Raw genomic sequence first — 54,157 nt, forward strand, 5'->3', positions numbered from 1 at the left:
TCCACCGCCGGTACGCCGTGTCCTCCCAGTCGACAGCCCGCGGGAGGTCCAGCCCCACGAGCTCCTTGAACGAACCGGAGCAGTTGACGCAGTAGCAGATGTGCTCCCGATCCAGCCCGCTCCAGCTGTTGTCCGTGATCCCGTCCGGCGCGGTCCGCTCGATGATCTCCTCGAGCACCCCGGTCAGGAAGTCCCGGTAGTAAGGCCCGGTCACGCAGGCGACGTACAGCTCGCCCGCCCGATAGGGCTCACCCGAGGCATCCACAGCGAACCAGTCCGGATGCGCGTCGTACAAGGGCTGGTGGGCCCGGTTGGAGTCCATCCGGGCCAGCACGGTCAGCCCGTCCTCCCGCGCCGCGGCCACGATCTCGCCGTACAGGTCGCGGTCGCCGAGGAACTCGGCCCGGTGATGCAACGGAAACTTGCTCGGGTAGTACGCGACGATGCCGCCGGCGTTGACGATCACACCCTGCACCCTGGTCCGGCGCCACTGGCCGCGCCACCAGTCCGCGTCGTACCGGGCCGGGTCCTTCTCGGTCAGGTTGGTCTGTGCCCAGCGCAGCGTGCGCCGGTACCAGGGTGCGCCGGTCATCCGGCCAGGCTCTTCAGCGCGTCGCCGGACCCGGACAGGTTGTCCAGCATCATCTCGGAGTACTTCCGGCTCAGCACGACACCTTCGGCACCGCCTTCGAAAGCAGCCAGTACGGCGTCACGCACGCTGTCGCGCGTGCACTGGGTCAGCTCGCCCTCGTTGTCGTCCCAGTTGATCTTGGTACCGAGGTCACGCGGCGACTCCAGTCCGCGCTGCTTGGCCACCCCGACCGGGATGTCGATGTCGATCCCCGGGTAGATCGCGCTCTGCCCACCGACGCCGGCGACGGCTCGCTCGGTCTCGCGCCGGACGTAGTCCGCGGTGAAACCGGTCTGCGGCAGCTTGTCGTACGAGCCCTCGTCGAGCTGCAGCAGCTTCATCATCAACGGGTACACGTCTTCCGGCTCCGCGTCCGCGAACAGCGCGCCGCAGATGCTCTTCACCCAGGTGAAGAAGCGCGGCCCGGCGCAGTTGTTGTAGATCACCACCTTGATGAAGTCGGAGAACTTCGCCATCTCGGCGTAGTCCTGGTCGGCCCGGTAGAACGGGCTGAACGAGATGTTGTGGTAGACGTGCCAGCCGACCTGGGTCTCCGGCTTGATCGCCTTGGCGACGCCGTAGATGTCGCGGTAGAGCTGCCGCTGGCTCTCGGTCCAGACCGTCTGCCAGGCCAGCACCTCCGGGAAGTTCAGCAGGATCCGCCAGAACGTGACGAAGGCGCCGTCGGCCGGACGCTCACCGGCGCCGACCCGCTGGTTCCACTCGATCAGCTCGCGGTAGCCGCGCTGCGCCCGGTCGACGTCGATCCCGCGGTCCTTGCCGAGTTGCTTGCAGTGTGGGCAGAAGCAGCCGATCTCGGGCACGTCGACCGTGCCCTGCATCAGCATGTTCAGCGGCCCCGGACGCTCCGAGCACCAGGCCAGACCGTCCAGGTCGTAGCTCTGCAGGTAGTCCTCGACGAACCCCAGATGCCAGTTGCGGTAGTCCGGGTTGTTGAAACAGGGCCGTCGCCCGGGCCGCGACCACGGGTCGACCTCGAGCACCTTGGCGAAGTTCGGGTAGGTCCGCAGCTGCCGGGCCCCGCCGCTCTCCTCCATCCAGGCGAACGACTTCATCCCGCGTTCCTTCGCCTTCGGGATCACGGTCTCCAGCAGGTCCAGGTCCGGGTGCTCCGGCGCCTGGCCGGCCGCGCCGAGCACGGTGTTGCCGTAGTACTGCGGGTGCGTGGTCGCGTAGTTGCCGCCGACCCAGCCCAGGTCGTACTCCTGGCCGCCGTGGTCGGGAATCGGGTGCCCGGGAATCTGCCGCCCGCCGGTGCCCCGGGTCCAGGTCGGCGTGGCCAGGAAGAGCGCGTTCACCGCGCCCCGCTCGGCCAGGATGTCCAGTGTCTGGTCGACGCCTTCGTCGACGAACGAAACCGCTCCGATCTGCATGGCTACGAGCCGGTCCGGCACGTCGCTCACCCCTTCATTCCTGTCATCGTGATGCCTTGGATGAAATAGCGCTGCGCGAAAAGGAAGACGGCGATCACCGGTACGACGGAGACCGTCGCACCGCACATCAGCAGACTGATCTGGGTGAAGTACTCGCCCTGGAACTGGGCCAGCGCCACCGGCAGCGTCTGCAGGTTCTCGGAGTTGACGTAGATCAACGGCCCGAACAGGTCGTTCCACGACTCGAGGAAGGTGAACACCCCGATCGCGGCCAGGGCCGGTTTGGTCTGCGGCAGCATGATCCGCCAGTAGATGCCGTAGGTGGAGGCGCCGTCGATCTTGCCGGCGTCCTCCAGCTCCTTCGGCACGGTCAGGAAGGACTGCCGCATCAGGAAGGTCGCGAAGACCGGCGTGAGCACCTTCGGCACCCACAGCGGGTACTGGGTGTCCACCCACCCGATGTGCCGGAACACGATGTACTGCGGGATCAGGTACGCGATCCCCGGGATGATCGAGGTGGCCAGCAGCACCATGAAAGCGATGTCCCGCCCGGCGAATCGCAAGCGGGCGAAGGCGTAGCCCGCCATCGACGCGACGATCAGGATGCCGATCACGTTCAGCCCGGCGAGCTTCACGCTGTTCCACAGGAAGACCGGGATCAGCTCGAAGATCTGCCGGTAGTTGTCCCACTGCGCGTCCTTGGGCAGGAACTGCGGAGGCACCGACAGCACCTGCGCCTCCGGCCGCAGCGACGCGCTGATCATCCACACCAGCGGCGCCAGGAAGGCCACCGCGAACAGCGTCATCACGACGTACTGCGAGGTCTTGGTGGCGATTCTCATGTGTAGAACACCCACCTCTTCTGCAGCCGCCACTGCAGGAACGTGACGGCGGCGATCACCGCGAACAGGATCCAGGCCATCGCCGACGCGTAACCGACCTTCCCGAAGCCGAACGCGTTCTGGTAGATGTTGAAGATGTAGACGCTGGTGGCGTGTCCCGGCCCGCCCTTGGTCATCACGTAGATCAGCCCGAACACCTGGAACGACGTGATGAACTGGGTGATCAGCAGGAACAGGAAGTGTGGCGTGAGCAGCGGCAGCGTGATGAACCGCAACCGCGCCCAGGCCCCGGCGCCGTCGATCCGGGCCGACTCGAAGTACTCCTCGGGCAGGCCCTGCAGCCCGGCCAGCAGGATGATCATCGGGTACCCGATGCCCTGCCAGACGCTCACCAGGATCACCGCCGGCATCGCCCAGGTCGAGCTCGACAGCCACTGCGGCCCGGAGATCCCGACCTGGCCGAGCAGCCCGTTGATCACCCCGTTGTCGGGCTGAAAGAACCAGAACCAGACGAACCCGATCGCGACCACGTTCGTCACGTACGGCGCGAAGTACGCCGTCCGGAAGAACGCGACGCCCTTGATCGGCCGGGAGCAGAGCAGGGCCAGCACCAGCCCGACGCCGATCGTCAGCGGGATGCTGGCCAGCGTGAAGTAGATCGTGTTCTTGAACGTCTGCACGAACAACGGGTCGTTGCCGAACAGGTCCCGGAAGTTCCGCAGCCCGACGAACTTCGGCGCCGAGATGCCGTTCCAGCTGGTCAGCGACGCGCCCATCGAGACCAGGATCGGGAAGAACTGGAACACCACGACGCCGACCACGACCGGACTGATGAACAACCAGCCGACCAGGTTCTGCCGACGGCGTTCGCGGCGGGCCCCGGCGACGGCGACCGGCCGGCTACGGGTCAGGGATAACGTTGCCATTGGCAATCAGCCCTTCAGTGCGGTCTCCACCTGCGGCGTGATCTGTCGCAGCACCTCGGCGACCGGCTTCTCGCAGTTGTAGGCCTGGTCGAGCGCCGGCCGGTACAGCTCCCGGGCGCCGAGCGTGTTCTTGGTCTGGTTGGTCGCGGTGAGGTGCTTGGACGCCTCGCCGAACAGGCCGATGTGCTCGGGCATCGTGCCGTTCGGCGCGAGCTCGGCGGCGGCCTTGTTGTTGATCGGCGTGAACGCGCCGCCCTGCAGGAGGATCCGGCCGCCGTCCTCGCCGGCCAGGTACTTCAGCAGCGCCCAGGCCTGGTCGGGATTCTTCGCCGCCTTGGGGATGCAGAACACGATCACGCTCGACTCGGTCTTCTGCTCCAGGTCGGCCGGCGGCGGCGCGACGTCCCAGGTGAAGTCCTTGATCGTGCTGCGCAGGTACGGCACCGTGCCGAAGGTCGCGTAGAGCATCGCCAGCTTGCCCTGCGCGAACATCTGCGTCTCGGCGTTGTCCTGCTGCAGCGACGACCAGGGCGGCTGCACCTTCTCCTTGCAGGTCAGGTCGGTCGCCCACTGAAGAGCCTCGATCTCCTTGTCCCCGGACAGCGTGAACTTCGTGCCGTCGGTGGAGAAGATCCCGGTCTCGCTGCCGTGGTTGACGGTGAACGTCTGCTCGTACCCGGTGTCCAGGTACACCAGCGCGCCGTACCGCTGACCAGGCACGGTGAGCTTCTTGGCCCGGTCGACGAAGTCGTCCCAGTGCCAGCCCTCCGGACTCCACGTCGTCGGCGGCAGCGGTACGCCGGCCTGCTTGAACAGGTCGACGTTGTAGAAGACCAGGCGGGGCTCGTACCCGATCACCCACGCGGTGTGCGAGCCGTCCGGTTGCTTCGGGAACTCGTACACCTCCTTGGCGAACTGCGAGGTGTCGAGCCCGTCCTTCTCGATGTACGGGCGCAGGTCCAGCAGCGCGCCCTGCTCGGAGAACCCGCGGACGAAGTCGTCGTTGATCCGCATCACGTCCGGCGGTGCCCCACCGGCCAGCAGCGTGCGCATCTTGGTGTCGTACTCCTGGGTGACCGCGGGCTGCACCGTGACGGTCGCGCCCGAGGCTTTCTCGTGGGCCTGGATCGCCTGTTCCAGCGGCGTGCCCTTGACCGTCTGCCAGTTGAGGAAGGTGAGGCTCTTGCCGCCACCGCCCGCGTCGTTGCCGCCACCGCCACAGCCGGCGAGCACACCGCCGGCCGCGAGTCCGCCCAGCCCCGCCAGGAACCTGCGGCGGCTGAGGTTGGAGGGGATTGTCTGCACCGGAATCTCCCGTCCACGTAAGTGAATACGTATACAATGAATACGTATACACAGCGATCTACGGCCGGTCAACGGCGAAGGACCACACTCTTCAGTAGGGTTCGGGTCCGACCACGAGGGGAGGCCGCGGTGAGTCGACCGCCGACGAGCAGGGACCTGGCGCGCCTGGCCGGAGTGTCCCAGGCGACCGTGTCCCGGGTGCTGACCAACAATCCGAAGGTCAACCCGGAGACCAGGGCGCGCGTGCTCCAGGTGCTCAAGGAGGCCAACTACACGCCGAACGCGCTGGCCCGCGCGATGAAGACCGGGCGTACCGACACGATCGGGGTCTTCATGACCCGCGTGACCAGCCCGTTCCACGCCGAACTGCTGGACGAGATCGGCCGCGTGCTGAGCTCGGTCGGACTGCACATGATCCTGTGGAACATCGAGCACGACCCGGAGGAGTCGGTCAGCAAGGTCCTGCAGCAGCGGCTGGTCGACGGCTTCCTGCTGACCTCGGCGACGTACGACTCGACGCTGCACACGATGGCCGTCGAGTCCGGTACGCCGACCGTCCTGCTGCACCGCGGCATCGACGGACTGGACTGCGACCAGGTGGTCGGCGACAACTGGCAGGGCGCGTACGACGCCGGCCGGTACCTCGCCGAAGCCGGCCACACCGAGATCGGGCTGGTCCGGCTGGAGCACACCGGGAACACCTCACGCGACCGCGAGCTCGGCTTCCGCGCCGCGCTCGACGAGGCCGGTGTGAAGATCAAGGCGCGCAACACCGTCACCGTCGGCGTACAGCACGCCGACGGCCACGCGGCCGCGCAGAAGCTGCTGTCGCAGAAGAAGCCGCCGACCGCGATCTACACGATGACCGACCTGCTCGCCTTCGGCATCCTCGACGGCGCCCGCGCGCTGGGCGTGCGCGTGCCCGACGACGTCTGGCTGATCGGCTACGACAACACCGACCTGGCCGCCTGGGAGTCCTTCGACCTCACGACGGTCGCCCAGCCCATCCACGCCATCGTGGAGACCGGCATCGACCTGCTGCGCCGCCGCATCGCCGACCCGGAGAGCCCGACGGAGATCGTCACACTGCCGTGCCCACTGGTGGTCAGGGGCTCGACAGCGAACACCCCAGCCGCAGCTGGATCTGCCCCAGCCGGAGGCTAGGGGCCTGGCGCGGCCCCCTCCCCTCCCCTCATTCAGGGACCGAGCAGCGGCAGCACGTCCTGCAGGACCTTCGCATGGTCGGTCGGGTTCTTCAGGCCCATCCCCATCGTGTTCACGCTCAGGTGGGTCGCACCGATGTCCTTCCAGGCCTGGGCGAAGGCAGCCCACTCGGACTCCGGGACGCGACCGAGCGTGAGGCGGGCCTCGAAGCCGACGTCTGCTGGATCGCGGCCGGCCTCCACGGCGTACTGGCGGACCCGCTCGACGGCAGCACGCGCCTCCTCGTCCGGGTCGCTCTGCGGCATCCAGCCGTCCCCGATCCGCCCCGTACGACGCAGAACGGCCTCGGCGGTGCCGCCGAACCAGATCGGGATCCGGCGCGCCGGCAGCGGGTTGAGCCCGACCTCCACGACCTGGTGGTACTTGCCGTCGTACGAGATGACCGGGTCGGCCCAGAGCTTGCGCAGCAGGTCGACCTGCTCCTCGAGCTTGGCGCCGCGTTGCGTGAAGGGGACGCCGAGCGCGTCGTACTCGACCTGGTTCCAGCCGATGCCGACGCCGAGCCGGAGCCGGCCGCCGCTGAGGACGTCGACCTCGGCGGCCTGCTTCGCGACCAGCGCGGTCTGACGCTGCGGCAGGATCACGACCCCGGTCACCAGCTCCAACCGGGTGGTGACGGCCGCGAGAAACCCGAAGAGCACGAGAACCTCGTGGAACAAGGACTTGTCGGTGTACCCCGACCAGCCCGGACGATTCGCCGGATCCGCGCCGAGCACGTGGTCGTAGGCCAGCGCGTGCGTGTAGCCGGCCTGCTCGACGGTCTCGGCCCAGGACCGGACCACCGCCGGGTCACTGCCGATCTCGAGCTGGGGGAAGACGGCACCGATCCTCACGAAGCGACTCCTTGCAGTAGTTGGACCATCCCTCGCACCGCCTGGTCGAACGGCTCGTCGTCGTTCGCCGCGCGCGCCAGCACGTACCCACCTTGCAGTACGGCGGCCACCGTCGCCGCCGTGGCCACCGGATCCAGGGTCTCCGGGAACTCACCAGCTTGGTTGCCCTCGGCAAGGATCTCGGCGAGCCGTTCCCGGATCCGCCGGAAGGTGGCCTCGACCGGCGCCCGCAGCGCGGGGTCGGCCATCACGTCCGGGTCGGCGGTGAGCCGGCCGATCCGGCAGCCCTTGAGCACTTGCCGGTCGCGCTCCAGGTACCGCGCGATCCGCTCGACCGCCGTACCGGGCGCGGACAGCTGCTCCTCGGCGGCCGCGCTCAGCTCGGTCGCCGACCGCTCGATCGCCGCCTTCGCCAGCTCGGCCTTGCCGGAGAAGTGGTGGTACATGCTGCCCTGGCCGGCGTCGGCCGCCGCCTGGATCGCCTTCGGGCTGGTCCCGACGTAGCCCCGCTCCCAGAGCAGCTGCTGCGTGCTCCGGATCAACCGTTCGACTGTCTCCACCCTGTTCACTGTACCCAGAGGTACAGCATCGAATGGTGTCCCCGTACGGCGACCGATAGTCTCGGTCGCCATGAGCACCTCCGTCGCGATCGCCGTGATCACCTTCCGGCGACCCGAGCTGCTGAAGGCCCTGCTGGACAGCCTGCAGGCCCAGGAGCTGCCCGCGGACAGCGACTTCGCCGTACGGATCGTCGTGGTGGACAACGACGCGGCCGGCTCGGCCGCGGAAGTGATTGCCGCGTCAACGGGCCCGTACCAGGTCGAGTCGGCGATCGAGCCGGAGCCGGGGATCCCGTTCGCGCGGGAGAAGTCGGTGCAGCTGTGCTGGGACGACGACGCGCTGATCTTCGTCGACGACGACGAGGTCGCGCCGGAAGGCTGGCTGGCGACGCTGCTCGGCGCGTGGGAGAGCACCGGCGCGGACGTCGTGACCGGGCCGATCCAGGGCATCCTGCCGCCGGACGCGCCGGCCTGGAACCGGTACAGCGACGTGCACGACTCGACCGGCAAGCACAAGACCGGTGACGTGCTGAACAAGGCGTACACGAACAACACGCTGGTCGCGCAGAAGGTGTACCACCAGGTCACGCCGGCCTTCCACCCGGCGTTCCGGTTCACCGGGTCGAGCGACCTGCACTTCTTCCTGCGCGTGCACCAGGCCGGGTTCCGGATCGTCTGGTGCGAGGAGGCCCGGATCACCGAGGACGTGCCCGCGTCCCGGACGACGCTGCGCTGGCTGGTCCGGCGCGCGTTCCGGTCCGGCAGCGGCGACAGCATCTCCCGGGTCCTGATCCGGCCGGGCCTGGCCAGCATGGTCAAGGCGCTGGCCTATGCTCTGGCGCGGATCGGATCGGCCTTCGTCTACGGCCTGGCCGGTCTGGTGCTCGTACGCAAGACCTATCTGCTGAAGGCCGTCCGCCGGTTCTTCTCGGGCATCGGCAGCCTCGCGGGCATAGTAGGGATCAACCATGACGAGTACCGGGAACGGCACCACACCGACGGTGGCGACGCTGTGCCACGCGATCTGGCAGCTGGAGCGGGAGCTGGATCTGCTGAGCTGGCGGATCCAGGGCGCCCACCCGTGGCCGATCATCCGGATGCGCGTCTTCCATGAGCTGACCAAGCGCGGCGGCATCCACGGCGAGCCGCACCCGGTCCGCCGGACCCGCTCGGACAAGGCCCGGTTGGTCGGCAAGCACGTCGCCGGCGTGGTCGGGAAGAACCCGTTCCTGGCCTCCGGCGCGTACGACGCCCTGGTGGTGCCGCACCCGCGCAAGCCGGCCGGGATCGAGATCTACACCGACAAGCTGCGCGCCGAGCTCGGCGCGTCGGCGCTGGTGCTGGACTCCGGGATCAACGGGACGCCGCTGGCCGGCAGCCGAAACCTCGACTTCTTCACCTCGGCCGCGGGCGCGGTCCGCAGCCGCTCGATCGACGCGCGGACCACGACGATCGCGAACGCGCTCGAGGCGCTGACCGGCGTCAAGGTCCCGATCGGCGCGCTGGTCGCGCGGGAGATCCCGAAGCACCTGCGGCTGCGCACGCTGTACCGCGCGCTGCTGCGGCGGCACCGGATCAAGACCGTGTACTCCGTGGTGTCGTACTTCCACCAGCACATCACCGGCGCGGCCCGCGACCTCGGCGTACCGGTGATCGAGCTGCAGCACGGCGCGATCAGCCCGTACCACCTCGGCTACAGCTACCCGGGCAGCCCGGTGGTCGCGGACCAGCCGGACGAGCTGTGGTGCTTCGGCTCGTACTGGGAGACCGTCGCCGAGCTGCCCGCGGGGATGTCGACGGCCGTGATCGGCGCGCCCTTCCTGCCTGCCGCCGACGCTTCGCTGAAGGTCGACGACCAGGTGCTGTTCCTGTCGCAGGGGACGATCGGGCGGGAGCTGTTCGACTTCGCGGTCACCTTCGCGGGGTCGCGGCCGGAGCTGGACGTGGTCTACCGGCTGCACCCGAGCGAGCACCTCGGCGACTACCTGCTGCCGGTGGACAGCCGTCTGCGGGTCTCCGCGGGATCGGCCGAGTCGACGGTCGAGCTGCAGCGGACCGCGGCGTACCAGGTCGGCGTCTCGACGACGGCCTTGTTCGAGGGGATGGCCCTCGGCTGCAAGACCGCCGTGGCCGAGTTGCCGGGGCACGAGTACCTGCAGCCTGTGGTGGACCGCGGCGACGCGTTGCTGGTGCCGGACGCGGGGACGCTGGCTGCGCGGCTCGACGAGGCGCCGGTGTGTGCGGACAGTTCGGTGTACTACGCGGCGGACCGGCTCAGCGCCGTACTGAAGGATCCCTCCCGATGAAGCCGAGCAGGCGGTCCTGGAGCGGCGCGTCCTCGGGGACCGGGATCTCCGGGCCGAACACCTCCACGTCGGGGCCGAAGGCGCCGGGCGTGCGGTAGAGCGTGATCATCTCGGCCGGGATCGACGTCGTACTGCGCCAGAGCCGCTCGACGTCCTCGGGATCCATCGCCTCGTCCTGACCGGTCGCCCGCGCGAGGTCCCAGCCGTGCAGCACCAGGTCGTCACTGACCACCTGGTCGATCTGCGCCTCGGCGGTCATCCGGCCGGCCGGGGTGTCGACCTCCTGCGCGGCGAGCTCGGGGTTGTCGAGGACCTCCTCGACCGCCGCCCTGGCCTGCCGGAACGTCGTGAGCGGATCGTCGCCCGCGAACGAACGACCGACCGGGCCGAGCATGTACCCGTGCATCGCGACGACGTGGTCGACCACGTCCCGCGCCGACCACTTCACGCACGGCGACTGGTTGCCCCAGTCCCCCGGTTTCACCGCCGCGACCTTGGCCTCGAAGGCTGTCGCGCGCCGCCGGTACCGCTCCCCGATGTCTGCCATCGGGCCACCCTGCCATCCGATCGACCGAAACTGAACCGTCTGAGCCGCGGCACGCTGGGTACCAGGAAAGCCCGCACCCGACGAGGAGGTCAACGATGAGTGGCATCACGCAGTCGGTGGACGTCGACGTCCCGGTCACGACCGCGTACAACCAGTGGACCCAGTTCGAGTCCTTCCCGCAGTTCATGGAAGGGGTCGAGGAGATCCGCCAGCTCGACGCGACGCACACCCACTGGGTGACCAAGGTGGGCGGCGCGACCCGCGAGTTCGACGCCACGATCACCGAGCAGCACCCCGACGAGCGCGTCGCCTGGAAGTCCGACTCCGGCCCGAACCACGCCGGCGTCATCACCTTCCACCAGCTCGAACCCACCAAGACCCGCGTCACCGCCCAGATGGAGATCGACCCCGAGGGCTTCCTGGAGACCGTCGGCGACAAGCTCGGCGTCGTCGAGGGCCGCGTCAAGGGCGACCTCCAGCGCTTCAAGTCCTTCATCGAGTCCCGGGGCTCCGAAACCGGAGCCTGGCGAGGCGACGTCCCGCGGTAGGCATCTGAAGCGCCTGGGACAAGCAGGCCCGATCCCGCTACGGTCGGCCTGAGGAGGTGTCATGCGATTCGCGCTGATGCACAAGACCAACCCCGCGCTGGAGGCCGGCCAGGCCCCGGACCCGGAGGTCCTCGTCCGCGCCGACGCGGTCCTGGAGGAGATGCGCCAGGCCGGCGTCCTGCTCACCGCAGAAGGCCTGCTCCCCAGCAAGCACGGCGCCCGCATCACCTTCCCCGACGGCCCGCCCAGGGTCCTCGACGGCCCCTTCGCCGAGACGAAGGAACTCGTCGCCGGTCTCTCGATCATCCGCGTCGCCTCCCGCGACGAGGCGATCCAGTGGGCGCTGCGCTTCGCCGAGGTCGACCCCGGCACCGAGATCGACATCCTCCGGCTCGCCGACTGAGCTCAGGCGAAGGAGGCGAGGACACCTTCCTCGGCAACGACCAGCGAGTCGATGGCGGCGAAGAACGCGACGATGCCGGGCAGGTTCGGGCCCTTCGCGCTGCTGGCGGCGTAGTCCTCGCTGGTCTCCCACTCGACGACATCGAGCCACTCGTCGTTCGCCAGCTGGACCAGGCGCGCGGACCGGAAGCCCTTCCGGTCCGCCGCGAAGTCGGCGAGCATCGCCGGGCGGGCGGCCAGCAGGTCCTCGGTCCGGGACGCCCTGAAGCGGGTCAGTTCCACGGCAGTCATAGTCACCATCCTTGATAGTAATTATCGATGACTATATCAGGTTGGTGGCCGCCCACTGGTTGATGTCGTCGCGACGGATGGCGGTGGCCATCAGATCCGGGAACAGATCCGGAGTGCAGGCGAACGTCGGAACACCCAGGTCGGCGAAGGCAGCGGCATTGTCCGCGTCGTACGACGGCGCGCCGGAGTCGGCCAACGCGAGCAGCGCGACCACCTGCACTCCGGACTCGACCAACGACCGCGTACGACGCAGCAGCTCCTCCCGGTTCCCGCCCTCGTACAGATCGCTGATCAGGACCAGCACGGTCTCGGCCGGTCGCGCGACGAGCGTCTCGCAGTACGCCAGCGCCCGGTTGATGTCGGTGCCGCCACCGAGCTGCGTCCCGAACAGCACGTCGACCGGGTCCTCCAGCTGATCGGTCAGATCCACGACCGCCGTGTCGAACACGACCAGGCTGGTCCGCAGCGAGCGCAGCGACCCCAGTACGGCGCCGAACACGCTCGCGTAGACCACCGACTCGGCCATCGAGCCGGACTGGTCGATCGCGAGCACGATGTCGCGCTGGACGCTGTGGTTGCGCCGGGCGTACCCGACCAGCCGGTCCGGGACGATCGTGCCCAGCGCCGGCGAGAAGTGCTTCAGGTTGATCCGGATCGTCCGGTCCCAGTCGATGTCGGCGTGCCGCGGCCGGCCGGTCCGCCCGGCCCGGTCGAGCGCTCCCGTGACGGCCGCCCGGGTCCGCTCGGCAAGGCGCTTCTCCAGATCCGCGACGACCCGGCCGACGACGTCGCGCGCGGTCTGCTTGGTCTCCTCGGGCATCACCTCGTTCAGCGCGAGCAGCGTGCTGACCAGATGGACGTCGGGCTCGACCGCGTTCAGCAGCTCGGGTTCCATCAGCATCCGGGTGATCCCGAGCCGCTCGACGGCGTCGCGCTGCATCACCTGGACCACCGAGCTCGGGAAGTACCCGCGGATGTCGCCCAGCCACCGCGCCACCCGTGGCGCCGAGGACCCGAGCCCGGCCGATCGCTTGGTCCCCGGCTCGCCTCGCTCGGCGTCGTACAGGGCAGCCAGTGCCGCATCCACGGACTGGTCAGCCTTGGACAACGTGGTGCCGGTCTCCGGGTCCGCCTCGCTGCCCAGGACCATCCGCCAGCGCCGCAGCCGTTCGTCGTCGGACATCAGACCTCCACCAATGGTGCCCGACCCAGCAGCCGCGCGACGGTCGGGAGCACCGAAGCCGCCAGCTCGGCGTCGAGATCGTCGTCAACGGCAACTACCCGCACAGCGCCGCCCAGCGCCTGCGCCCGCTCGCCGATCGAGCGCCGTTCCGGCTTCGCGAAGGTCCCGAAAGTCCTGCGCAGCAAGGGCAGCACCTCCAGGAACGCCTCGTCCGGAATCCCGGAGAGCCACCCGTCGACCAGCCCCAGCAACCGCTCGTCGTGCACGAGCAGCAGTCCACCACCGGCCAAGAACCCTTCGACGTATCCGGCCGCCTCGCCGGTCGGCGTCCCCGGCGACAACGCTCGCCCCAGCCGCAGCGCCACCTCGCCCGACTCCACCCGCGAGGTGTCGAGCATCAGCCGCGTCAACCGCCCGCCGATCAGCGGCGGCACCGACGTACGGTCGCTAAGTCCTTCAAGCGTGGCCAGCCAGAGTTCCCGGGAGTCCGACGACAGCAACGCCGTCGCATCCTGCACGCCGTCGATCAGCTCCAGCACCGATGCCGCCGCATCCGGATCCAACCCGTGCACCGTCCGCCCGAGCCCAGCACACACCCGAGCCACCATCCGCTCGGCGACAGCACCCAGCCCTGCCGTGTCACTTCCCCGTACGTCGCCGTACCGCGCGGACCTCGCCAACGCGGGCAGCGCGGCCATCAGATGCCCGACGTCCGCGTCCTTCGCCGCCCGCGTGTCGACTCCCGCCAGCAACGCCGGCAACGCCTCGCCGAGATCCGCCAACAAGGACCGCTCCAGCGCAGACGTCACCTCGGCGAGCGTCGACGACTCCGCCGCGGCCGCGAGCATCACCGTCGTCGCCGCCCCGGCCACCGTCGTACCGTGGGCTCCCGCCGCGACCAGATCCACCTCGAGCTCGGGATCCCACGCCAGCTTCCACATCTCGCGGAACGTCCCCTGGGCCCGGCGGTCGTCCGACGTCGGCAGCCCCCAGGAGATCCCGAGAATCCTCAACCGGTGCAGCAGATGCGACTTCTCCCGGTCGTTCTCCTTGCGCAGATCGAGGTCGATCACGCGCTCGGCCGGGTCCCGCTTGAGCCGCAGCCGCCGGGCCTGCGCCGCCAGGTCCGCAGCGACCGGCGCCTGCGGCGTGTCGCCCGGTACGGTCCCGAGCAGCTCTCCGACGACCGCTTCCCGGGTCACCAGATCCAGCAGTACGTCGTTCCCGCCACACAGTACGGCGCGCGTCGCCTCGGTCATCTCGCTCAGCCCGGCGAGCGGCCGTTCTCTCAACGCGGCCAGGGTTTCCGCGAGCCGGACCGCCTCGATCACGTGCGCGCTCGACACCGGCAGGTCCTCGTCGCGCAGCACCCGCGCGACCTTGGTCAGCCAGCGCGTGGTGATCTGGTCGGGCGCGGTGAACAGGTGGTGGTACCAGCCCGGCGAGGTCACGCCGGCGCCGTACCCGCTCGCGTTGGCCAGCCGGCTGTGCGTCCACGGCACCCAGGTGCAGGCCACCTTGCGTTTCGCGAGACCTTTCAGGATCCGCGCGTCATGAGTTGCCGGAGGCAACGGTAGCGACAACGCCGGTACGTGCCAGGCACCACAGACCACGGCGATCCGCTCGTAGCCCTCCTTGATCGCCTTGCGCAGCGTCTGCCGCATGTACGCCTCGCGCTGCGCCTCGCGGCCGGTGGCCTGCTCGTCACGGCGCAGCTCGCTCATCGCCTCCGCGATCACCGTGAACGGCTCGGCGCCGTCCCGCCGGTGCTCGATCACGTCGTCCCACCAGCGCTCCGGATCGTCGTACCCACCGGCGGCGGCCAGCGTCGCGAGCGGATCGATCGACGACCCGCGCTCCCGCTCCGACGACCCGAACATCAGCGCGGCCGGAAGGTCGCAGAACCGCACCGGTACGCCGCCCGCCAGCGCGAACCGGATCGCCTGCCACTCCGGACTGAACACCGCGAACGGCCAGAACGCGGCCCGCGTCGAGTCGTCGACGGCGTACGCCAGCAACGCGACCGGCGGCACCATCTCCGGGTCGGCGGCCAGCTCGACCACCTTGTCGGCCTCGGGCGGTCCCTCGATCAGCACGATGTCCGGCTGCAGCTCCGCCAGGGCGGCCACCAGCGCCCGGGCCGAGCCCGGTCCGTGGTGCCTGATGCCGAACAGGTGGACGGACATCAGCTCAGGTCCCGGCACGCCCGGTAGAAGTCCGACCAGCCGTCGCGCTCGCGGACGACGGTCTCCAGGTACTCCGACCAGACCACGCGATCGGCCGACGGGTCCTTCACGACCGCGCCGAGGATGCCGCCGGCCACGTCGTACGAGCGCAGGACGCCGTCGCCGAAGTGGGCGGCCAAGGCGAGACCGCCGGTGACCACGCTGATCGCCTCGGCGGTGGACAGCGTGCCGGACGGCGACTTGACCGCGGTCCGGCCGTCCTCGGTCCGGCCCGACCGCAGCTCGCGGAACACCGTGACGACGCGGCGGATCTCGTCCAGCGCGCTGTCCTGCGGCGGCAGCTCGAGCGAGGCGCCCAGCTGCGCGACCCGGCGGGAGACGATCTCGACCTCGTCGTCGGCGGAGTCGGGCAGCGGCAGGACGACGGTGTTGAACCGCCGCCGCAGCGCGCTCGACAACTCGTTCACGCCCTTGTCCCGGTCGTTCGCGGTCGCGATCACGTTGAAGCCCTTGCGGGCCTGGATCTCCCCGGCCAGCTCCGGGATCGGCAGCGACTTCTCCGACAGGATCGTGATCAGCGCGTCCTGGACGTCGGACGGCATCCGGGTCAGCTCCTCGATCCGGGCGATCTTCGCCTCGGCCATCGCGCGCTGCACCGGGCTCGGGACCAGCGCGGCCTCGCTCGGGCCCTGCGCGATCAGCTGCGCGTAGTTCCAGCCGTAGCGGATCGCCTCCTCCGCCGTACCGGCCGTGCCCTGGACGAGCAGCGTCGAGTCACCACAGATCGCCGCGGCCAGGTGCTCGCTGACCCACGTCTTCGCCGTACCCGGTACGCCGAGCAGCAGCAGCGCCCGGTCCGTCGCGAGCGTGGCGACGGCCACCTCGATCAGCCGCCGCGGGCCGACGTACTTGGGTGTGATCTCGGTGTCGCCGGCCTGTCCGCCGAGCAGGTACGTGACCACCGCCGCCGGCGACAGCCGCCAGGCCGGCGGACGCACCCGATCGTCCGTCGCCACCAGCGCGGCCAGCTCCTCGGCGTACTCGGCCTCGGCGTGCGGCCGCATCACTGCTGTGGTGCTCATGACAGCTCCTCGTACATCTCACGACGGAAGATCAGGGTCTCGACGAGCCGCAGGCGCCAGGTGTCTTCCTCACCGGTGGGCTCACGGGTGATCGGGTGGTTCAGGACCTCAGGCGGTACGGCGCGCGCCGCGGTGCTGGCCAGGCGGGCCCAGCTGCGGTGGGTGCCGGCCTTGGCGAGCAGGTCGAGCACCAGTACGGCGACCGGCTCCGGCCACGGGACCGGGAGGCCGCCGACCAGCTCGGACAGGTCGATGGTCGTCCGCAGGTGGTCGATCGCCTTGGGCAGCTCGGCCTCCGGCAGCACCCGCAGCAGCTCGCTCGTGCGGCCGTCGGTAGCCGCGTTGCTCAGCAGGAGGGCGCGGGCCCAGTCGACGTTCTGGTCGCGGACTGTGGCTTCGGCCCAGGCGGCTTGGAGCACCTCGGCCGCTACGCCCTCCACTGGCAGCTGGAGCAGGTCCGGTGACGGCAGCGGGGCCGCGGCGACCAGCTGCTTGAGCCAGCCGGCCCGGCGGCCCAGGCCGGGGTGTGCTTGCGGGTCGATGCCGTCGCGCTCCATCGCCTTGGTGACGCGCTCGGGCAAGGTCACCACCAGGACGTCCTGCGACTCCATCAGGTGCGCTCCGACCCGCTCGGACATCCGCACGCTGTACTGCGACCCCGCGACCCGCGCCAACAGCTCCGCTGCCAATCGCCTGACGTCTTTCGACCTGTCGTCGAGGGCCTGCTCCAGGAACTCCTCGTCGGCCTTGCTGATCTTGGTTCTGAGCGAGCCGAGGAACTCCAGCCGCGTGGCGGCGGTCTCCGTCGGCCAGACCTCGCGCAGGGCCTCCAGCGCAGCCAGTGGGTCACTCTCCCTCAATCTCCTGAACCACGCCCGTCGCTGCAACGAGTTCCCATGGGTCCACAACTGCGGATCGTCGTTGACCGCCTCGTGCAGGAACCGCCACTCCGGATTCAGGTCCGCCAGCCAGGCCGCCCGCCTCCCCGCAGCAGCAATGACCAACGGCCGGTACTCCGCCCGCCCCTTCGCGTAGTCCGCCAACGCCGGCAGGTGCTCCGGCGGGATCCCCCAGCCCTTGGCCTCCGCGATCCGCAACCACTCACCCAACGCCGCCGACTGGAATCCCGTCAGCATCGCCGCCAACCGTCGAATCGCGTTCGACCGCGGCAACGGCCGGTCCTCACCCTCCGCCTCGGGCAACGGCTCGATCCCCTGCAGGGGAAGGCGTCCCGCCCGCTTGTAGAGCGTCGCCAACGCGGCCGCGTCCAGTAGCCCGGCATCGTCGGTCAGCTGCTCCCGCACCGCCGGCGGCAGCTCGTCGTACACCGGCGGCCGCCGATCGGTCCCCAGCAGAGCGGAGGACACGAGACCGTCCCAGCCCCTCACACCATCACCGCTCTCTCCCCGTCCCACACGGTCATCGGGCGGAAGCCGGCGCGGTTCCACTCGCCCGCGACGGTGATCGGAGCACCCGCGGAGACGGCCAGGAGCTTCCACGGGTCGAAGGTCGGCAGGACTTCCAGCGCGCCCTCGCCATCCACCAGCGCCCACGCCGAACCGTTGCGCGCCGGCCGGACGTCCTGCAGCACCAACGGCCAGCGCTCGTTCCACGGGTCCGCGGTCAACGACTCCACGTACGCGACGAGCGCCTGGTGAGTCGACAGGCCGGAAGGTCTGGTGCCGGGGAGACGCGGGGCGGTCTGGGTGAGCAGAGCGCGAAGCGGAAGCGCACCCGGGTAGAAGGAAAGAACGGCAGGCACGACCTCACCAGGGCGGGCAGGAAGCGGGTCCAGCCGGCGTCCCGCGGGCGCGAAAGCAAGAATCAGGGCCAGGCGACCAGTTGTTGCCCCACGCAACCATAGGCGCCGGACGGTCAGCCGGTCGTCCGGTTCGACCACCCGGCCGAGCACCAGCCAGTCGTCCTCGACCTTCTCCCCCTCGGCCTGCACCCGCGCCGTCTCGACCGTCCACCCGATCCGTGTCTGCACGGTCTCAGCCATCGACGGGGGCAGCTCGGCCAGCCGGCCGTGCGCCGACACCGTCAGGTGGATCAGCGCCAGCTCCTCCAGCAGCTCGCCCGGCCACCCGTGCCCTCGCCCGACCACGCCGGCAGCACGCCGTACGGCGCCCGCAACGCCCGGCGCCTGCGCGTCGACCATCCGGGCAGCCAGCCGACTCAGCTCCTCGTACCCGCGCTGCTCGAACCCGCTGAGCCCGCGCCGTACCTGGTCGTCCAACCAGCTCTCCAGCTCGGCCATGCCCGCCGACACCCGGTCAGCCCGCCGCGACGCCCGCGCCTGAGCCGACAGCGGGTCAGCGACCTCACCCGGCTTCTTTTCGGCCCGCTCGGCCGCCTTCTCCGCGCGAGTGCTCCGCTCGGCCAGCCACATGTCGACCCACTCGGGCTCCTCCGCCACCGGCAGCGCACCAGCGGCCCAGAGCAGCATCAGCCCGAGCGAGTGCTTGCACGGGAACTTCCGGCTCGGACAGCTGCACTTGAACGCCGGACCGCTCAGGTCGACCGAGGTCTGGTACGGCGACTTGCCGCTGCCCTGGCAGTACCCCCACAGCGCACCCTCCGAGCTACCGGCCTCGGACCACTTGGCCACCCGAGCCTGCGCCTGCCCGGCCTTGGCGGAGGCAGGATCAGGCGCCAGCGCGAGCACCTGCTCCACATCCCACGGCCCCACAACGCTCCCCGCTCTCGCCTGCACCTAGACGAGAGCATGCCATCCACGACGGACAGCTCAGCCGAAGGCCTGCTGCTCGGACTCGTAGTGGCTGGGATAACCGTTGCCGACCGGCTGGCCGTTGATGGGCGACGGGGTGGTGGGCCGGGCCTCCCCCGACCCGACCGGCTGCGCCGGCGGCGGAGTGGGCGGCGGGGTCGGGGTTTCCGACAGACCATCCCGTACGGCGCCAAGCAACTGCTGCTCGACTGCCTGCAGGCCTGCGATGCGCCGGCGGATTGCCTCCTCCTCGGTCCGAGCGGCCGCCACGATCTCGTCGGCCTCGGCCTTCGCCGTCTCGCTCAGGTGGTCGGCAGTCCGCTGGCTCGCGCTCAGCACGCTCAGCTCGTACCGCCGCAGTTCGTCCACCCACGCGCCGTCCTGCGGCTGTGCCGCCAGCACCGGCGCCATCGGGTGCTCGCTGTCGACCGTCGGCAGCGTCCGCTCGAGGTCCGCGATCTGCTGGTCCACCCGCGTGAACAGGTCGGCCACGTCGGTCCGCATCTGCCGGATCACGGTTGCCGCCGCGGCGACCCGCTCGTCGGCCTCCCGCTCGCGCTCGAGCGCGGTCCGCTCGGCGGACGTGATCACCCCCAGCGCCACCAGCGCGTCCCGCTCCGCGTCGTCCGCCGGCTCCGCCACCGCACCGGTCGACGCCGCACCCGGCGCCGCAGCAGCCGCCAGGTCAACTGGCGCACCCCCACCCGCGCCGGCGCTCGCACCGGCACCCGCCCGGGAACCGCCCACGGCACCCGCCTCCGCGCCGACCCCATCCCCGCTCATCGCCACCGTCCGCCGCAGCGGCACCTCCCGGATGAGCAGCACCGCCAGCAGACTCACCACCCCAGCCGCGGCAGCAATCAAAAAGATCCGCCCGGTCGCATCCCCGTACGCGTGCCGCACGACCTCCGCCAGCTGCGGTGGCAGCGACCCCACGTCCAGCACACTCGTCCCCGACCCGTCCTGCAGAGCCCGCCCCGCAGCAGCTCCGTCCGGCCCGAGCGCCCGCAGGTTGCTCGTGATCAGCTCGGTCACCCGATTGGCAAGCACCGCCCCCAGCACCGAGACACCCACCGCACCCCCAAGGCTGCGGAAGAACGTGACCGACGCACTCGCAGCCCCCACCTGGCTGACGTCGACAGTGTTCTGCACCGCGAGCACCAGGTTCTGCATCAGCATGCCCATGCCGATGCCCATCGCGCCCATGCCGACCGCCAGGTACCAGTACGGCGTGGTGTGATCGATCGTGCCGAGGACGCCGAGCCCGCCGATCAGCAGCAGCCCGCCGAGCACGAGGTAACGCTTCCACTTCCCGTACCGGGTGATCATTTGCCCGGCGCCCACCGAACCGAAGAACGAGCCGAGCATCATCGGGATCGTCAGCAGGCCGGACTCGGTCGCGCTGTAGCCGCGGGCGATCTGGAAGTACTGGCCGAGGAACACCGCGCTGCCGAACATCGCGAGCCCGACCGCCAGGCTGGCCACGATCGCGAGCGCCGTGGTCCGCTCGCGGACGACGGTCAGCGGGACGAGCGGCTCCTTCGCGCGGGTCTCGACGATCACCGCGAGGAGCGCGAGCACCGCCGTACCGCCGAGGTAGTACGCCGTCTCGCGCGACCACCACGGGAAGTGCGTGCCGGCGAACGAGACCCACACCAGCGGCAGGCTCGCCGCGCCGCTGATCAGGATCGCGCCGAGGTAGTCCATCCGCACCTTGCGCCTGATCAGCGGCAGGTGCAGGTACCGCTGCAGCATGATCAGGCTGATCACCGCGAGCGGCACGCAGACGTAGAAGCACCAGCGCCAACCGAGCCAGCTGGTGTCGACGATCACGCCGCCGAGCAGCGGGCCGCTGACCGTGGCGACGGCGACGACGGCACCCATGTAGCCGGAGTACCGGCCGCGGTCGCGCGGCGGGATCGCGGCGCCGATGATCGCCTGGGCCAGCGCCATCAGGCCGCCCATCGCCAGGCCCTGCGGGACCCGCGCGCCGATCAGGAACGGCACGGTGTGCGCCATCCCGGCCAGCGCCGAGCCGACCACGAACAGCACGATCGCGAGCTGGACGAGCAGCTTCTTGCTGATCAGGTCGGACAGCTTGCCCCAGACCGGCGTGGAGACGGTGGTCGCCAGCAGGCTCGCGGTGATCACCCAGGTGTACTGGGTCTGGCTGCCCTTGAGGTCCGCGATGATCGTCGGCAGCGCGTTGCTGACGATCGTCGAGCTGAGCATCGCGGTGAACAGCGCCGCCAGCAGCCCGACCAGGATCTCGAGGATCTCCCGGTGCGTCAGCTCGGGATCGGCGGGCTTCGCCGCCACAGGGTCGGCCGGCGCGGCCTCGGTGACAGACATCGGGTGGATCCGTCCTCACGCAGTCGTTCGGCCGGAGCAGCCGGTCGGGCTGCTCCGGGGCGGAGTACGGCCTCCAGGTCCTCACCCAGGCCTATTTGGTTGCAGTAGGAAACTGTAAGGCAGCTCAGCGTGACAGTGCAGGCCGGGTCAGCCCACCGGCTGTTCGGTCTGTTCCGAACGGCGGGACGCGCGTAACGTCCACTGCCTGCTGAGCGATCAACAGCGGGAGGCTTCGGCGGTGCTGTCAGGGCCCGCCGAAGCTCTCCCCACTCCGGTCAGCTCCCGGCGCCGCGACCGGTGCGCGCCTGCAGCTCGTCGATCAGCTTCGAGGCGTCCGCCTTGCTCAGGCCGTCCGGGACCTGTTCACCGGCCTCCTGCGCGAGCGTGTGCAGGTAGGACTCCTGCGGCCCGGTCATCGGCTCGTCCCCGGTCGTCCACTCCTCCGGATCCTTGTCCGGCACCGGCTGCACGTCCTGACTCATCGGTCCTCCTCCACGGCGTTCTTCGAACACCAGCTCGATTACCGGGCCGGTACCCCTCGCTTCACGTCCCATGCACGCGTCAGGCCGCGCGACTCAGCAGCCGTACGGCGTTGGCGGTGGTCCTGGGCCGCCAGCCCTCGGCCACGGCCGCCTGGTCCAGTGCGGCGATCTGACCGGCGACAGCCTCGTCCGGCGTGAAGCAGTGGTCACTGCCGTACAGCAGGTGGTCCGCACCCGCTACCGCCTGCAGAGCCGGCAGCTGGTTCGGCACCGGCGTACCGGCGACGTCGTACCAGAGGTCCTTGAGCTGGTCGGTCACGCTGGGCAGATCGCTCGTGGGAGCGAAGGTGTCCTGGAACAGGTCGAGCCGGTCGCCCAGCAGCGGGATGACCCCGCCGGCGTGGGTGACGACGAAGCGGATCCGCGGGTAGCGGGTGAAGATCCCTGTGAGCAGCAGGTCGGTCACCGCGCGGGCGCTGTCGAACAGGAACTCGATCATCGGCCGCGGCCGGTCCAGCGAGACCTGTCGCCACTGCGGCGGCGACGTCGGGTGCAGGAACACCACAGCGGCCCGCTCGTCCAGTGCCCGCCAGAGCTGCTCCCATGACGGGTCACCGGGGTACTGCCCACCAGCATTGCTGTTCAGGACGACGCCGTCCGCACCCAGTACGTCGTACGCGTGCTCCAGCTCGACCAGCGAACCCGCGACGTCCGGCAACGGCAGACTGGCGAAGAACCCGAACCGGCCCGGGTGGTCCTTGGCCACCTCGGCAGCGGCCTCGTTCATCCGGCGGGCCAGCACCTGGGCGCGGAAGTCGTCGCCGAAGTGCACACCGGGCGACGACACCGACAGCAGCGCCTTGGCGATCCCGGTCCGGTCCATCAGCTCCAGGTGCTTGGCCGCACTCCACACCGGCCAGCCCGGCATCCCGTCCGGACGGAGGTGCCCGGCCCGCTCGGCGGCGGCGACGTACTCCTTGAGCAGGAAGTGCGCGTGCACATCGATCAGGCCACTCATCGGTCTCACCTCCGTCGCGGGGTGCGGGTCACGCGGTCGTCGGGTGCAGCAGGTCGTCCAGGCCGACGCGGCGCAGGAACTCCGAGCGGACCCGGTCGGCGACCGCGTTGACCACGGCGGCGCCGTCGTCGGAAGGGTCGATGTGGACCCGGAACGGCCTGTGGCCCTTCTCGGTCCCGACCACCGTGACGATCGCCTGGGCGACCTCCGCGACGTCGGCCCACTCCGGCTCGAGCTCGCGCAACTTCTGGCTGACCTGGTCCATCAGCCCGGCGTACCGGGTCTCGTAGGCGGCGACGACGTCGGTGTCGGCCGGCGTCCCGCTGTGCGCGAAGTGGTTCGTGCCATGGGTGAACGAGCCCGGTACGACGATCGTCGTCTCGATCCCGAAGCGGGACAGCTCGAGTGCGTAGCTGGTGGCCATCGCGTCCATCCCGGCCTTGGCGGCGAAGTACGGCGCCAGGTACGGCGGCGTGCCGCCGCGGCTGCTGGAGCTGCCGACCCAAACCACCAGGCCGTCCTGCTGCTCCCGCAGGTGCGGCAGGGCCGCCCGGTTGAGCCGCTGGGTGCCGACCACGTTGGTGTCGTACAGGTTGGCGACCTGCTCGGGCGTGAAGGCCTCGGCCGGTCCGGTGACCATGTGCCCCGCGTTGTGGATCAGTACGTCGAGCTTGCCCCGCTCGGCAAGCACGGTCCGAACGGCCTGCTGAGCCGACTCGTCGGAGCTGACGTCCAGCTCGACCGCGCGGAGGTCGACGGTGTTGTCCTTGGAGTACTGGGCGGCGTCGGCCGCGGCCGTCGCGTTGCGGCCGGCGACGTCGCGCATTCCGGCGTACACGGTGTGGCCGGCGTCGGCCAGAGCGCGGGCGGTGAGGGCACCGAAGCCGCTCGAGGCACCGCTGATCAGGATGGTCTTGGACATGACGGGACGACCTTTCGGGCAGGCGGATCAGCAGGCTCGGCGCCCGCGTGGTCCTGGAGGGTGAGAAAGAGTGCGGGCGCCCGCGGCGGATCAGGCCGCGGAACCGCCGTTGGCGTAGATGGTCTGACCGTTGACCCAGCGACCGGGGCCGGCCAGGAAGGCGACCAGTTCCGCGAGGTCCTCGGGCTGGCCGAGGCGCTCGAGCGGCGGCTCGGCGGTGATCCGGTCGATCAGCTCCTGGGACTTGCCCTCCATGAACAGGGCGGTCTCGGTCGGGCCGGGGGCCACCGCGTTGACGGTGATGTCACGGCCGCGCAGCTCACGGGCCAGGATCAGGCTGATCGTGTTGACCGCGCCCTTCGACGCGGCGTACGCCGAGTAGCCCGGGCGGGCCAGCAGGGTCAGCGAGCTGGAGAAGTTGATGATCGCGCCACCGTTGCGGACCCGGCGGGCGGCCTGCTGGTCGACGACGAAGGTGCCGCGGACGTTGACTTTCAGGTGCTCGTCGAGCACCGCCAGGTCCAGGTCGGCCAGCGGCGCGAGCTTCATGATCCCGGCCGCGTGCACCACCACGTCGACCCCGCCGAACTCCTTCTCCGCGGCGTCGAACAGCGCGCTGACCGCCTGCTCGTCGGCGACGTCGGCCTGGACGGCGATCGCCCGGCCCCCGGCCTGCTCGACCTCCTTGACGGCCTCCTCGGCCTCGGCCCGGCCGCCGCCGTACGCGACCACGACGTCGAAGTGGTCCTTGCCCAGGCGGGCCGCGGTCTCGCGGCCGATCCCGCGCGATCCGCCGGTCACGATCGCCACCCGGTTGGTGTTGTCGGTCATCGTCCTGCTCCTTCGAAGTTCTCGGTGTTTCGTGCTGACACCAAAAGCTTCGCGCGGCGGATGGATCAAGTCCAACGACTCAACTCGATAGGTGGATCAATTCTGGTGATCCATCAGATCCTTGCCGGGCGTCGTACCGGGCGGGTGCTTCAGGTGGGCGACGACCAGCCCGAGCAGGGCGCGCAGCGCGACCGACGGCTTCCGCTTGCGCAGCGTCGCCATGTAGAGCGACCACCGGAAGTCCTGGTCCCTGATCGGCACCGCGCGGATCGTGTCCTCGTCGGCGATCGCGTAGCCGGGCAGGATGCCGAGCCCGACACCGTGCCGGACGAACTGCACGCCGTTGTCGATGCCGAGCGCCTCGACCACGACCTGCCGGCCGATCCCGGCCGCGTCGAAGGTCTGGTCGATCAGCGTCCGGGTGCCGAAGCCGGGCGGGAAGTCCACGAACGCCTCGTCGGCCAGGTCCGCCAGCTCCACCGACCGCCGCCGGGCCAGCCGGTGCCCGGTCGGTACGGCGAGCACCTGCGGCACCCGCAGCAGCTCCCACGCGGTCAGCTCGCGCGGCACGCTGCCCGGGCCGACGCCGAGGAAGCCGACCTCGATGTCGCCGTTGCGCAGCCCGGCGATGACTCCGGCCGACCCTTCGGGCTCCACGCGCAGCTGCAGCTCGACGTTCTGGTGGCGGCGCCGGAACTCGCCCGCCGCGGCCGGTAGATCGATCAGCCCGAGCCCCGGCAACAGCCCGACCCGGACCGTGCCACGCATCCCCGCCCCGAGCTCGTCGACGACGTCCCGCGCGCCCTGGACCGCGTCCATCACCGCCAGCGCCTCCGGCAGCAGCGCCGTACCGGCCTCGGTCAGGACGACGCGTTGCGCCGACCGCTCGAACAACGTCACCTTCAGATCGCGCTCGAGCGCGGCGATCGCCGCGCTCACCGCGCTCTGCACGACGTGCAACCGCCGCGCCGCGAGCGTGAAACTCCGCTCGTGCGCCACCGCGACGAAGTACTCCAGCTGCCGAAGTTCCACGTCCAGAGTCTGGCAGCATCCGTGTCGAGAAGGCCGGGACGACTCCGACGGGACTGGTATGAGCAGCTCTCTGCAGCAGACCGTTCAGCGCACGATCGACGGGCTCGTCGCCTCAGGCGCGGAGACCGGCGTGCAGGTCGCGGTCTACCGGTACGGCGAACTGATGGTCGACGCCGTCGCCGGCGTCGCGAAGGCCGGTCGGCCAATGCGCGCGGACACCCCGATCTACAGCGGATCCACCGGCAAGGGCGTCACCTCGACGCTCGCGAACGTCCTCGTCGCGCGCGGAGTACTCCGGTACGACGAGCCGGTCGCGGAGCTGTGGCCGGAGTTCGCGGTGCACGGGAAGGGCCGGGCGACGTTGCGGCACGTGCTGACCCACTCGGCCGGCGTACCGGCGATCCCGGCGACGACCACGCCGGCGGACCTCACCGACTGGGAGGCGATGACGGCGACGATCGCGGCGAGCGAACCGTGGTGGGAGCCGGGGACGAGGACGGCGTACCACGCGCAGACGTTCGGCTTCCTGGTCGGCGAGCTGGTCCGCCGGGCGACCGGTCGGTCGCTCGGCGACGTCCTACGGGACGAGCTGACCGGGCCGCTCGGCATCGAGGACGAGGTGTACTTCGGGGTCCCGCCGGAGGCGCTCGACCGCGTGGCCCGGCTCGACGGTCCCGAGATCCCTGAGTCGACGGACGAGCGGCTGGCGCCGGCGGCGGTGATCCCGTGCGCCTCGACGATGAATCGGCCCGACGTGCTGAGCGCCGACGTGCCGTCGGCAGCCACGGCGTCGGCGCGCGGCATCGCCAAGGTGTACGCCGCACTGCTCGGGCCGGTGGACGGCGTCCGGTTGATCCCTGAGGAGCAGCTGCGGGAGATCATCGGCCCGGCGTTCCGCGGGGTCGACGAGGTGTACGGGAACCCGGCGGTCTGGGCGCTCGGCTACGCGTACGGGCGGCTCGGCGCGACCGCCGAGCAGGCGGCGACGACGTTCGGGATGCCGGGCATGGGCGGCAGCGCGGCCTGGGCCGACCACCGCACGGGCGTTGCGTTCGCGGTCACCAAGAACAGGTTCGACCCGCGGCAGGCGGACGCCGCGACCGGCCTGGGCAACCTGGTGGCGGCCTGGCCGGAGGGTTGAGGCCTTACGGCGTACGGACCTGGTCCTGGTCGACCCAGACGAGGTGGCCGTGGTGGCTGATCAGGATCTCGGAGGCACCGGTGACCGCCGTACGGCGGGACAGGGCCTCGCCGGCGATCCAGCGGCCGCCGATCCGGACGTGCACCGACTCGGGCCGGGTGGGAGTGGCAACAGGCATGGGACCTGACTTCTGGACAGGGGCGGAGACGGGTAGGCGACGTCTGGTGGAACGGGTGTGGCGCTGCAGGTCGGGCATGTTCGTCCTCGGGAGGGACCGCAGTCGTCGGCGCGATGTCGCACCGGCTGGCTGCTCAACCAAAGGCCACCCTACAACCGCCGCATGAACCATCCCTAGCGGTATCTCGAATTGGTCTTTAAAACAAAGACCTGTAGGAATTGCGCGGCGCGGAGTGGGCACCAGGGACGTGACCAAGGAGGTCTCCCATGACGACCGATCCGATCACCCCGACCGGTCCGGGCAGCGACCCGGACGAGAACCCCGACCTGGTGGATCCGGGCCTGGACGACCCTGACGTCACCACTCCGCCCGGCGAGAACGACCCGCTCAGCGTGCCGATTCCGGACGATCCGCCGCTTTAACCAGCAACTATTTCCATTCGGGCAGCTGCTGCAGCGCCCAGCTGTTGCCGTCGGGGTCGGCGAAGAAAACAAACTTTCCCCAGGGAAAGTCCTGTACTTCGCTGACCTCGACCCCTCGCCCGGACAGCTCCTCGCGGGCCGCCGCCACGTCGGCGACCACGATCTGCAGCCCGCGTACCGACCCCGGCTCGGCCTGCGGCATTCCGGTGCCCAAGGCAATCGAACAGGCCGACCCCGGCGGGGTCAGCTGGACGAAGCGCAGCTCGTCGCTGACCTGGTGGTCGTGGTCGGCGACGAAGCCGACCTGATCGGTGTAGAACGCCTTGGCCCGGTCGACGTCGCTGACCGGCACCTGCACCAGCTCGAGTTTCCAGTCCATTGATCCGTTCCCCTCGCTCGCGGTCCCTCATTCGGCAACCTACCGGCGGAAACGGTCAGAACCTGTGCAGCCGGTTGCCGATCAGGGCCGTGGGTACTTGGTCGTCGACCCGAGAACACGGAGGGCAACCATGACGACGCAGACCCCGGCCGTCCCCAAGGACGGTCAGCGGACCGCACCGGACGAGCCCGTGGGCGCGCTGGTCGCACAGCTGACCAACGACGTCAGCCGCCTGGTCCGCGACGAGCTGCAGCTGGCCAAGGCCGAGCTGAAGGACAAGGGCAAGGAGGCCGGCCTCGGCGTCGGACTGTTCGGCGGCGCGGGCGCCTTCGCCTTCTACGGGCTGGGCGCGCTGATCGCGACCGCGATCATCGGGCTTTCGTACGCCGTACCGGCCTGGCTCGCGGCGCTGATCGTGACGCTGCTGCTGTTCGCGATCGCCGGTGTCGCCGCCCTGCTGGGCAAGCGGCACGTCAGCCAGGCGACTCCGCCGGTGCCGGAGCGCGCCGTCCACGGCGTGCACGACGACCTCGAAGCACTCAAGGGCCACCAGCCGGAAGGAAAGAACGCATGACCACCACGACGCGCCAGACGAAGCCGCGGAAGACCGCCGCTGCCCGGCCCGACGAGATGAGTGAGGTCCAAGCGCTCCGGGCCGACCTGGAGATGACCCGTCAGCACCTGGCCGACACCGTTCAGGAGCTGAGCCGCCAGCTGAACGTCCCGCGCCGGATCAAGGACTCCGCGACCAGTGCCGGCCACCGCGCCGTACAGGCCGCCGGCAGCGTCAAGCAGCGGGCCGGCCAGCGCGCCAAGGCGACCGCCGGCGGGATGGGCGAACGCGCCAAGGCGACCGCCGGCGGCGTGACCGAGCGGGCCAAGCACCTGCCCGAGCACGCGAAGAACCTTCCGGCCAAGGCGAAGCAGGCCCCGGAGCTGGGCCGCAAGCACCCGAAGGCGACGGCCGCCGTCGGCGGAGCCGTGGCCCTCGGAGTCGGCGCGGCCGCGTGGATCGCGGGACGGAACCGGTGAGCACGAAGGCCGTCAAGCTGGCCTACCGCCCGTTCGGACTGCTCTCCGGGATCGCCGGCGGTCTCGTCGCCGGCGCCATCTTCAAGCAGGTCTGGAAGCGCGTGGCCGACGAGGAGGACGCGCCCGACGCTCTGCAGTCGGAGTACCCGTGGCGCCAGCTCCTCCTCGCCGCCGCACTCCAGGGCGCCGTCTACGCCGTGGTCAAGGCAGCCGTCGACCGCGGCGGCGCCAAGGCCTTCGAGCGCTGGACCGGCGAATGGCCCGGCGACTGATCCGCCCCCACGAACCGACTGTGGCCCCCGACTCGGATGCGAGTCAGGGGCCACAGTCGTCTCTCACAGCTCGCGCAGCGCCGGCCCGAGCTCCTTGGTGAAGAAGTCGAAGAACCCGTCCACGTCCGGTCCCGCGTTGATCAGCGCCAGGTGGTCGTACCCGGCCTCCGCGAACGGCTTCGCCACCTCGACGTGCCGCGCGACGTCCGGCCCGCACCCGAACTGCTCCTTCATGTGGTCGGCCGTCACCAGGGCTGTCGCGGCGTCGAAGTTCACCGGGTTCGGCAGCTCGGACTGGACCTTCCACCCGGTCACCCCGAACCGGAACAGCTTGCGCGCCGACTCCGCCGCGTCGTCCTCGTCCGGCGCCCAGGCCAGCGGCACCTCGGCGTACGCCGGACCGTCGCCTCCGGCCTTCCGGTAGGCCGTCACCAGCTCCTCCTTCGGCTCGGTCGTGAACAGCGCGTCGCCCAGCTCGCCCGCCAGCTCCGCCGCCTCGGGCCCGCCCGCCGCCACCGCGATCCGCGGCAGCTCGTCCGGCAGGTCGAAGACCCGCGCGTCCTCCAGCTTCAGGTGCTTCCCGTCGTACGACTGGTACCCGCCGCTCCAGAGCAGCCGGATGATCTCCAGCGACTCGCGCAGCATCTCGTGCCGCTGCGCGACCGCCGGCCAGCCGCGGCCGACGACGTGCTCGTTGAGCCGCTCACCGGCGCCGAGGCCGAGCGTGAACCGCCCGCCGGACAGCAACGCGGTGGTCGCGGCCATCTGGGCGACCACCGCGGGGTGGTACCGGATGAACGGACACGTCACACCGGTCGCCAGCTCGATCGCCGACGTCCGGGCCGCGGCCGCCGCGAGCATCGAGAACGCGAACCCCGAGTGCTGGTGCTCCGACACCCACGGATGGAAGTGGTCGCTAACCTCGACGAAGTCGAATCCGGCCTGCTCCGCGCGGACCGCCTGGTCGACGATCTCGGTCGGCGCGTACGCCTCGGCGATCAGCTTGAACCCCAGTTTCATCGACACTTACCTCCGAAAGATGAATGGATCAAGGCTTCCTGGGCACCAGAAGGATGCAAGTACTGGTTGCCCAAGGCCTCGGCGTTGAGCAGACAGCGCCGGGGCCGCCACCAGCCGGCACTCAGTCGGGCGGCTCAGGAGTGACCGGTACGCCGTCGTCGCCGGTGTCCTCGGACTGACCGGTGTCCTGCGACTTGATGTCCACCGCCGCGTCGTCGGTGGTCGAGTCGGCCGGCGGATCCGCTTCCGGCCCCCTGGTCTCGTCGATCAGGTCGTCGACCAGTTCTTCCGGACGCTCCGTCATCGCGTCCCCCTTTCCTGTTGGACGGGTCTCGGTACCCGCCCACGGCCGACGTCATGCACGAATCGCGACGACCAGCGCGTCGTTTCCCCGGCGCCACATCGCACCGGCCCGCTCGAAGCCGTTCCGCCGCAGGAGATCGACGTGCCAGCCCTCCCGTTGGAGCAGGTCGCCGTCCCAGTGGGCGAACACCTTCTCCCGCTCGGCCCGGAGCCCGGCGTACGACGGATCGCCGTACGCGCGTTCGTACCACCCGTCGCAGTCCTCCGCCTCCGCGAATGTGATCCGCAGGTGCTCGGCGTGCAACCGGTCCGCCGCCGCCCGCAGCACGGGCTCGGCAATCGGCACGTGGTCCGCGTTGGCGAACACGCCGCCCGACCGCAGCACCCGCGCGACCCCGCCGTACACCCCCGCGAGCGCGTCCGCCGGGAACCAGTGCATTGCCGTCGCGGTCACCACCGCGTCGAACCCGGTCGGCAGTCCGCGGTCCCAGTCCGGTGCGGCCAACTGCCGTTCGACCACCGTCACGCGGTCGTCGTCGGCGAAGTCGTCGCGGGCGAGATCGAGCAGCAGCGGATCGATGTCGACGGCGACCACCTCGCTGTCCGGGAAGCGGTCCAGCACCCGCCGGGTCAGCGAACCCGGGCCGCAGCAAAGGTCGAGCACGCGCCGTGGCGGGCCGGCCAGCGCTTCGACGTAGTCCAGGATCAACTGGAACCGGAGTTCGCGGTCCGGCTCGTGCCCGGCCTGCTGGCGTTCCCAGCTGCTTCGCAGTTCCTCACGCTGTGTTGTCATGAGCACCACGTTCTGCCCTCCAGGGCCTCGACGTCCAAGTCGCAAGAGCACTAACGTCACAGCCTCTGGTTATCGCTGCAGGTGAGGAAGTTCATGGACGTCGATCTACGGTTGGTGCGGTACTTCCTGGTGATGGCCGAGGAGTTGCACTTCACCGCCGCGGCCCGCCGGCTGTACGTGTCCCAGCCGGCGCTCAGCAATCAGATCCGCCGGCTCGAGAACCAGCTGGGGACGCAGCTGTTCCAGCGCTCCCCACGCGGGGTGACCCTGACCGCCGCCGGCAGCGCGTTCCTGCCGCACGCGCAGAGCGCGCTCGCCGCGATCCGCTCGGGGATCGCGGAGGCGACCGCCGCCGCGGGCCGCGATCAGGTCCTGCGGATCGACGTGCTACAGACCGATCTGGTCACGCCGCGCGCGGTCCTGGCCCGCCTGCGCGAACGCCTCCCGTCATTGCGGCTCGAGGTCAGCAGCCGCGGCAGCCGCGAGCAGGAGCAGCGCTTGCTCAGCGGCGACCTGGATCTCGCCCTCTGCGGATCGACGGCCCATCTCGCCGACGGCCTGGTCCAGCGCGTCATGCGCCGCGAGGCGCTCGGCATCGCGCTGCCCACCGACCACCCGCTCAGCAACGCCGACGCGGTCGCCGTCCGCGAGCTGGCCGACGAGGTGCACTACCTGCCACGCGACGACTTCGCGCCGGAGTGGAACGACTTCGTCCTCGGCTGCTTCCGTACGGCGGGCTTCCAGCCGCGCCGGCACCCGGCCAGTACCGACGGCACCAGCTCGGCGCTCGAGCTCGTCAAGGCCGGCGAGTGCGTGGCGCTCGGACTTCTCTCGACCCCGGCGCCGGCCGGTGTCGTGGTGAAGCCGCTCGCGGCCGGCGTACCGCCGTACACGTGGACCCTGCGCTGGCGTGACTCGGCGCACCCGCCGACGGCCGCTCTCGGGGTCCTGCGGTCGCTCGACTGAGCGGTCAGGCACCAGGTGAAGACTCCTCCAACCCGGTCACGCACCGCGACTTTCCCCTGGTGGGGACCGTGTTTCACACCGGTCACGATGCAACGGGTTCGTGGAAGTTCGAGGTCGGATGCATAACTTCGGGATTCATGGGGTAGGAATGACCCACACAGATATTGACCGCGGTCCAGACATGTGCCGCGCCGTGACTCAACGTCGCGAGGTCAAGAATCATGGTTACCGTACTTGCACGCACCACCGTCGAAGAGCTGCCCAGCACCGATCCGAAGCAGCGCCGGGACCTGGCCACCAGGGAACTCCTGGCCCGCCGGGCCGCAACGACCGACGAGACTCTCCAGCAGTCCTTGCTGGAGGAAGCCATCGAGCTGAACCTGGGAATCGCCCACAGCATCGCGAGCCGGTTCCGCGGCCGCGGTGTCGAGGCCGACGACCTGGACCAGGTCGCCTACCTGGGTCTGCTGAAAGCGGCCCGGAGCTACCGTCCGGACACGGGCACACCGTTCCTGGCGTACGCCGTACCGACCATTCGTGGTGAGGTGAAGCGCTACTTCCGCGACTGCTCGTGGACGGTGCGGATCCCGCGCCGGCTGCAGGAGCTGCAGGGGTCGATCGCGAGCGTCCGCCCGCAACTCGTCCAGGACCTGCAGCGCGACCCGACCCTGGAGGAGCTGGCCGAGGCGGTCGGCACCGACGTGGCCGAGATCGAGGCCGCGATCGCGGCCGACGGCTGCTTCTCGGTGCTGTCGCTGGACCGTCCGGTCGACGGCGAGTCGACCGCGAACCTGGCCGACACCATCGCCGACGACGAGGACACCTCGTTCGAACGCACCGAGGCGGTCGCCGTCCTCGAACCGGTGCTGAACGAGCTCACCCCGCGGGAACGCAAGATCCTCGAGCTGCGCTTCATCGAAGGGCACACCCAGGCCGACATCGGCGCCGAGATCGGCGTCAGCCAGATGCAGGTCTCCCGCCTGCTGCGCGGCATTCTCGACAAGCTGCGCGCCCAGATCGAGCCGCCGAGCATCACGGCCGCCTGATCCCTCCCCGCTGTGGTCCGCCGTAGACTTGGTCGCGGCGGGCCACCCGCGGAGGAACCCTGATGTCATCGTTGCCTGAGGCACCGATATTCGTGGTGCAGCTGCACGATGCCCGGCGCCGTCACTACGACGTACGGCTCGAGGTCGACGGCGTCCTGAAGTCGTGGGCGGTGCCGCTCGGGCCGTCGCTCGACCCAGTCGTGAAGCGGCTGGCGGTCTTCACCACCGACCACGCGCTCGAGTACGCGACGTACGAGGGCGTGCACGCCGAGGCCAAGTACGGCAGCGGCGCGGTGATCGTCTGGGACGCAGGCGTCTACACCAACCTCACCCGTGACAAGCAGCGCCGGCTGGTCGAGCCGGCCGACGCGATCGAGCGCGGGCACCTGAAGTTCCGGCTGCGGGGCGTGAAGCTGGACGGGACGTGGGCCTTCACGCGCACCGATCGGGACTGGCTGATGGTCAAGGTCCGCGACGAGTCGGCCGACCCCTTGCTCGACCTGACCGCCACCGAGCCGCGCTCGGTGCTCAGCGGTCTCACCATCGACGAGATGGCCGCTACAGCAACCTGATCGCCGCGGTCGCGACGATCCCACCCGCGACCGCGACCAGCATCGGCACCTTCGCCAACGCCAGTACGCCGGACGTCCCGACGCCGGCCAGCTGCGTCCAGTCCAGCTGCTTGCCGCCGAGCTCGGTGACGATCAGCCCGGCGAGCAGCACCGGCGCGGTGAGCGCGGTCATCCTGATCACCGACCGCGGAAGCTTGCGCTGGGCAATGATCAGTGGCGCGCTGGCCTTCATCAACCAGCTCAGCACGGTCACCGCCACGACCGACAGCCAGATCCTGATCATGCGGTCTCCTCCTTCTCCGGCAGTACGCCGATGAGCGCGGCGGCGGTCGCTCCGAGCAACGCGTAGCCCGGGCTGGTGACCAGAAGCAGCAGTCCCGCGATGGTCGCGCCGAGCAGTGCCGCCACGAACGCCCGGCGCGATCTCCGCAGCTCGTCGATCGCCAGGATCAGGAAGAACGCCGGGAACGCGACGTCCAGGCCGAGGGTGTGCATGAGCTCGGGCGACGGCGACGTGAGCGCGCCGATCGCCGTACCACCGACCCAGAAGATCCACTGCGGAACGCTGGCGCCCACCAGCCGCGCGGCGTCGTACCGGCCGTCGTCGCGGTGTGCCGCGACGAACGAGGCGTCGGCCAGGGCCAAGGCGTGAAGGCTTCTGCGGATGCGCCCGCCTTCGAGGCTCTCGTTCAGCGCGACACTCATCACCAGGTAGCGCGCGTTGATGAGCACCGCCGAGGTGATCGCGGCCAGTGCCGATCCACCGGCCAGCGCCGTCAGCAAGGTGAACTGCGCCGACCCGGAGAACGCCAACGCCGAGAACACCACCGGCAGCCCGAGTCCCCAGCCGCGAGCCTCCGCCTCGGCCCCGAAACTCAACGCCAGCACGAAGGCGGCCGCTCCCGGGCCGACGCCGAGCCGCATCCCGTCGACGAACGCCGCCCGGTCCATCCGCCTCCGGGCGCTCATCGGGCGTGCGTCCTCGCGTAGTGGCGTTTCGCCCGGGCCCTGTTCCCGCAATCGGCCGAACTGCACCAACGGCGCGACCCGTTCTTGCTGCGATCCAGGAACAGCCAGCCGCAGCCGTCGTCCTGACACTGCCGGAGCCGACTCAAGTCCTCGCCCTCGAGCAGCCGCCACGCGGCCAGCGCCAACTCGCCCGCCGCGTCGTCGGCCTGCCACCTCAACGGACTCAACTGCACGATCCGAGCGCGAGCAACGGCAGTCACCATCAGCTCGCGCAGCCCTTCGACGTTCTCCGGCTCCGTACCCACCGCCAGAGGCTGCAGTACGCCGTACGCCGTCTCCCGGACCTCTTCAAGCCCGTCACCACCGGTCGGCAACCCCACCGCCCGCAACCACACGTCGCGCGCGGCCGGATCGGCGATTCGATCCACCCGACGCGCTGGATCGAGCCGCCAGGAGACCGTGTTGACCAGATCGAGCAGCACATGCCCGCCGACCAGCTCCGGTTCGTAGCTCATCCTAACAAGCTATACGCCTTTTGCTCGTTAGTCACCAGCTGTCGACGTGCAACACCTCATCGAGCGGCTGCCGCGCCGCCCGCCGGAAGTCCGTCCCGATCGAGTACGCCGTCGGAATCAGCACCGTCTGCCGGACCTCGTCGGGAAGCCCGAGCAGCTGCGACACCTCACGCTCGTACTTCAGGTGCAGCGTCGTCCACGCCGTCCCCAACCCGCGCGCCCGAGCCGCCAGCATGTAGCTCCACGCCGACGGCAGGATCGAGCCCCACAGCCCCGCCTGGTTTCCCGCCGGCAGGTTCTTCGCCGTCAGGCACGGGATCACCAGGGCCGGCACCTGCCCCATCCGCTCACCCAGGTACGCGACGCTCGAGCCAACGCGCTTTTGCACCGGCGCACGGTCCGGGTCATCGGCGTACAGGCGTCCGGCCGCACCGGAAGACTCCAAGTACTCCGCGACGGCAAGCCGGTAGTACTCGCCGATCTGCGCCCGCTTGCCGGCGTCCGTGACCACCAGCCAGTGCCACGTCTGCCGATTGCTGCCCGAGGGCGCCTGCAACGCGATCTCGATGCACTCGCGGATCAGCTCCATCGGTACCGGCTTGTCCAGATCCAACCGCTTCCGCACAGTCCTGGTCGTGGTGAGGAGTTCGTCGGGAGTCAGGTCGAGTGTGGTCACGTGGCCCAGTTTGTCAGTCGGACACTTCCCGACGGCGAGGCTCGGCCGCCCGGACCGCTAGGGTCGGCGTATGGCGAGGTATTTCGATGTGCATCCGGAGAATCCGCAGAAGCGGGCCATCGGGCAGGTGGTCGACCTGGTGCGCGGCGGCGGGCTGATCGCGTACCCGACGGACTCCTGCTTCGCGCTCGGCTGCGCGCTGGGCAACAAGGACGGGATCGACCGGATCAAGGCGATCCGGCACCTGGACGACCGGCACCACTTCACGCTGGTCTGCCAGGACTTCTCGCAGCTCGGCCAGTTCGTCCACATCAGCAACGCGGTGTTCCGCTCGATCAAGGCGGCGACGCCGGGCAGCTACACGTTCATCCTGCCGGCGACGAAGGAAGTCCCGCGCCGGCTGCTGCACCCGAAGAAGAAGACCGTCGGCGTCCGGATCCCCGACCACGTCGTCGCCCAGGCGCTGGTCGCCGAGCTCGGCGAGCCGCTGCTGTCCAGCACGTTGCTCCTGCCCGACCACGAGGAGCCGATGACCCAGGGCTGGGAGATCAAGGAAGAGCTCGACAACCAGGTCGACGCGGTCATCGACTCCGGCGAGGCCGGGACCGAGCCGACCACGGTGATCGACTTCTCCGAGGACTTCCCCGAGATCGTCCGGATCGGCGCCGGGGACCCCACGCCGTTCGAGTGACGCGCCCTACAGGTTCGAGGTGATCACGGAGATCGCCAGCGCCAGGCAGGCCAGGACGAAGACCAGCAGCCAGCGGGCCCGGCGAGCGCTGCGCTCGTCTCCGGGAGCCGGGGGTGCGGTCGGACTTGTCATGTCAACATCATCCACCGTGCCGCGGTGGAGTTGAACACCGGCTCCCCGACTTCAGGGGCCACTCCGGGGCGGGGTCGGTGAACAACCTGACTACTTGGCCATCCCCACCGGAACAGCCGTCACCAGCAGGTTCGACTCGTAGCCGCCGCGCGCCGCGTCGTACGCGCCGGTGCAGGTGATCAGCGACAACCGATGGTCGCCCACCTGGTCGAAGGCTCCGCTGCGCGTCGCCAGCGCGTCCTTCGGCACGGAGACCACCGAGCTCACCCGGTACGACGCAGTGTGCCCGTCGCCGCGCAGCACCACGGTCTCGCCGACCTTGATCCGCAGCAACCGCGCGAAGTACCCGATCCCCTCGGTCGCCGAGTCGACATGCCCGGCCAGTACGACGGCGCCGAACGGGTCACCGGCCTCGGCCCCGCCGTCCCACCACCCGACCTGGCGGACGGCGTCCGGCACCATGAGGCGCCCGTCGACCGTACTGGCCGCCAGGACGCCGGCCTTGGCACCGCCCGGCAGCACGACCTCGGCCGGGACGAACCGGATCCGCTGACTCGCGGCCGGCGTACCGATCCTTGCCGGAGGCACCGGTTCGCTCGCGGCGGGCGGCGGCCCCGTGACCGTACCGCCGCCCGCACCAGGACTCGGGACCGCTCCGTCCGACTGCGCGGCGCACCCCTCCAGGGCCACGCAGAGGACCAGCAACAGTCCGAGCAAGAACCTCCTCAGCGACGGACCACCTTCCGGACCGTCACCAGCACCGCGCATCCGGCGAGCAGCGCCAGCGCGACCAACGGCAGCGGCGACGGCCGCTCCTGCATCAGCGCCACCGCCTGACCACCGGTTCCGGTGTCGACCATGTCCGGCTTGCCCGTCCCGCTGCCCGGCAGGCGAATCGTCCCGACCGCGACGTTCATCGTTTTCGAGTTCGGTTCTCCGATCGCGAAGACCCGGGTCAGATATCCGGCCTTCAGCGGCAGTGACGCCGGCCCGAGAACCACCGGTCCGGACGCACCCGCGGGCACGATCTCGACAGTGTAAGTTCCAGCGGGAACGACCACGTCGAGTGATTCCCCGTTCGCCACGTTGGCGAAAAGTACCTTTCCGTTCACCCGGATGTCGGCCGGGCCGACCGCGGCCGTGTGCGCGACCCGCACCGCGGCCTTGTCCTTCGGTACGGCGCCGAGCTTGTTCGGGTAGGTGGTGATCACCGGCGCGGCGGTCGGCGCGGCCGGCCGGTGGATCACCACGTCCTGGTTGCTCCCGGCCCCGACCGCGACCCGGCGGTCGACCAGCGTCTTCCCACCCGCCACAGCGGTGATCCGGCGTTGCCCGGCCGGGACGGAGAACGGCCCGATCACCTTGGTCGCGGCGACTCCACGCGCCACGACCTTGCCGTCCACCTGCACGTCGACGGACTGGCCCGGCAGGCCCTGGACGACGTACAGCACGCCGCCGGAGGCGGCCTCGGCCTGGGTCGCGAGCACCGCCGGGACCGCGGCGACGATCACCGCGAGCGCCAGTGAAATCACCCTGCGATAATGCGGACCCGGAATTCTCGAAATACCCCCAGCCGCTTTCTCAGACGTCCTGACAACTGTTCGAAATTGCCTGAACACTTTCCGCTTCCGCATTTTTGCCCCCTCGAAAAACCACCCCTGAAAATGCCTGACAAAGCTAATTCCGGCGTATCGTATGCGGAAGTCGATCCGGCCACCAGAGGAAGTGGCCGGGTCTTTGGGGGCGATTCAGCATGTCCGCACGCCGCACGCTCACCGCCGCCCTGATCGTGGGGCTGATGGCAACGACCGCCTGCTCGAACGAGCTGGCGGGACCGACTCCACCCAGCCCCGGCCTGGTGTCGGCCGGCGCCGAGCCCGAGCAGGTGCAACCACCCCCGACCGCGGAAGGACCCGGACTGACCGCGCCGGGGATCCGGCTCACCGCCGTACCGCGGGGTGACGGCAGCTTCGACGTGACCGAGGACGTCAGACTGCGCGGCTCGACCGACACGGTGCGGTTGCGTCTGCCCCAGTCGGGCGATCGGCTGCCGGGCCTGATGACGCGCACCAAGCCCCAGGCGACCAGTCTGCAGATCGTCGCGGACGGCGACCCGGTCCTGCTCCCGGACACCGACGTGAAGGCGGCGCGGGACCTCCCGCTCGACACCCCGGCGACCGAGCTGAAGCTGACGTACCGGCTCAGCGGTTCGTCCGCGCGCAGCCTGCCGTCGCCGACCGGGCGAGCACTGGCCGCCATCAGCCCACTCACCGCTGCCACCGACGGCACGCTGCCCACCAACCTCGCGGTGTCGGGTGGTGGCCTGCTGAACGCCGTCTGCCCGCTGATGCCCGAGACGCGGTGCGCGGTCGGTGAGCCGCCCGGGCTCGGGATCCAGCAGGGCCTGCCGGCCGACCGGGCGCTCGCCGTACTGCAGCTGGATCTGCCGATGCAGCCCTGACCCGTCAGCCCTACTCTGTCCGTATGGTCGACGCGCAGGCTGCTTCACCCGATCGAATCGCCTTCGGTACGGCGCGCGCCCGCTGGGTGCTGGCGGCCACGGCGCTCGGCTCCGGCATGGCCTTCCTCGACGGCACGGTCGTCAACGTCGCGCTGCCGGCCATGGGCGAGGACCTGGACGCCGGCATCTCCGGCCTGCAGTGGATCGTCAACGGCTACATGCTGATGCTGGCCTCGCTGATCCTGCTGAGCGGTTCGCTCGGGGACCGGCTCGGACGGCGCCGGCTGTTCGTGGTCGGAGTGATCTGGTTCGCCTTGGCCTCGGCGATCTGCGCGGCCGCGCCGAACCTCGAGGTGATGATCGCCGGCCGCGTCCTGCAAGGCATCGGCGGCGCGCTGCTGACTCCTGGCAGCCTTGCGATCCTGCAGACCAGCTTCCAGCCGTCCGACCGTGGCAAAGCGGTCGGTGCATGGTCGGGCCTGACGTCGGTCGCGGCGGCGATCGGTCCGTTCGTCGGCGGCGGCCTGGTCGACAGCGGCTCGTGGCGGCTGATCTTCCTGCTCAACCTCCCGATCGCCGCGTTGACGGTGCTGGTCACGATGCGGCACATCCCCGAGAGCCGCGACGAGACCATGGCCGGCAAGCTCGACGGCGCCGGCGGTCTGCTCGCCACGCTCGGCCTCGCCGGACTCACCTACGGCTTGATCAGCGCGGGCGATCGAGGCTTCGGCGACGCGATGGTCCTGACCGCGCTGGCCATCGGCGTGGTCAGCCTGGCAGCCTTCGTCGAGGTCGAACGCCGCAGCTCGCACCCGATGCTCCCGCCCGGCATCTTCGCCAACGTCCGCTTCACCGGCGCCAACCTGGTCACCGTCGTCGTGTACGGCGCACTCGGCACGGCCACGTTCCTGCTGGTCGTCTACCTGCAGACCGTCCTCGAGTACGACGCCCTGACGGCCGGCGCCGCCCTGCTCCCGATGACGTTGCTGATGCTGACACTCTCCGGCTACGCCGGCGCCCTGTCCGAACGGATCGGCGCGCGCATCCCGATGACCGTCGGCCCGATCTTCATGGCCGTCGGCTTCCTGCTGATGCGCCGCATCGAGCCCGGCGTCGGCTACTTCACCGCCGTACTGCCGGGCGTCGTCGTACTGGGGATCGGCCTGGTCTGCACGGTCGCTCCGCTGACCGCAACCGTGCTCAACTCGGTCGAGGACCACCACGCGGGCATCGCGTCGGGCGTCAACAACGCCGTCGCGCGATCCGCGCAACTGATGGCGGTCGCGGCGATCCCACTGGCCGCGGGGATCACCGGCGACTCCTACCGAGACCCGATGTCGTTCAAGGAAAGCTTCATGATGGCCATGGTCATCTCAGCCGTCCTCGCCGTCGCGGGCGCCGCCCTGGCCTGGCTCACCCTCGGCGACCGCACCTCCCGCCGTACGACCCCGGAACCGGCAACGACCCACCGCTACTGCGCCCTGGAGTCACCCCCACTGTCGAACAGCCCAGCCAGGACACGCTGAACCGCGCCCCAGAACCAGGCGACATGTCGACAAATCACAAACCGTTGCTACCAGCAATGAATTACAGGCTCCGGTAGTGCTTGCGGGTTTCCTGGGGGAAGTGCTCGAGGGCGTAGCTGAGCATCGTGCGGGGCATCTTCGCGGCGTACTGGTCGAGGAAGGCCAGGAGCTCGTCGGGGGAGACGCGTTTGCCGGCTTCGCGGAGCATCCAGCCGGAAGCCTTGTGGATCAGGTCTTCGGGGTCGTTGAGGACCTGTGGGGCGAGGGCGTAGATGTCGGTGCTGTCGCCGGCGCGGATGAAGCGGTGGGTGGCGACCAGGGCGATCCTGCGGTCCCAGATCAGGGGCGAGCGGATCAGCGTGTGCAGGATGTCGCCGGGGCGGTCGAGCAGGTGGCCGCCGACGATCTCGGCGGCGCTGCAGTCGACCAGGTCCCAGTTGTTGATGTGCTCGGTGTTGCGCAGGTAGAGGTCGAAGATCGCGGCGAGGTCCGCGGGGTCGGCGGTCAGGGGTTTGAGCGCGCGCTCGGCGCGGTCGGCGAGCAGGCAGAGGACGGCGAGGCGGTGCTCGTGGACCGGGCTCTGCAGAGCTTCTTCGAGATCGGGCAGTTCCAAAGAAGCGCGCTGGTACGGCTTGATGATGCCGCGCAGGGTGGAGAGCTTGACGCCGATCATCAGGTCGCCATCGCCGTACCCGCCGGGCTTGACCTGGAAGTACCGCGACAGGATCGCCGCCGTCGCGGCGTCGCCCGCCGCGTCGATCTCGGCCAGCAGCCCCGCGACGGTCAGGACTCCCATCACAGCTCCTTCTGCAGCCGCCGCATCGTGGAGATCTCCTTGGTCTGCGTGATGCTGACTTCCTGCGCCAGCTCCCCGATTCGCAGGTCGGCGCCCTGCTCGATCGCCGTACCGCTCATCGTCACCGCGCCCTCATGATGCTTGATCATCAAGGTCAGGAACAGGGAGTCGAACGCCTTGCCGGTGGAGTTCAGCAGCTTGGCCAGCTCGGCCGGTGTGGCCATTCCCGGCATGCCCGCGTGATCGGTGTGTTCGACGTGCTCCAGCGACGGCGCCTTCCCGCCGCGCTCGGTGAGCAGCTGCCGCATCGACTCGATCTCCGGCTTCTGGCCGACCCGGATCCGGTCCGCCAACGCCTTGACCCGCGGGTTCGCCGCGGCCGTGCGGGCCCGTTCGGCCATCACCAGGGCCTGGCTGTGGTGGATCATCATGTCGCTCAGGAACGTCAGGTCGTCGGGGTCTGCGGTGGCGGGCGACGACGGAACCGCGGCTAGCGTTCGGTTCGATCCGCCCGGCGTCCCGGGAACGATGACGGGCAGTGTCGAGGTCGGCGCCGGAGCGGCCGCGGGCGGGTCCGAACTGCAGCCCACCAGGGCGAACCCCAGGACCGCGACCAGTGGCAGGGCGAAGTTCCTCACAGCACCTCACTCTTCGTGGCAAATCGCTTCCCCACAGTGTCTATCACGCCTACCCTGAGGCAATCGATCGATTCAACTGAACAGAAGGGACCCCGGCATGCGCCGCCCACGCACGCTCGCCCGTCTCAGTCTTTCCGTAGCCCTGATCGCCGGCCTGACCGGCCTGTCCGCCGCCGCGTCCGCGGAGGTCCCCGCTCCCCCGGACACCGGCGCGACCAAGAGCGACAACATCACCCACCTGGCCAGCGTGCCGATGACCGGTCCCCTGGCCGGCGGGGTGAACACCGACATCGCGTTCGCCGGCAAGACGGCGTACGTCGGCAACTACTCCGGCTTCGCGATCTACGACATCGCCAACCCGGCCAAGCCGCAGCTGGTCAGTCAGGTCGCCTGCCCGGGCAGCCAGAACGACATCAGCATCTACGACGGCCTGCTGTTCCTGAGCACCGACTCCTCGCGCAGCGACAACTCCTGCCAGAGCGTCGCGCAGTCGCCGACGATCAAGGAGTCGTGGGAAGGGATCAAGATCTTCGACGTCAAGGATCCGCGCAACCCGCGCTACGTCGCGGCCGTGGAGACCAAGTGCGGTTCGCACACCCACACGCTGGTCCCGGACAAGCTGAAGCGCTCGGTGTACGTCTACAACTCGTCGTACTTCCCGAACGCGACGTACCCGGACTGCCAGCCGCCCAACGACCGGATCGACATCGTCAAGGTCCCGTTGCGGCACCCCGAGCAGGCCGCCGTGGTGGCCTCGCCGGTGCTGTTCCCGGACGGCGGGTTCCCGGGCAGCGAGACCGGCTACGCCACCAGCGGCTGCCACGACATCACCGCGTTCCCGGCCAAGAACATCGCCGCCGCGGCCTGCATGGGTGACGGCGTGCTGCTCGACATCTCCCGGCCGGAGCAGCCGAAGGTGCTCGACGTCGTGCAGGACGCGGAGAACTTCTCCTTCTGGCACGGCGCCACCTTCAACGGCGACGGCAGCAAGGTCGTGTTCATGGACGAGCTCGGCGGCGGTGGCGGCGCGGAGTGCAACCCCGAGGTCGGGCCGGACAAGGGCGCCACCGCGATCTTCGACGTCAAGCACCGCAAGCTGCGGTTCCGCAGCTACTACAAGATCGACCGGCACCAGGCCGAGAACGAGAACTGCGTGTCCCACAACGGCTCGCTGATCCCGGTCAAGGGCCGCGACATCATGGTCCAGGCCTGGTACCAGGGCGGCTTCTCGGTCTGGGACTTCACCGACTCCGCCAACCCCCACGAGATCGGGTACTTCGACCGCCCGCCGCGGGAGCCGGCCTCGTTCGGCGGCTACTGGTCGGTCTACTACTACAACGGCGCCATCTACGGCACCGAGTCGGTGACCGCGTTCGACGTGTTCACGATCAAGGACCGACGGACCGACCCCGCCGAACGGGTCAAGCTGAAGGAGCTGAACGTCCAGACCCAGCCGGCCTTCCGGCGCTGATTCGAGGCAGTCGTTGCCTGAGCGCCGAGATCACGCTCCGGGGTCACTGGCCGTACAGCCATTGTGACCCCGGAGCAATCCGGCATACGGTGACACCCAGGGCTGTCACCCACCACGCCAGGACCGACCGGCGTTTCGCGGGGCTGCCCGGGGGAGAGACCGCCGTGAGCCAGCCCGATTCCCAGGACGGCGAGATGATCAGGACCACGTTCGACGCAGTGACCGAGGAGCTTCGCCCTGGGGTCGTGCTGGTCAAGCTGTCCGGTGAGATCGACATCGCCACCACCGACTTCGCCTCGGAGTCGATCCGGGCGGCGATCGCCCCGCCGGCCCGCAGCGTGCTGATCGACGTCTCGGCGGTGACGTTCTGCAGCTCGGCCGGCCTCGGCAACCTCGTCGAGGCCCGCCGGCTGGCCACGCAGTACGGCATCGAGCTGGCCCTGGTCGGGGTCGGCCGCCCGGTCGACCGGCCGCTGACGATCACCGGTCTGGGGCAGGAGTTCCGGATCTTCGCCTCCGTCGAGGACGCCGAACGCCAAGGTGGCGGCGGGCAATGATCTCGCTGGGGTGCACGAGCCGCCTGGGGACGAACAGGGCGGCCGGCTTCCCGCGATGAACCCCTCGCCGGGCACGTACCGGGATCTCGTGGTCATCGGCGCTTCGGCCGGCGGCGTCGAGGCGTTGCGCAGCCTGGTCGCCGGTCTGCCCGCCGACCTGCCCGCCGCGGTTCTCGTCGTACTTCACCTGCCGGCGGGTGGCAGCAGCGTGCTCGGCTCGATCCTGGACGACGCCGGTCCGCTTCCGTCCGCGGCTGCCGAGCACGGGACGCCGATCACCTCCGGACACCTGTACGTCGCACCGCCCGATCACCACCTGCTGGTCGAAGGCGACTGCACCGTCCTGTCGGACGGCCCGACCGAGAGCGGTCACCGCCCGGCGGTCAACACGCTGTTCCGGTCCGCCGCACTGGCCCGTGGCCCGTTGGTCGTCGGGGTGGTGCTGTCCGGCGTACTGGACGACGGCGCTGCCGGTCTGGCCGCCATCAGGTCGTCCGGCGGACTGGCGATCGTGCAGGACCCCGACGACGCGGCGTACCGGGGTATGCCGGACAGCGCCTTGGCCACAGCAGGCGCCGACCACGTCCTGCCCGCTGCCGCGATCGGCGAGCAGCTGGCCCGCCTGCTCGCCGTACCGGTTGAGCTGCCGGCGTCGGACGGGCCTGGGGCGATGCTGCGGTACCAGGAGGCACTCGGGTCGTTGCCGGAGTCGGTGACTCAGGCGGCTGGTCTGGTCTGTCCGGACTGCGGCCGGGCGTTGTCCGCACCGGCGGGAGACCTGGAGGGGTTCCGCTGCCAAGCCGGCCATGCCTGGAGTGCGGACGCTCTCCTGGCCACGGCGGACCACCGGATGCAGGCTGCCCTGTGGACCGCCCTACGGAGCCTGGACGAGAAGACGGCGCTGGCCCGGCAGCTGGAGGACACGGCTCGCGGCCACGGCAACGAGGACCGGGCGCAGCGCTACGTGGCGTCGGGGCAGGAGACCGACGCGGCCGCCCGGTTGATCCGGGCCCGACTGACTACTGATCCTGCCGAGACGACGAAGGACGGTGACCCCGGATGAGCAGGCCGAGCGCCTTGCAGATCGGAACACGTACCGTCGGAGAGGCGGTGGTGGTCCGGCCGGCGGGCGTTCTGGATGTGGCGACCGGGCCGCAGCTGCGGACGTACCTGCTGAAGGCCGTGGCCGACCAGCCGTCCGCGGTCGTCGTCCTGCTGGAGGCGCTCGTCCCGGCCCGGACCTTCACGCTCAGCCTGTTCGCCGCGGTCGCCCGGCAGGCGGCCGACTGGTCGGGCACGCCGCTGATCCTGGTCGTCGGCGACGACCACACCCGCGAGCTCCAGCAGCACGCGCGGACGATCGCCCGCTTCCTTCCCGTGTACGGCGACCTGGCCGCCGCGCTCGCCTCGGTCAGCCGGCCACCGGTCCGGCAACTGACCAGGTTGCGGCTGGCCAACGACCCGCACAGCGGTGGCGTCGCCCGCCGGTTCGTCGCCGCGACCTGCGAGCTGTGGCACTGCGAGGAGGTGGTCGAGGACGCGGTCATGATCGTGTCCGAGCTGGTCGGCAACGTGATCCGGCACGCCGGCACCGACGCCGATCTGCGGCTCGAGCTGCGGCGCCAGCTGCTGACCGTCGCGGTCACCGACCGCAGTCCGCTGTTCCCGGTCCCGCGGCCACCGAGCACCACCCGGGAGAACGGACTCGGTCTGGGCATCATCACCGCGCTGGCCACCGCGTGGGGCGCGAACCCGACCTCCACCGGCGGCAAGGTCGTCTGGGCGACGTTGAAGCTGCGCGGACCGGACGCGAGAGCGGCGATCAACAACCGCTGGCGCAACGGGCAGTAGCGTGACGGGGTGACGAACCAGCCGGCCGGGCCCGACGACGGCATCGAGGACCTGCTCGCCTACCTGCGCGAGTCCCGCGGTTTCGACTTCGGCGGCTACAAACGCAGCAGCCTGCTCCGCCGGATCGAGCACCGGATGAGCCAGGTCGGCATCGCGAGCCACCAGGCCTACCTCGATCTCCTGCAGGTCGACCCGCAGGAGTTCACCGCGCTGTTCAACACGATTCTGATCAACGTCACCAGCTTCTTCCGTGACACCGAGGCCTGGGACAAGCTGCGGACCGAGGTGATCCCGGCCCTGCTCGCCGAGCGCAGTCCCGGTGACCCGCTACGGATCTGGAGCACCGGTTGCTCGACGGGCCAGGAGCCGTACTCGCTGGCCATGCTGCTGGCCGACGAGCTCGGCATCGACGACTACCTGAAGCGCGTGAAGATCTACGCCACCGACGTCGATGACGAGGCGCTCGCCCAGGCCCGGCAGGCGGCGTACGGCGAGAACGACCTGACCGGGGTCCCGGCCGAGCAGCGGGCGGCGTACTTCGAGCAGCGCGGCGACCGGTTCGTCTTCCATCCCGACCTGCGCCGGACGGTGATCTTCGGCCGCAACGACCTGGTCCAGGACGCGCCGATCTCGCGCGTCGACCTGCTGCTGTGCCGCAACACGCTGATGTACTTCAACAGCGAGACCCAGCAACGGGTGCTGACCCGGTTCCACTTCGCGCTGGTCCCCCGCGGCGTGCTGTTCCTGGGCCGGGCCGAGATGCTGCTCGGCCGGAGCCGCCTGTTCGAGCCGGTCGACCTGAAGCAGCGGATCTTCCGCCGGCTCGCCCACCGGGCAGCACCGATCGGACGCAACGGTTCCGAACCGGCCGAATCGGGTGGCCTGGCCGAGCGGCTGCACGAGCAGGCCTTCGCGGCCAGCCCGATCGCCCAGCTGGTGGTCGGTGCCGACGACAACCTGGCGCTGTTGAGCGACCAGGCCGCGACCTTGTTCGGCCTGTCCCGGCGTGACCTCGGCCGCCCGATCCGCGAGCTGGAGGTGTCGTACCAGCCGCTGTCGTTGCGCAGCCATCTCGACCAGGTGCTGGCCGAACGCAAGCCGATCCGCGTCTCCGAGGTCGAGTACAACCGGCCGGGCGGGGTCGTGCACTGGTTCGAGGTGCACCTCAATCCGGTGGCCGATGGCAACGATCTGCTCGGGGTCTCGGTGGTGTTCCACGACGTCAGCGCCACCCGCGCGCTGCGGCTGGAGGTCGACCGGGTCAACCGCCAGCTGGAGACCACGAACGCCGAGCTGCAGTCGACGAACGAGGAGCTCGAGACCACCAACGAGGAACTGCAGTCCACGGTGGAGGAGCTGGAGACCACCAACGAGGAGCTCCAGTCCACCAACGAAGAGCTCGAGACGATGAACGAGGAGCTGCAGTCGACCAACGACGAGCTGCAGATCATCAACGAAGCGGTCCGCGAACGCAGTACCGAGCTGAACGAGGTGAACGACTTCCTCGAGGCGGTGATGACCGCGTTCACGGCCGGGGTGATCGTCGTCGACACCGACCTCCTGGTGCTGGCCTGGAACGCGGCGGCCCAGGAGCTGTGGGGCGTACGCCGGGACGAGGCCGAGGGCCGGCACCTGCTCAACCTGGACGTCGGCCTGCCGTCGGAGGTGCTGCGGCCGCTGCTGCGATCGGCGCTCGAAACCCCGGGCGCACCACCCGAGGCCCGCATCGACGCGGTCAACCGGCGTGGCCGGTCGATCACCGTCCGGCTGCTCTGCAGCGCTCTGCTACGCCCGGACGGCGGTCAGCGAGGGGTCCTGCTGGTGATGGAGACCGTCGACTGAAAACCCTGCCCTGGTTGCGTTTGCGGCACCTTGCCCGGGGTACCCGAACGCATGCAGATCCACGCGGTGGTGACCGGTGGCGCCGGGTTCCTCGGCAGTCACCTGTGCGAACGACTTCTCGATGACGGGCACCGGGTGACCTGTCTGGACAACTTCCTCACCGGAAAGCCGGAGAACGTCGCGCACCTGCTCGAGCATCCCGATTTCACCTTGACCCGGTGCGACCTGACGGAGTTCGTGCACGTGCCCGGCCCGGTCGACCTGGTCCTGCACTTCGCCAGTCCGGCCTCGCCGATCGACTACCTGCGGCTGCCGATCCAGACCCTCAAGGTCGGTGCGATCGGGACCTGGCACGCGCTCGGCCTGGCCAAGGAGAAGGGCGCCCGGTTCCTGCTGGCCAGCACCTCGGAGGTGTACGGCGACCCGCAGGTGCACCCGCAGCCCGAGGACTACTGGGGTCACGTGAACCCGATCGGACCACGCGGCGTGTACGACGAGTCGAAGCGGTACGCCGAAGCCCTGACGACGGCGTACCGCGACGCCGAGGGCGTGGACACCGCGATCGTCCGGATCTTCAACACCTACGGCCCGCGGATGCGCCCGAACGACGGCCGCGCGATCCCGACGTTCATCCGGCAGGGCCTGGCCGGCGAACCGCTGACCGTGGCCGGCGACGGCAGCCAGACGCGGTCGGTCTGCCACGTCAGCGACACCGTCGACGGCATCCTGCGGCTGGCGGCGAGCCCGCACCCGGGCCCGGTCAACATCGGCAACCCCGACGAACGGTCGGTGCTGCGGATCGCCCAGGACGTGATCGCCGCGACCGGTTCCCGCTCGACCATCGAGTTCGTGGACCGTCCGGTCGACGACCCCGGCGTCCGGCGGCCGGACACGACGCTGGCCGAGAAGCTGCTCAGCTGGAAGCCCGCGATCGACTGGCGGGAAGGGCTCAGCGACACGGTTGCGTGGTTCCGCACGGAGCCAGAACTTCCTGAACCGTGATGGCCAGCAGCGCCGGGTCCGGGCGGTCCGCGTGCGGATCGCCCGGCGCGGTGCCGCGGTAAAGGACGGTGTGCAGGTCCGGGTCGATCGCCGGTCCCCACAGCGTCGGTGGAGTCGGCCCGAACAACGTCACGGTCGGCGTACCGACGGCTGTGGCCAGATGGGCGACCCCGGTGTCGCCGCTGATCAGCAGTTCCGCGCCGGCAACGGTCTCGGCCAGCGAGTCGAGGTCGAGAAGGCCGCTGAGATCCTCGCAGCCGGTCGGCTTGCTGACCAGGCGGCAGAGTTCCTGCTCGGCCGGACCGCCCGTCACGACCACGGGTCGGCCGGCGTCCTGCAGAGCAGTGACGACAGCAACCCACCGGTCGGGAGGCCACTGCCGCGCCACGCTGGCCGCACCTGGGTGAACGAGGACAGCACCCGAGGCCTCAACCCGTACGTCGAGCCGCAGGTCCTCCGGTGAGCATGAGCCCCCGGCGTCGCGGACCAGTCGGCACCAGCGGTCCACCTCGTGCTCGTCGGCCCGCCACACCGTCGTACGGCGGAATCCGAGGTCCGGGCAGTCGAAGCCGATCAGCTCCTCGGGTCCGCCGTCCAGCAGCAGCCGGTGGCTCTCAGGCCCTCGCCCGTGCAGGTTGACGGCCAGGTGCGAACCGAGGGCCCGGCCAGGTGGCGGGCCGGTCAGTCCAGCGGTGGGGATCACCGCGTCGACCACTCCCTGCCGCTGGAGCCAACTCGACACCGTCTCCGGTCCGGCGAGCACCAGCGGCCGGTCTGGGTAGAGCCGTTTGAGACCACGCAGAGCCGGTACGCCGGTCAGTGCGTCGCCCAGACCGAGGGCGCGCAGGGCGAGGACGGTCACGGCCAGGACGGCTCGACCGACGGCGTCACCACCAGCTCCCGGATCTCCACCCCGGGCGGCTGCGAGAGCGCGTAGACGATGGTCTGGGCGACGACGTCCGGATCGTTGAGCATCGCGTCCGGACCGGGCTTGTACTGCTCCGGGCGGCCGTCGAAGAAGGCGGTCCGCATGCCACCCGGGACCAGCAGGGTCACGCCCACCCGTCCCGCGGTCTCCACCGCGAGCGCCCGGGTGAAGCCGACGACGCCGAACTTCGACGCGCAGTACGCCGTCGCGTCGCTGAGCGCCCGCAGTCCCAGCGTGGACCCGATCGTGACGATCCGGCCGTGGGTCCGCTCGAGCCGCGGGACCGCGGCCCGCGCGATCGCCGCCGTACCGATCAGGTTGACCGAGATCACCCGGACCCAGTCCTCCAACGACACGTCGGTGATCTGACCGCAAGCGTCGGTCCCGGCCGCGGTGACCACACCGGTCAGGGGGCCGACCTGTTCCTCCGCGGCAGCCAGTGCAGGCTCCGCGGCGGCCGGGTCGGACAGGTCCACTTCGACGAACGGCCCTTCCTCCTCAGGCTTCCGCCGGTCCAGTACGACCGCTGTCCCGCCGCTCTTGCGCACGGCCCGGACCACAGCGGCGCCCAGGCCGCTGGAGCCTCCGGTCACCGCGACGCAGGACAGCGCGTTGGTCATCGGCTCGGTCATCACAGGGTCCTCTCCTCGAGTGAGCGGTTCAGGATGGAGGTGGTGGACCGGCCGGCCAGGTAGGGCACGAGTACGACGCGGCCGCCCCAGCTGTCCACCACAGGGGTCTCCGGCAACATGTCGGCGGTGTAGTCACCGCCCTTGGTCCAGATGTCCGGGCGCAGCTCGTCCAGCAGCTCGCACGGGTCGTCCCCGTCGAAGACCGCGACAGCGTCCACGCAGCGCAGCGACCGCAGAACCTGACAACGGTCGTCCAGCGAGTTGACCGGTCGGCCGGGGCCTTTCAACCGGCGGATGCTGTTGTCGGAGTTGACCAGCACGACCAGCGCGTCGCCCAGCTTCCGGGCCGCCTCCAGGCTGGCGATGTGCCCGGCGTGCAGGACGTCGAAGCAGCCACCGGTCGCGACGACCAGACCGCCTTCGGCATGCACTCGCCGGATGACACCGGCGGCGTCGTCGTACGAGCTGGTCCAGGAGGCTCGCGTGCCGGAGTCCGGAGTGGCGGACACTCCACCGGCGACCAGCCAGGCGGCTGTGTCGTCGACCGCGCGCTCGACCGCGTCCCTGGCCGTTGCGCCACTGCCGAGCTCGGCCGCGACCGTGCCCGCGAAGCGGTCGCCGGCTCCGCAGCTGTCACCGTGGTGCTCGAAAGGCGTGGGAGTGAACACCGCCGGTCCGCCGCCGGACGCCGTGAAGACGCCCTTGCCGCCGTCGGTCACGGCAACGCCCCAGGCCTGCCACTGCTCGCGCAGGCGCACCACCATCTGGTCCGGCTCGCCCGGTACGTCGCAGAAGTGCCGCGCCTCGGACCGGTTGGGCGTGGCCAGCGTGACGCCGGGAACCGGCACCGCTCCACGTGGGTGCGGGTCCCAGACGAAGGCGCGCTGCGAGGCCCAGCGCCGCAGTACGCGGTAAACGTCCGGGTGGCTGACCACACCGCCGGCGTAGTCGGACACGAGCACGGCATCGGCCTCCTCCAGCGCCTCCTCCAACGCCTGGACGTCACACGGCTCCTGCACGTCCGACGGGTCGGCGCCCGGCTCCACGTCGAGGCGCAGCAGGGACTGCCCGGCACTGCGAACCCGTGTCTTGCAGCGGGTGCCGGACGCGGTCAGGATCGACGTCACCGCAACCCGCTCGGTCAGCAACGCGGTCAGCCTCTTGGCCGGCTCGTCGTCGGCCAGCGCGGTCAGCAGTCGCACCTCGATGCCGGGCCGGGCCAGCAGGTGCGCGGCCAGACCGGCCCCGCCGGCACGCTCGTTGACAGTGCCGATCTCCAGCACCGGCACCGGAGCGTCCGGACAGACACGGTCCACGTCCCCGTCGATGTCCCGGTCCAGCAGGACGTCACCGATCACCACGACTCGGACGTTCATGCCTTCACCTCCCTGCTCGGAGTTGCGTGGCGGGCCATCAACGCCCCCGTCCAGCGGTCAGCGGAGCAGTCAGCCGCTCGTAGACCCGTTCGGTGTCCTCGGCAACCTTCGCCCAGGTGTAGCGCTCGGCCACCCGCCGCGCACCGGCCTGTCCGAGCTCGGTACGACGCTGCGGATCAGCCAGCAGCTCACCCAGTACGACGGCCAGCCGTTCCGGATCGCGCGGCGGGACGAGCACACCGGTGACCCCGTCGACCACCGTGTCCAGCAGCCCACCCACGGCCGACCCGACCACCGGTCGTCCACACGCCATCGCCTCCAGCGGCACGATGCCGAACGGCTCGTACCACGGTGTGCACGCCACGACGTCCGCGGAGCGCAGCAGCCCCGGCACCTGGTCGCGCGGAACGGAACCGACCAGGCGAACCCGGTCGGCCACCCCGTAGAGCTCAGCCTTGGCGCGCAACCGGCGTACCTCGTCGTCGGAGTCGAACGCGGCGCCCGCGGGCCCACCGGCGATCACCAGCTCGGCGTCCGGCAGCTCCACCAGCGCGGCGATCACCGTGTCGACGCCCTTGCGCTCGACCAGTCGGCTGAGCGAGAGGATGCGTCCGCCTCGGCCCTGCCACCAGCCGTCCTCGACGGAGTCGTCGGCGAACAGCGCCGGGTCGACACCGCAGGGCACCACGTGCATGGTCTGCGCCGGTGCGCCGAGTGCCAGCAGCTCCCGGACCTCGTCGGTCGCAGTGGCGATGACGGCGTCGGCCTGCCGGGCCAAGCCGGCCTCCAGCTCCAGCCGCTCGGCCGGGCTGGTGTCCTGCGCGCCTTGGTGACGTCGCTTGACCACACCCAGCGCATGGAAGGTCTGTGCGAACGGGACCGGCACAGTACGCCGGGCGCGGGTGCAGGCCACACCGGACATCCAGAAGTGCGCGTGCACCACATCAGGCGGCCCGGCCGCCCACCGCTCGGCCATCCAGTCGCCGAACTCGGCCATGTACGGCAGCAACTCGTCCTTGGGCAGCTGCTCCGGTGGACCGGCCGGCACGTGAACCACCTCGACGCCGTCGTCGAGCGGTACGCGCTCCGGCAGCTCAGTCCCGTCGCGCCGCGTGTAGACCTCCACCGAGTGTCCTCGCGCCGCCAACGCGGAGGCCAGCGCGGCAACGTGGACGTTCTGCCCGCCCGCGTCGGCCGTCCCCAGGACGGCCAGCGGGCTGGCATGTTCCGACACCATCGCGATCCTCATCGGGCCACCTCCTTCAGCAGTCGCTCCCAGTCGTCCAGGAACCGGCCGAGACCGAAGTGCTGGAGCGCATGCTCCCGAGCCCGTTGCCCGGTCTCCCGCGCCTCGTCCGGATCGGCCAGCCATCTCAGTGCGGTCCGGCCCAGCAGCTCCACGTCGGAGCTGACCACCCCGGCTTCGGCCGGCACCGCCTCCGGAGCAGCCGTCGCCGCCAGCACGAGCACCGGCAGGCCGAGCGTCATCGCCTCGATCAGCGACAGGCCGAGACTCGTCCAGCGGTAGGGATGCAGGTAGCCGAAGTGCTTCGCCATCTGGTCGTGCAGCTCGTCCTGCGACAGGTTGTCGACTCCGGCCAGACCGCTGGTGATCCGGCCCGTCAGCTCGTCGGTCTTCATCCCGTAGACGCTCACCGGCACCTGCTCGGCGATCCTGGCGACCAGATCGGTGCCGGCCACCCGCCACCGGCGTACCGGCTCGTTGACGGAGACCACCAGGGTGTCCAGCTCACCGGTGTAGCGATAGCCGTAGTCCGGTACGCCGTGCTCGACCACGACGGTCGGTGCGACGCCGTTGTCCCACATGGACCGGTTGAACTCGGTCACGTGGACCACCGGGATGTCGGAGCGCTTGGCCAGCGGGTGGATCCAGTCGTTCACGTCGCCGCGGGGGGTGTTGTGCTCGACGTACACGGCCGGGACCCCGTGCTCCCCCACCGACCGGCCGGACCACCGCTCGAACAGCTCCACCTCGCTCGGCCGCTGCAGCAGTACGACGTCGTACTCGTCGGTGCGTACCTGCTCGGGCGTGACCTCCCGCACCGAGTCGGGCCAGTCGTAGGTCTGCGCGCGGCCCAGACCGTCGGGGCCACGGTCCGGCAGTACCGGTACGAAGTAGTCGTGCGGCCCCTGGACGAACGACGTCATCCAGGCGGCGTGAACGTGCCAGGCCAGGACTCTCATCCGGCCACCTCCTCGATCAGCTTGCGTACGGCGACCACGACCTCGTCGGCCGGGATGCCGTCAAGACAGGGGTGCCCGGGCACCGGGCAGACGCGGGCGCGGGTGCCGGCGCACGGCGACTGCTGGTCACCCAGCAG

62 protein-coding genes (2 of these 62 only partly in view) are annotated in these 54,157 nt (G+C 70.1%); 22 read left to right on the forward strand and 40 right to left on the reverse strand.

Annotation, left to right across the window (positions count from 1 at the left end; all coding sequences use genetic code 11):
* The 5 genes in view from ABD235_RS20030 to ABD235_RS20050 are tightly spaced (at most 6 nt apart) and all read right to left on the reverse strand, a layout consistent with a single transcriptional unit that may run on beyond the window.
* Nucleotides 1-592, reverse strand: the beginning of a protein-coding gene (locus ABD235_RS20030; RefSeq protein WP_344176152.1) for an alpha-amylase family protein. Its footprint begins 1,466 nt before the window's first position; only the first 592 of its 2,058 coding nucleotides appear in the window; its start codon is at nt 590-592; its stop codon lies off the left edge, out of view.
* The gene (locus ABD235_RS20035) at nt 589-2,055 is read right to left on the reverse strand and encodes a glycoside hydrolase family protein (protein WP_344176154.1); all 1,467 of its coding nucleotides are present in this window, start codon (nt 2,053-2,055) and stop codon (nt 589-591) included. Before ABD235_RS20035 ends, ABD235_RS20030 begins: the two co-directional genes overlap by 4 nt.
* Entirely contained in the window at nt 2,052-2,867 is an 816-nt protein-coding gene (locus tag ABD235_RS20040) for a carbohydrate ABC transporter permease (protein WP_344176156.1), read from the reverse strand. Before ABD235_RS20040 ends, ABD235_RS20035 begins: the two co-directional genes overlap by 4 nt.
* Nucleotides 2,864-3,793 carry a carbohydrate ABC transporter permease gene (locus ABD235_RS20045; RefSeq protein WP_344176158.1) on the reverse strand — a complete coding sequence of 310 codons (930 nt, stop codon included), beginning with the start codon at nt 3,791-3,793 and terminating at the stop codon, nt 2,864-2,866. The genes ABD235_RS20040 and ABD235_RS20045 overlap by 4 nt, the downstream gene beginning before the upstream one ends.
* Nucleotides 3,794-3,799: 6 nt before the next feature.
* On the reverse strand, nt 3,800-5,098 hold the full coding sequence (locus tag ABD235_RS20050; protein ID WP_344176159.1) for an ABC transporter substrate-binding protein: 1,299 nt from the start codon (nt 5,096-5,098) through the stop codon (nt 3,800-3,802).
* A 129-nt stretch (nt 5,099-5,227) separates the two neighbouring features.
* Here ABD235_RS20050 and ABD235_RS20055 point away from each other — a divergent pair, with 129 nt between their 5' ends.
* Nucleotides 5,228-6,262 carry a LacI family DNA-binding transcriptional regulator gene (locus ABD235_RS20055; RefSeq protein ID WP_344176160.1) on the forward strand — a complete coding sequence of 345 codons (1,035 nt, stop codon included), beginning with the start codon at nt 5,228-5,230 and terminating at the stop codon, nt 6,260-6,262.
* Between the two features lie 32 nt (nt 6,263-6,294).
* Here the strand turns inward: ABD235_RS20055 and ABD235_RS20060 are convergent, their stop codons facing one another.
* Together ABD235_RS20060 and ABD235_RS20065 are read right to left on the reverse strand one after the other, a co-directional pair.
* Nucleotides 6,295-7,155 carry an LLM class F420-dependent oxidoreductase gene (locus ABD235_RS20060; protein WP_344176162.1) on the reverse strand — a complete coding sequence of 287 codons (861 nt, stop codon included), beginning with the start codon at nt 7,153-7,155 and terminating at the stop codon, nt 6,295-6,297.
* Nucleotides 7,152-7,715, reverse strand: coding sequence for a TetR/AcrR family transcriptional regulator (locus ABD235_RS20065; protein WP_344176164.1), 564 nt, complete (start codon nt 7,713-7,715; stop codon nt 7,152-7,154). Before ABD235_RS20065 ends, ABD235_RS20060 begins: the two co-directional genes overlap by 4 nt.
* A gap of 70 nt (nt 7,716-7,785) precedes the next feature.
* On the opposite strand from ABD235_RS20065, the gene ABD235_RS20070 reads away from it, so the two are divergent.
* Both ABD235_RS20070 and ABD235_RS20075 read left to right on the forward strand, forming a co-directional pair.
* The gene (locus tag ABD235_RS20070) at nt 7,786-8,829 is read left to right on the forward strand and encodes a glycosyltransferase family 2 protein (RefSeq protein WP_344176167.1); all 1,044 of its coding nucleotides are present in this window, start codon (nt 7,786-7,788) and stop codon (nt 8,827-8,829) included.
* On the forward strand, nt 8,813-10,021 hold the full coding sequence (locus tag ABD235_RS20075; protein ID WP_344178694.1) for a hypothetical protein: 1,209 nt from the start codon (nt 8,813-8,815) through the stop codon (nt 10,019-10,021). Before ABD235_RS20070 ends, ABD235_RS20075 begins: the two co-directional genes overlap by 17 nt.
* Here ABD235_RS20075 and ABD235_RS20080 read toward each other — a convergent pair.
* Nucleotides 9,990-10,568, reverse strand: a complete 579-nt coding sequence (locus ABD235_RS20080) for a TIGR03086 family metal-binding protein (protein ID WP_344176170.1) — start codon at nt 10,566-10,568, stop codon at nt 9,990-9,992. The two genes, ABD235_RS20075 and ABD235_RS20080, sit on opposite strands and share 32 nt — an antisense overlap.
* A gap of 95 nt (nt 10,569-10,663) precedes the next feature.
* Here ABD235_RS20080 and ABD235_RS20085 point away from each other — a divergent pair, with 95 nt between their 5' ends.
* Nucleotides 10,664-11,116: an SRPBCC family protein gene (locus ABD235_RS20085; protein ID WP_344176172.1), complete on the forward strand. Its 453-nt coding sequence runs from the start codon at nt 10,664-10,666 to the stop codon at nt 11,114-11,116.
* A 61-nt stretch (nt 11,117-11,177) separates the two neighbouring features.
* Entirely contained in the window at nt 11,178-11,519 is a 342-nt protein-coding gene (locus tag ABD235_RS20090) for a YciI family protein (RefSeq protein ID WP_344176174.1), read from the forward strand.
* A 2-nt stretch (nt 11,520-11,521) separates the two neighbouring features.
* Here the strand turns inward: ABD235_RS20090 and ABD235_RS20095 are convergent, their stop codons facing one another.
* The 12 genes from ABD235_RS20095 to ABD235_RS20150 form a co-directional block, all read right to left on the reverse strand.
* Nucleotides 11,522-11,809, reverse strand: coding sequence for a hypothetical protein (locus ABD235_RS20095; RefSeq protein ID WP_344176177.1), 288 nt, complete (start codon nt 11,807-11,809; stop codon nt 11,522-11,524).
* Between the two features lie 31 nt (nt 11,810-11,840).
* A complete protein-coding gene (locus tag ABD235_RS20100; RefSeq protein WP_344176179.1) occupies nt 11,841-12,992 on the reverse strand; it encodes a VWA domain-containing protein in 1,152 nt (383 codons plus the stop codon).
* Entirely contained in the window at nt 12,992-15,178 is a 2,187-nt protein-coding gene (locus tag ABD235_RS20105) for a DUF5682 family protein (RefSeq protein WP_344176182.1), read from the reverse strand. The genes ABD235_RS20100 and ABD235_RS20105 overlap by 1 nt, the downstream gene beginning before the upstream one ends.
* Nucleotides 15,178-16,260, reverse strand: coding sequence for an ATP-binding protein (locus ABD235_RS20110; protein WP_344176184.1), 1,083 nt, complete (start codon nt 16,258-16,260; stop codon nt 15,178-15,180). Before ABD235_RS20110 ends, ABD235_RS20105 begins: the two co-directional genes overlap by 1 nt.
* A complete protein-coding gene (locus ABD235_RS20115; RefSeq protein WP_344176186.1) occupies nt 16,257-17,627 on the reverse strand; it encodes a DUF5691 domain-containing protein in 1,371 nt (456 codons plus the stop codon). The genes ABD235_RS20110 and ABD235_RS20115 overlap by 4 nt, the downstream gene beginning before the upstream one ends.
* Nucleotides 17,628-17,644: 17 nt before the next feature.
* Entirely contained in the window at nt 17,645-18,952 is a 1,308-nt protein-coding gene (locus ABD235_RS20120) for an SWIM zinc finger family protein (protein ID WP_344176188.1), read from the reverse strand.
* A gap of 57 nt (nt 18,953-19,009) precedes the next feature.
* Nucleotides 19,010-21,343 (reverse strand): MDR family MFS transporter, encoded by a 2,334-nt coding sequence (locus ABD235_RS20125; RefSeq protein WP_344176189.1) that lies wholly within the window; start codon nt 21,341-21,343, stop codon nt 19,010-19,012.
* 275 nt (nt 21,344-21,618) lie between these two features.
* Nucleotides 21,619-21,825 carry a DUF3072 domain-containing protein gene (locus ABD235_RS20130; protein WP_344176191.1) on the reverse strand — a complete coding sequence of 69 codons (207 nt, stop codon included), beginning with the start codon at nt 21,823-21,825 and terminating at the stop codon, nt 21,619-21,621.
* 79 nt (nt 21,826-21,904) lie between these two features.
* Nucleotides 21,905-22,843, reverse strand: coding sequence for an amidohydrolase family protein (locus tag ABD235_RS20135; RefSeq protein WP_344176193.1), 939 nt, complete (start codon nt 22,841-22,843; stop codon nt 21,905-21,907).
* 28 nt (nt 22,844-22,871) lie between these two features.
* Nucleotides 22,872-23,765, reverse strand: a complete 894-nt coding sequence (locus ABD235_RS20140; protein WP_344176195.1) for an SDR family oxidoreductase — start codon at nt 23,763-23,765, stop codon at nt 22,872-22,874.
* Between the two features lie 90 nt (nt 23,766-23,855).
* Nucleotides 23,856-24,596: an SDR family oxidoreductase gene (locus ABD235_RS20145; protein WP_344176197.1), complete on the reverse strand. Its 741-nt coding sequence runs from the start codon at nt 24,594-24,596 to the stop codon at nt 23,856-23,858.
* A gap of 96 nt (nt 24,597-24,692) precedes the next feature.
* Entirely contained in the window at nt 24,693-25,628 is a 936-nt protein-coding gene (locus ABD235_RS20150) for a LysR family transcriptional regulator (RefSeq protein WP_344176199.1), read from the reverse strand.
* Nucleotides 25,629-25,686: 58 nt separating this feature from the next.
* Between ABD235_RS20150 and ABD235_RS20155 the strand changes: the two genes are divergently transcribed.
* Nucleotides 25,687-26,769 carry a serine hydrolase domain-containing protein gene (locus tag ABD235_RS20155; RefSeq protein ID WP_344176201.1) on the forward strand — a complete coding sequence of 361 codons (1,083 nt, stop codon included), beginning with the start codon at nt 25,687-25,689 and terminating at the stop codon, nt 26,767-26,769.
* A gap of 4 nt (nt 26,770-26,773) precedes the next feature.
* Here ABD235_RS20155 and ABD235_RS20160 read toward each other — a convergent pair whose 3' ends face one another.
* Nucleotides 26,774-26,947, reverse strand: a complete 174-nt coding sequence (locus ABD235_RS20160) for a hypothetical protein (protein WP_344176203.1) — start codon at nt 26,945-26,947, stop codon at nt 26,774-26,776.
* Nucleotides 26,948-27,213: 266 nt separating this feature from the next.
* Between ABD235_RS20160 and ABD235_RS20165 the strand changes: the two genes are divergently transcribed.
* Nucleotides 27,214-27,369 (forward strand): hypothetical protein, encoded by a 156-nt coding sequence (locus tag ABD235_RS20165; protein ID WP_344176205.1) that lies wholly within the window; start codon nt 27,214-27,216, stop codon nt 27,367-27,369.
* Between the two features lie 7 nt (nt 27,370-27,376).
* Here the strand turns inward: ABD235_RS20165 and ABD235_RS20170 are convergent, their stop codons facing one another.
* Nucleotides 27,377-27,748: a glyoxalase superfamily protein gene (locus tag ABD235_RS20170; RefSeq protein ID WP_344176207.1), complete on the reverse strand. Its 372-nt coding sequence runs from the start codon at nt 27,746-27,748 to the stop codon at nt 27,377-27,379.
* Nucleotides 27,749-27,878: 130 nt separating this feature from the next.
* Between ABD235_RS20170 and ABD235_RS20175 the strand changes: the two genes are divergently transcribed.
* The 3 genes from ABD235_RS20175 to ABD235_RS20185 are packed head-to-tail and all read left to right on the forward strand — an operon-like array spanning nt 27,879 to nt 29,052.
* The gene (locus ABD235_RS20175) at nt 27,879-28,322 is read left to right on the forward strand and encodes a phage holin family protein (protein ID WP_344176209.1); all 444 of its coding nucleotides are present in this window, start codon (nt 27,879-27,881) and stop codon (nt 28,320-28,322) included.
* On the forward strand, nt 28,319-28,780 hold the full coding sequence (locus ABD235_RS20180) for a DUF3618 domain-containing protein (protein WP_344176212.1): 462 nt from the start codon (nt 28,319-28,321) through the stop codon (nt 28,778-28,780). The genes ABD235_RS20175 and ABD235_RS20180 overlap by 4 nt, the downstream gene beginning before the upstream one ends.
* Nucleotides 28,777-29,052 carry a DUF4235 domain-containing protein gene (locus tag ABD235_RS20185; RefSeq protein ID WP_344176214.1) on the forward strand — a complete coding sequence of 92 codons (276 nt, stop codon included), beginning with the start codon at nt 28,777-28,779 and terminating at the stop codon, nt 29,050-29,052. Before ABD235_RS20180 ends, ABD235_RS20185 begins: the two co-directional genes overlap by 4 nt.
* A gap of 63 nt (nt 29,053-29,115) precedes the next feature.
* On the opposite strand, the gene ABD235_RS20190 is transcribed toward ABD235_RS20185, so the two are convergent.
* From ABD235_RS20190 to ABD235_RS20200, 3 genes are all read right to left on the reverse strand, one after another.
* Entirely contained in the window at nt 29,116-30,072 is a 957-nt protein-coding gene (locus ABD235_RS20190) for a TIGR03557 family F420-dependent LLM class oxidoreductase (RefSeq protein WP_344176216.1), read from the reverse strand.
* A gap of 121 nt (nt 30,073-30,193) precedes the next feature.
* Nucleotides 30,194-30,376 carry a hypothetical protein gene (locus tag ABD235_RS20195; RefSeq protein ID WP_344176218.1) on the reverse strand — a complete coding sequence of 61 codons (183 nt, stop codon included), beginning with the start codon at nt 30,374-30,376 and terminating at the stop codon, nt 30,194-30,196.
* Nucleotides 30,377-30,427: 51 nt separating this feature from the next.
* Nucleotides 30,428-31,168, reverse strand: coding sequence for a class I SAM-dependent methyltransferase (locus ABD235_RS20200; protein ID WP_344176220.1), 741 nt, complete (start codon nt 31,166-31,168; stop codon nt 30,428-30,430).
* A gap of 93 nt (nt 31,169-31,261) precedes the next feature.
* Between ABD235_RS20200 and ABD235_RS20205 the strand changes: the two genes are divergently transcribed.
* From ABD235_RS20205 to ABD235_RS20215, 3 genes are all read left to right on the forward strand, one after another.
* Nucleotides 31,262-32,134 (forward strand): LysR family transcriptional regulator, encoded by an 873-nt coding sequence (locus ABD235_RS20205; protein WP_344176223.1) that lies wholly within the window; start codon nt 31,262-31,264, stop codon nt 32,132-32,134.
* A 221-nt stretch (nt 32,135-32,355) separates the two neighbouring features.
* A complete protein-coding gene (locus ABD235_RS20210) occupies nt 32,356-33,180 on the forward strand; it encodes a SigB/SigF/SigG family RNA polymerase sigma factor (protein ID WP_344176226.1) in 825 nt (274 codons plus the stop codon).
* Between the two features lie 62 nt (nt 33,181-33,242).
* Nucleotides 33,243-33,752, forward strand: coding sequence for a DNA polymerase ligase N-terminal domain-containing protein (locus ABD235_RS20215; RefSeq protein ID WP_344176229.1), 510 nt, complete (start codon nt 33,243-33,245; stop codon nt 33,750-33,752).
* Here ABD235_RS20215 and ABD235_RS20220 read toward each other — a convergent pair.
* The 4 genes from ABD235_RS20220 to ABD235_RS20235 are packed head-to-tail and all read right to left on the reverse strand — an operon-like array spanning nt 33,739 to nt 35,912.
* Nucleotides 33,739-34,035 (reverse strand): AzlD domain-containing protein, encoded by a 297-nt coding sequence (locus tag ABD235_RS20220; RefSeq protein ID WP_344176232.1) that lies wholly within the window; start codon nt 34,033-34,035, stop codon nt 33,739-33,741. The two genes, ABD235_RS20215 and ABD235_RS20220, sit on opposite strands and share 14 nt — an antisense overlap.
* Entirely contained in the window at nt 34,032-34,721 is a 690-nt protein-coding gene (locus ABD235_RS20225; RefSeq protein WP_344176235.1) for an AzlC family ABC transporter permease, read from the reverse strand. The genes ABD235_RS20220 and ABD235_RS20225 overlap by 4 nt, the downstream gene beginning before the upstream one ends.
* On the reverse strand, nt 34,718-35,236 hold the full coding sequence (locus tag ABD235_RS20230; RefSeq protein WP_344176237.1) for a CGNR zinc finger domain-containing protein: 519 nt from the start codon (nt 35,234-35,236) through the stop codon (nt 34,718-34,720). The genes ABD235_RS20225 and ABD235_RS20230 overlap by 4 nt, the downstream gene beginning before the upstream one ends.
* Before the next feature lie 31 nt (nt 35,237-35,267).
* The gene (locus tag ABD235_RS20235) at nt 35,268-35,912 is read right to left on the reverse strand and encodes a nitroreductase family protein (RefSeq protein WP_344176238.1); all 645 of its coding nucleotides are present in this window, start codon (nt 35,910-35,912) and stop codon (nt 35,268-35,270) included.
* Between the two features lie 70 nt (nt 35,913-35,982).
* Between ABD235_RS20235 and ABD235_RS20240 the strand changes: the two genes are divergently transcribed.
* A complete protein-coding gene (locus ABD235_RS20240; RefSeq protein WP_344176240.1) occupies nt 35,983-36,603 on the forward strand; it encodes an L-threonylcarbamoyladenylate synthase in 621 nt (206 codons plus the stop codon).
* Between the two features lie 6 nt (nt 36,604-36,609).
* On the opposite strand, the gene ABD235_RS20245 is transcribed toward ABD235_RS20240, so the two are convergent.
* The 3 genes from ABD235_RS20245 to ABD235_RS20255 all read right to left on the reverse strand — a co-directional run bounded on the left by ABD235_RS20245 (nt 36,610) and on the right by ABD235_RS20255 (nt 38,267).
* Nucleotides 36,610-36,735 carry a hypothetical protein gene (locus tag ABD235_RS20245; RefSeq protein ID WP_344176242.1) on the reverse strand — a complete coding sequence of 42 codons (126 nt, stop codon included), beginning with the start codon at nt 36,733-36,735 and terminating at the stop codon, nt 36,610-36,612.
* 90 nt (nt 36,736-36,825) lie between these two features.
* On the reverse strand, nt 36,826-37,452 hold the full coding sequence (locus ABD235_RS20250; RefSeq protein WP_344176244.1) for a class F sortase: 627 nt from the start codon (nt 37,450-37,452) through the stop codon (nt 36,826-36,828).
* Between the two features lie 8 nt (nt 37,453-37,460).
* Nucleotides 37,461-38,267, reverse strand: a complete 807-nt coding sequence (locus ABD235_RS20255) for a DUF4397 domain-containing protein (RefSeq protein ID WP_344176246.1) — start codon at nt 38,265-38,267, stop codon at nt 37,461-37,463.
* Between the two features lie 221 nt (nt 38,268-38,488).
* Here ABD235_RS20255 and ABD235_RS20260 point away from each other — a divergent pair, with 221 nt between their 5' ends.
* Nucleotides 38,489-39,196, forward strand: coding sequence for a hypothetical protein (locus tag ABD235_RS20260; protein WP_344176248.1), 708 nt, complete (start codon nt 38,489-38,491; stop codon nt 39,194-39,196).
* Between the two features lie 23 nt (nt 39,197-39,219).
* The gene (locus ABD235_RS20265; protein ID WP_344176250.1) at nt 39,220-40,722 is read left to right on the forward strand and encodes an MFS transporter; all 1,503 of its coding nucleotides are present in this window, start codon (nt 39,220-39,222) and stop codon (nt 40,720-40,722) included.
* Nucleotides 40,723-40,783: 61 nt separating this feature from the next.
* Here ABD235_RS20265 and ABD235_RS20270 read toward each other — a convergent pair whose 3' ends face one another.
* Both ABD235_RS20270 and ABD235_RS20275 read right to left on the reverse strand, forming a co-directional pair.
* Nucleotides 40,784-41,518, reverse strand: coding sequence for a DNA alkylation repair protein (locus tag ABD235_RS20270; protein ID WP_344176253.1), 735 nt, complete (start codon nt 41,516-41,518; stop codon nt 40,784-40,786).
* A complete protein-coding gene (locus ABD235_RS20275; RefSeq protein ID WP_344176255.1) occupies nt 41,518-42,156 on the reverse strand; it encodes a DUF305 domain-containing protein in 639 nt (212 codons plus the stop codon). The genes ABD235_RS20270 and ABD235_RS20275 overlap by 1 nt, the downstream gene beginning before the upstream one ends.
* Before the next feature lie 97 nt (nt 42,157-42,253).
* Here ABD235_RS20275 and ABD235_RS20280 point away from each other — a divergent pair, with 97 nt between their 5' ends.
* The 6 genes from ABD235_RS20280 to ABD235_RS20305 all read left to right on the forward strand — a co-directional run bounded on the left by ABD235_RS20280 (nt 42,254) and on the right by ABD235_RS20305 (nt 48,879).
* A complete protein-coding gene (locus tag ABD235_RS20280) occupies nt 42,254-43,627 on the forward strand; it encodes an LVIVD repeat-containing protein (RefSeq protein WP_344176257.1) in 1,374 nt (457 codons plus the stop codon).
* Nucleotides 43,628-43,791: 164 nt separating this feature from the next.
* Nucleotides 43,792-44,184, forward strand: coding sequence for an STAS domain-containing protein (locus ABD235_RS20285; RefSeq protein ID WP_344176259.1), 393 nt, complete (start codon nt 43,792-43,794; stop codon nt 44,182-44,184).
* A gap of 55 nt (nt 44,185-44,239) precedes the next feature.
* On the forward strand, nt 44,240-45,247 hold the full coding sequence (locus tag ABD235_RS20290; protein WP_344176260.1) for a chemotaxis protein CheB: 1,008 nt from the start codon (nt 44,240-44,242) through the stop codon (nt 45,245-45,247).
* Nucleotides 45,244-46,035, forward strand: coding sequence for an ATP-binding protein (locus ABD235_RS20295; protein WP_344176262.1), 792 nt, complete (start codon nt 45,244-45,246; stop codon nt 46,033-46,035). The genes ABD235_RS20290 and ABD235_RS20295 overlap by 4 nt, the downstream gene beginning before the upstream one ends.
* Before the next feature lie 9 nt (nt 46,036-46,044).
* Nucleotides 46,045-47,877, forward strand: a complete 1,833-nt coding sequence (locus tag ABD235_RS20300) for a CheR family methyltransferase (protein ID WP_344176264.1) — start codon at nt 46,045-46,047, stop codon at nt 47,875-47,877.
* Between the two features lie 51 nt (nt 47,878-47,928).
* Entirely contained in the window at nt 47,929-48,879 is a 951-nt protein-coding gene (locus ABD235_RS20305; protein ID WP_344176267.1) for a UDP-glucuronic acid decarboxylase family protein, read from the forward strand.
* On the opposite strand, the gene ABD235_RS20310 is transcribed toward ABD235_RS20305, so the two are convergent.
* The 6 genes in view from ABD235_RS20310 to ABD235_RS20335 are tightly spaced (at most 37 nt apart) and all read right to left on the reverse strand, a layout consistent with a single transcriptional unit that may run on beyond the window.
* The gene (locus tag ABD235_RS20310; RefSeq protein ID WP_344176269.1) at nt 48,827-49,741 is read right to left on the reverse strand and encodes a glycosyltransferase family 9 protein; all 915 of its coding nucleotides are present in this window, start codon (nt 49,739-49,741) and stop codon (nt 48,827-48,829) included. The two genes, ABD235_RS20305 and ABD235_RS20310, sit on opposite strands and share 53 nt — an antisense overlap.
* A complete protein-coding gene (locus ABD235_RS20315) occupies nt 49,738-50,439 on the reverse strand; it encodes an SDR family oxidoreductase (protein WP_344176274.1) in 702 nt (233 codons plus the stop codon). Before ABD235_RS20315 ends, ABD235_RS20310 begins: the two co-directional genes overlap by 4 nt.
* Complete coding sequence (locus ABD235_RS20320; RefSeq protein ID WP_344176276.1) at nt 50,439-51,815, reverse strand: PfkB family carbohydrate kinase; 1,377 nt, start codon at nt 51,813-51,815, stop codon at nt 50,439-50,441. Before ABD235_RS20320 ends, ABD235_RS20315 begins: the two co-directional genes overlap by 1 nt.
* Nucleotides 51,816-51,852: 37 nt before the next feature.
* The gene (locus ABD235_RS20325; RefSeq protein ID WP_344176279.1) at nt 51,853-53,064 is read right to left on the reverse strand and encodes a glycosyltransferase; all 1,212 of its coding nucleotides are present in this window, start codon (nt 53,062-53,064) and stop codon (nt 51,853-51,855) included.
* Nucleotides 53,061-54,020, reverse strand: coding sequence for a glycosyltransferase (locus ABD235_RS20330; RefSeq protein WP_344176282.1), 960 nt, complete (start codon nt 54,018-54,020; stop codon nt 53,061-53,063). The genes ABD235_RS20325 and ABD235_RS20330 overlap by 4 nt, the downstream gene beginning before the upstream one ends.
* Nucleotides 54,017-54,157, reverse strand: the final stretch of a protein-coding gene (locus tag ABD235_RS20335; protein WP_344176284.1) for a glycosyltransferase family 9 protein. It continues 864 nt past the right edge of the window; the window shows 141 of its 1,005 coding nt (coding positions 865-1,005); its start codon lies beyond the right edge, outside the window; the stop codon is at nt 54,017-54,019. The genes ABD235_RS20330 and ABD235_RS20335 overlap by 4 nt, the downstream gene beginning before the upstream one ends.

This window comes from Kribbella lupini (assembly GCF_039529595.1).
Classification (GTDB): Bacteria; Actinomycetota; Actinomycetes; order Propionibacteriales; family Kribbellaceae; genus Kribbella; species Kribbella lupini.

Bases quoted from the DNA above. Each gene is read 5' to 3' on its own strand.
- ABD235_RS20040 (WP_344176156.1), bottom strand. From the start codon at position 2,867: ATGAGAATCGCCACCAAGACCTCGCAGTACGTCGTGATGACGCTGTTC.
- ABD235_RS20045 (WP_344176158.1), bottom strand. From the start codon at position 3,793: ATGGCAACGTTATCCCTGACCCGTAGCCGGCCGGTCGCCGTCGCCGGG.
- ABD235_RS20070 (WP_344176167.1), top strand. From the start codon at position 7,786: ATGAGCACCTCCGTCGCGATCGCCGTGATCACCTTCCGGCGACCCGAG.
- ABD235_RS20075 (WP_344178694.1), top strand. From the start codon at position 8,813: ATGCGCGTCTTCCATGAGCTGACCAAGCGCGGCGGCATCCACGGCGAG.
- ABD235_RS20080 (WP_344176170.1), bottom strand. From the start codon at position 10,568: ATGGCAGACATCGGGGAGCGGTACCGGCGGCGCGCGACAGCCTTCGAG.
- ABD235_RS20085 (WP_344176172.1), top strand. From the start codon at position 10,664: ATGAGTGGCATCACGCAGTCGGTGGACGTCGACGTCCCGGTCACGACC.
- ABD235_RS20090 (WP_344176174.1), top strand. From the start codon at position 11,178: ATGCGATTCGCGCTGATGCACAAGACCAACCCCGCGCTGGAGGCCGGC.
- ABD235_RS20095 (WP_344176177.1), bottom strand. From the start codon at position 11,809: ATGACTGCCGTGGAACTGACCCGCTTCAGGGCGTCCCGGACCGAGGAC.
- ABD235_RS20100 (WP_344176179.1), bottom strand. From the start codon at position 12,992: ATGTCCGACGACGAACGGCTGCGGCGCTGGCGGATGGTCCTGGGCAGC.
- ABD235_RS20105 (WP_344176182.1), bottom strand. From the start codon at position 15,178: ATGTCCGTCCACCTGTTCGGCATCAGGCACCACGGACCGGGCTCGGCC.
- ABD235_RS20110 (WP_344176184.1), bottom strand. From the start codon at position 16,260: ATGAGCACCACAGCAGTGATGCGGCCGCACGCCGAGGCCGAGTACGCC.
- ABD235_RS20125 (WP_344176189.1), bottom strand. From the start codon at position 21,343: ATGTCTGTCACCGAGGCCGCGCCGGCCGACCCTGTGGCGGCGAAGCCC.
- ABD235_RS20130 (WP_344176191.1), bottom strand. From the start codon at position 21,825: ATGAGTCAGGACGTGCAGCCGGTGCCGGACAAGGATCCGGAGGAGTGG.
- ABD235_RS20135 (WP_344176193.1), bottom strand. From the start codon at position 22,843: ATGAGTGGCCTGATCGATGTGCACGCGCACTTCCTGCTCAAGGAGTAC.
- ABD235_RS20140 (WP_344176195.1), bottom strand. From the start codon at position 23,765: ATGTCCAAGACCATCCTGATCAGCGGTGCCTCGAGCGGCTTCGGTGCC.
- ABD235_RS20145 (WP_344176197.1), bottom strand. From the start codon at position 24,596: ATGACCGACAACACCAACCGGGTGGCGATCGTGACCGGCGGATCGCGC.
- ABD235_RS20155 (WP_344176201.1), top strand. From the start codon at position 25,687: ATGAGCAGCTCTCTGCAGCAGACCGTTCAGCGCACGATCGACGGGCTC.
- ABD235_RS20160 (WP_344176203.1), bottom strand. From the start codon at position 26,947: ATGCCTGTTGCCACTCCCACCCGGCCCGAGTCGGTGCACGTCCGGATC.
- ABD235_RS20165 (WP_344176205.1), top strand. From the start codon at position 27,214: ATGACGACCGATCCGATCACCCCGACCGGTCCGGGCAGCGACCCGGAC.
- ABD235_RS20170 (WP_344176207.1), bottom strand. From the start codon at position 27,748: ATGGACTGGAAACTCGAGCTGGTGCAGGTGCCGGTCAGCGACGTCGAC.
- ABD235_RS20175 (WP_344176209.1), top strand. From the start codon at position 27,879: ATGACGACGCAGACCCCGGCCGTCCCCAAGGACGGTCAGCGGACCGCA.
- ABD235_RS20180 (WP_344176212.1), top strand. From the start codon at position 28,319: ATGACCACCACGACGCGCCAGACGAAGCCGCGGAAGACCGCCGCTGCC.
- ABD235_RS20190 (WP_344176216.1), bottom strand. From the start codon at position 30,072: ATGAAACTGGGGTTCAAGCTGATCGCCGAGGCGTACGCGCCGACCGAG.
- ABD235_RS20195 (WP_344176218.1), bottom strand. From the start codon at position 30,376: ATGACGGAGCGTCCGGAAGAACTGGTCGACGACCTGATCGACGAGACC.
- ABD235_RS20200 (WP_344176220.1), bottom strand. From the start codon at position 31,168: ATGACAACACAGCGTGAGGAACTGCGAAGCAGCTGGGAACGCCAGCAG.
- ABD235_RS20205 (WP_344176223.1), top strand. From the start codon at position 31,262: ATGGACGTCGATCTACGGTTGGTGCGGTACTTCCTGGTGATGGCCGAG.
- ABD235_RS20210 (WP_344176226.1), top strand. From the start codon at position 32,356: ATGGTTACCGTACTTGCACGCACCACCGTCGAAGAGCTGCCCAGCACC.
- ABD235_RS20215 (WP_344176229.1), top strand. From the start codon at position 33,243: ATGTCATCGTTGCCTGAGGCACCGATATTCGTGGTGCAGCTGCACGAT.
- ABD235_RS20220 (WP_344176232.1), bottom strand. From the start codon at position 34,035: ATGATCAGGATCTGGCTGTCGGTCGTGGCGGTGACCGTGCTGAGCTGG.
- ABD235_RS20225 (WP_344176235.1), bottom strand. From the start codon at position 34,721: ATGAGCGCCCGGAGGCGGATGGACCGGGCGGCGTTCGTCGACGGGATG.
- ABD235_RS20230 (WP_344176237.1), bottom strand. From the start codon at position 35,236: ATGAGCTACGAACCGGAGCTGGTCGGCGGGCATGTGCTGCTCGATCTG.
- ABD235_RS20240 (WP_344176240.1), top strand. From the start codon at position 35,983: ATGGCGAGGTATTTCGATGTGCATCCGGAGAATCCGCAGAAGCGGGCC.
- ABD235_RS20245 (WP_344176242.1), bottom strand. From the start codon at position 36,735: ATGACAAGTCCGACCGCACCCCCGGCTCCCGGAGACGAGCGCAGCGCT.
- ABD235_RS20260 (WP_344176248.1), top strand. From the start codon at position 38,489: ATGTCCGCACGCCGCACGCTCACCGCCGCCCTGATCGTGGGGCTGATG.
- ABD235_RS20265 (WP_344176250.1), top strand. From the start codon at position 39,220: ATGGTCGACGCGCAGGCTGCTTCACCCGATCGAATCGCCTTCGGTACG.
- ABD235_RS20270 (WP_344176253.1), bottom strand. From the start codon at position 41,518: ATGGGAGTCCTGACCGTCGCGGGGCTGCTGGCCGAGATCGACGCGGCG.
- ABD235_RS20280 (WP_344176257.1), top strand. From the start codon at position 42,254: ATGCGCCGCCCACGCACGCTCGCCCGTCTCAGTCTTTCCGTAGCCCTG.
- ABD235_RS20290 (WP_344176260.1), top strand. From the start codon at position 44,240: ATGAACCCCTCGCCGGGCACGTACCGGGATCTCGTGGTCATCGGCGCT.
- ABD235_RS20295 (WP_344176262.1), top strand. From the start codon at position 45,244: ATGAGCAGGCCGAGCGCCTTGCAGATCGGAACACGTACCGTCGGAGAG.
- ABD235_RS20305 (WP_344176267.1), top strand. From the start codon at position 47,929: ATGCAGATCCACGCGGTGGTGACCGGTGGCGCCGGGTTCCTCGGCAGT.
- ABD235_RS20315 (WP_344176274.1), bottom strand. From the start codon at position 50,439: ATGACCGAGCCGATGACCAACGCGCTGTCCTGCGTCGCGGTGACCGGA.
- ABD235_RS20320 (WP_344176276.1), bottom strand. From the start codon at position 51,815: ATGAACGTCCGAGTCGTGGTGATCGGTGACGTCCTGCTGGACCGGGAC.
- ABD235_RS20325 (WP_344176279.1), bottom strand. From the start codon at position 53,064: ATGAGGATCGCGATGGTGTCGGAACATGCCAGCCCGCTGGCCGTCCTG.
- ABD235_RS20330 (WP_344176282.1), bottom strand. From the start codon at position 54,020: ATGAGAGTCCTGGCCTGGCACGTTCACGCCGCCTGGATGACGTCGTTC.